53 protein-coding genes (2 of these 53 running past the window's edge) are annotated in these 57671 nt (G+C 51.5%); 32 read left to right on the top strand and 21 right to left on the bottom strand.

Going from position 1 to position 57671, the window contains the following annotated elements:
* Positions 1 to 959 carry the 3' portion of an acyltransferase gene (locus tag ABDW13_RS04170; protein ID WP_343551154.1) on the top strand. Its footprint begins 109 nt before the window's first position, so 959 of the gene's 1068 nt are visible here — the last part of the coding sequence; its start codon lies beyond the left edge, outside the window; it ends in the stop codon at positions 957 to 959.
* Positions 960 to 994: 35 nt separating this feature from the next.
* Here the strand turns inward: ABDW13_RS04170 and ABDW13_RS04175 are convergent, their stop codons facing one another.
* Complete coding sequence (locus ABDW13_RS04175; protein WP_343551155.1) at positions 995 to 1303, bottom strand: DUF1471 domain-containing protein; 309 nt, start codon at positions 1301 to 1303, stop codon at positions 995 to 997.
* A gap of 326 nt (positions 1304 to 1629) precedes the next feature.
* Between ABDW13_RS04175 and ABDW13_RS04180 the strand changes: the two genes are divergently transcribed.
* Both ABDW13_RS04180 and ABDW13_RS04185 read left to right on the top strand, forming a co-directional pair.
* On the top strand, positions 1630 to 2265 hold the full coding sequence (locus ABDW13_RS04180; protein ID WP_343551156.1) for a carbonic anhydrase: 636 nt from the start codon (positions 1630 to 1632) through the stop codon (positions 2263 to 2265).
* Positions 2262 to 3746: a SulP family inorganic anion transporter gene (locus ABDW13_RS04185; protein WP_343551157.1), complete on the top strand. Its 1485-nt coding sequence runs from the start codon at positions 2262 to 2264 to the stop codon at positions 3744 to 3746. The genes ABDW13_RS04180 and ABDW13_RS04185 overlap by 4 nt, the downstream gene beginning before the upstream one ends.
* Here the strand turns inward: ABDW13_RS04185 and ABDW13_RS04190 are convergent.
* The 3 genes from ABDW13_RS04190 to ABDW13_RS04200 all read right to left on the bottom strand — a co-directional run bounded on the left by ABDW13_RS04190 (position 3728) and on the right by ABDW13_RS04200 (position 5283).
* Positions 3728 to 4051 carry an AzlD domain-containing protein gene (locus ABDW13_RS04190; RefSeq protein WP_343551158.1) on the bottom strand — a complete coding sequence of 108 codons (324 nt, stop codon included), beginning with the start codon at positions 4049 to 4051 and terminating at the stop codon, positions 3728 to 3730. The genes ABDW13_RS04185 and ABDW13_RS04190 overlap by 19 nt on opposite strands.
* Positions 4041 to 4793 carry an AzlC family ABC transporter permease gene (locus ABDW13_RS04195; protein WP_343551159.1) on the bottom strand — a complete coding sequence of 251 codons (753 nt, stop codon included), beginning with the start codon at positions 4791 to 4793 and terminating at the stop codon, positions 4041 to 4043. Before ABDW13_RS04195 ends, ABDW13_RS04190 begins: the two co-directional genes overlap by 11 nt.
* Before the next feature lie 103 nt (positions 4794 to 4896).
* Complete coding sequence (locus ABDW13_RS04200; protein ID WP_343551160.1) at positions 4897 to 5283, bottom strand: thioesterase family protein; 387 nt, start codon at positions 5281 to 5283, stop codon at positions 4897 to 4899.
* Between the two features lie 220 nt (positions 5284 to 5503).
* Between ABDW13_RS04200 and ABDW13_RS04205 the strand changes: the two genes are divergently transcribed.
* The 8 genes from ABDW13_RS04205 (at position 5504) to ABDW13_RS04240 (ending at position 12088) form a co-directional block, all read left to right on the top strand.
* Complete coding sequence (locus ABDW13_RS04205) at positions 5504 to 5929, top strand: RidA family protein (protein WP_343551161.1); 426 nt, start codon at positions 5504 to 5506, stop codon at positions 5927 to 5929.
* Positions 5930 to 5940: 11 nt separating this feature from the next.
* The gene (locus tag ABDW13_RS04210; protein ID WP_343551162.1) at positions 5941 to 6615 is read left to right on the top strand and encodes a DUF1028 domain-containing protein; all 675 of its coding nucleotides are present in this window, start codon (positions 5941 to 5943) and stop codon (positions 6613 to 6615) included.
* An 8-nt stretch (positions 6616 to 6623) separates the two neighbouring features.
* On the top strand, positions 6624 to 7769 hold the full coding sequence (gene argE, locus ABDW13_RS04215) for an acetylornithine deacetylase (protein WP_343551163.1): 1146 nt from the start codon (positions 6624 to 6626) through the stop codon (positions 7767 to 7769).
* Between the two features lie 41 nt (positions 7770 to 7810).
* The gene (locus ABDW13_RS04220; protein ID WP_343551164.1) at positions 7811 to 8959 is read left to right on the top strand and encodes an ABC transporter ATP-binding protein; all 1149 of its coding nucleotides are present in this window, start codon (positions 7811 to 7813) and stop codon (positions 8957 to 8959) included.
* Between the two features lie 6 nt (positions 8960 to 8965).
* Positions 8966 to 9976 (top strand): NAD(P)H-quinone oxidoreductase, encoded by a 1011-nt coding sequence (locus tag ABDW13_RS04225; RefSeq protein ID WP_343551165.1) that lies wholly within the window; start codon positions 8966 to 8968, stop codon positions 9974 to 9976.
* Positions 9973 to 10587: a glutathione S-transferase N-terminal domain-containing protein gene (locus ABDW13_RS04230; protein ID WP_343551166.1), complete on the top strand. Its 615-nt coding sequence runs from the start codon at positions 9973 to 9975 to the stop codon at positions 10585 to 10587. Before ABDW13_RS04225 ends, ABDW13_RS04230 begins: the two co-directional genes overlap by 4 nt.
* A 125-nt stretch (positions 10588 to 10712) precedes the next feature.
* Positions 10713 to 11162: a type II 3-dehydroquinate dehydratase gene (locus tag ABDW13_RS04235; RefSeq protein WP_343551167.1), complete on the top strand. Its 450-nt coding sequence runs from the start codon at positions 10713 to 10715 to the stop codon at positions 11160 to 11162.
* Positions 11159 to 12088, top strand: coding sequence for a glyoxylate/hydroxypyruvate reductase A (locus ABDW13_RS04240; RefSeq protein ID WP_343551168.1), 930 nt, complete (start codon positions 11159 to 11161; stop codon positions 12086 to 12088). The genes ABDW13_RS04235 and ABDW13_RS04240 overlap by 4 nt, the downstream gene beginning before the upstream one ends.
* A gap of 41 nt (positions 12089 to 12129) precedes the next feature.
* Here the strand turns inward: ABDW13_RS04240 and ABDW13_RS04245 are convergent, their stop codons facing one another.
* On the bottom strand, positions 12130 to 13092 hold the full coding sequence (locus tag ABDW13_RS04245) for a LysR family transcriptional regulator (RefSeq protein ID WP_343551169.1): 963 nt from the start codon (positions 13090 to 13092) through the stop codon (positions 12130 to 12132).
* A gap of 368 nt (positions 13093 to 13460) precedes the next feature.
* Between ABDW13_RS04245 and ABDW13_RS04250 the strand changes: the two genes are divergently transcribed.
* From ABDW13_RS04250 to ABDW13_RS04270, 5 genes are all read left to right on the top strand, one after another.
* Positions 13461 to 14492 (top strand): polyamine ABC transporter substrate-binding protein, encoded by a 1032-nt coding sequence (locus tag ABDW13_RS04250; RefSeq protein WP_343551170.1) that lies wholly within the window; start codon positions 13461 to 13463, stop codon positions 14490 to 14492.
* Between the two features lie 63 nt (positions 14493 to 14555).
* Complete coding sequence (locus tag ABDW13_RS04255) at positions 14556 to 15410, top strand: ABC transporter permease (protein WP_343551171.1); 855 nt, start codon at positions 14556 to 14558, stop codon at positions 15408 to 15410.
* A gap of 1 nt (position 15411) precedes the next feature.
* Positions 15412 to 16230 (top strand): ABC transporter permease, encoded by an 819-nt coding sequence (locus ABDW13_RS04260; protein ID WP_277967237.1) that lies wholly within the window; start codon positions 15412 to 15414, stop codon positions 16228 to 16230.
* Positions 16231 to 16314: 84 nt separating this feature from the next.
* Positions 16315 to 17562 carry an NAD(P)/FAD-dependent oxidoreductase gene (locus ABDW13_RS04265; protein ID WP_343551172.1) on the top strand — a complete coding sequence of 416 codons (1248 nt, stop codon included), beginning with the start codon at positions 16315 to 16317 and terminating at the stop codon, positions 17560 to 17562.
* 52 nt (positions 17563 to 17614) lie between these two features.
* On the top strand, positions 17615 to 18751 hold the full coding sequence (locus tag ABDW13_RS04270) for an alpha-hydroxy acid oxidase (RefSeq protein WP_343551173.1): 1137 nt from the start codon (positions 17615 to 17617) through the stop codon (positions 18749 to 18751).
* A gap of 23 nt (positions 18752 to 18774) precedes the next feature.
* Here ABDW13_RS04270 and ABDW13_RS04275 read toward each other — a convergent pair whose 3' ends face one another.
* The 6 genes from ABDW13_RS04275 to ABDW13_RS04300 form a co-directional block, all read right to left on the bottom strand.
* Entirely contained in the window at positions 18775 to 19989 is a 1215-nt protein-coding gene (locus ABDW13_RS04275; protein WP_343551174.1) for a multidrug effflux MFS transporter, read from the bottom strand.
* Between the two features lie 121 nt (positions 19990 to 20110).
* Entirely contained in the window at positions 20111 to 20851 is a 741-nt protein-coding gene (locus ABDW13_RS04280; protein WP_343551175.1) for a Fic family protein, read from the bottom strand.
* A complete protein-coding gene (locus tag ABDW13_RS04285) occupies positions 20848 to 21111 on the bottom strand; it encodes a hypothetical protein (protein WP_343551176.1) in 264 nt (87 codons plus the stop codon). The genes ABDW13_RS04280 and ABDW13_RS04285 overlap by 4 nt, the downstream gene beginning before the upstream one ends.
* Before the next feature lie 124 nt (positions 21112 to 21235).
* Positions 21236 to 22882: a malate dehydrogenase (quinone) gene (gene mqo / locus ABDW13_RS04290; protein WP_343551177.1), complete on the bottom strand. Its 1647-nt coding sequence runs from the start codon at positions 22880 to 22882 to the stop codon at positions 21236 to 21238.
* A gap of 238 nt (positions 22883 to 23120) precedes the next feature.
* The gene (locus ABDW13_RS04295) at positions 23121 to 24509 is read right to left on the bottom strand and encodes an APC family permease (protein ID WP_343551178.1); all 1389 of its coding nucleotides are present in this window, start codon (positions 24507 to 24509) and stop codon (positions 23121 to 23123) included.
* A 149-nt stretch (positions 24510 to 24658) separates the two neighbouring features.
* Complete coding sequence (locus ABDW13_RS04300; protein ID WP_343551179.1) at positions 24659 to 25489, bottom strand: helix-turn-helix domain-containing protein; 831 nt, start codon at positions 25487 to 25489, stop codon at positions 24659 to 24661.
* A gap of 282 nt (positions 25490 to 25771) precedes the next feature.
* Here ABDW13_RS04300 and ABDW13_RS04305 point away from each other — a divergent pair, with 282 nt between their 5' ends.
* The 7 genes from ABDW13_RS04305 (at position 25772) to ABDW13_RS04335 (ending at position 32745) form a co-directional block, all read left to right on the top strand.
* Positions 25772 to 26911 (top strand): tyramine oxidase subunit B, encoded by a 1140-nt coding sequence (locus ABDW13_RS04305; protein ID WP_343551180.1) that lies wholly within the window; start codon positions 25772 to 25774, stop codon positions 26909 to 26911.
* 24 nt (positions 26912 to 26935) lie between these two features.
* The gene (locus ABDW13_RS04310; RefSeq protein WP_343551181.1) at positions 26936 to 27358 is read left to right on the top strand and encodes a RidA family protein; all 423 of its coding nucleotides are present in this window, start codon (positions 26936 to 26938) and stop codon (positions 27356 to 27358) included.
* A 16-nt stretch (positions 27359 to 27374) separates the two neighbouring features.
* Complete coding sequence (locus tag ABDW13_RS04315) at positions 27375 to 28670, top strand: FAD-binding oxidoreductase (RefSeq protein WP_343551182.1); 1296 nt, start codon at positions 27375 to 27377, stop codon at positions 28668 to 28670.
* A 113-nt stretch (positions 28671 to 28783) separates the two neighbouring features.
* Positions 28784 to 30205, top strand: coding sequence for a 3-isopropylmalate dehydratase large subunit (gene leuC, locus ABDW13_RS04320; protein WP_343551183.1), 1422 nt, complete (start codon positions 28784 to 28786; stop codon positions 30203 to 30205).
* Between the two features lies 1 nt (position 30206).
* A complete protein-coding gene (gene leuD, locus ABDW13_RS04325) occupies positions 30207 to 30845 on the top strand; it encodes a 3-isopropylmalate dehydratase small subunit (RefSeq protein WP_343551184.1) in 639 nt (212 codons plus the stop codon).
* Positions 30838 to 31752 carry an alpha/beta hydrolase gene (locus ABDW13_RS04330; protein WP_343551185.1) on the top strand — a complete coding sequence of 305 codons (915 nt, stop codon included), beginning with the start codon at positions 30838 to 30840 and terminating at the stop codon, positions 31750 to 31752. Before leuD ends, ABDW13_RS04330 begins: the two co-directional genes overlap by 8 nt.
* Positions 31753 to 31782: 30 nt before the next feature.
* On the top strand, positions 31783 to 32745 hold the full coding sequence (locus ABDW13_RS04335) for a LysR substrate-binding domain-containing protein (protein ID WP_343551186.1): 963 nt from the start codon (positions 31783 to 31785) through the stop codon (positions 32743 to 32745).
* Between the two features lie 24 nt (positions 32746 to 32769).
* Here ABDW13_RS04335 and ABDW13_RS04340 read toward each other — a convergent pair whose 3' ends face one another.
* The 3 genes from ABDW13_RS04340 to ABDW13_RS04350 all read right to left on the bottom strand — a co-directional run bounded on the left by ABDW13_RS04340 (position 32770) and on the right by ABDW13_RS04350 (position 36280).
* The gene (locus tag ABDW13_RS04340) at positions 32770 to 33075 is read right to left on the bottom strand and encodes a DUF1471 domain-containing protein (RefSeq protein WP_343551187.1); all 306 of its coding nucleotides are present in this window, start codon (positions 33073 to 33075) and stop codon (positions 32770 to 32772) included.
* 274 nt (positions 33076 to 33349) lie between these two features.
* Positions 33350 to 35218, bottom strand: coding sequence for a low affinity potassium transporter Kup (kup, locus tag ABDW13_RS04345; protein WP_343551188.1), 1869 nt, complete (start codon positions 35216 to 35218; stop codon positions 33350 to 33352).
* Positions 35219 to 35479: 261 nt separating this feature from the next.
* Positions 35480 to 36280: a MetQ/NlpA family lipoprotein gene (locus ABDW13_RS04350; RefSeq protein ID WP_343551189.1), complete on the bottom strand. Its 801-nt coding sequence runs from the start codon at positions 36278 to 36280 to the stop codon at positions 35480 to 35482.
* A gap of 392 nt (positions 36281 to 36672) precedes the next feature.
* Between ABDW13_RS04350 and ABDW13_RS04355 the strand changes: the two genes are divergently transcribed.
* A complete protein-coding gene (locus tag ABDW13_RS04355) occupies positions 36673 to 36885 on the top strand; it encodes a hypothetical protein (RefSeq protein WP_343551190.1) in 213 nt (70 codons plus the stop codon).
* Positions 36886 to 36907: 22 nt separating this feature from the next.
* Here ABDW13_RS04355 and ABDW13_RS04360 read toward each other — a convergent pair whose 3' ends face one another.
* Together ABDW13_RS04360 and ABDW13_RS04365 are read right to left on the bottom strand one after the other, a co-directional pair.
* Entirely contained in the window at positions 36908 to 37693 is a 786-nt protein-coding gene (locus tag ABDW13_RS04360; RefSeq protein WP_343551191.1) for an MBL fold metallo-hydrolase, read from the bottom strand.
* A gap of 107 nt (positions 37694 to 37800) precedes the next feature.
* Entirely contained in the window at positions 37801 to 38130 is a 330-nt protein-coding gene (locus ABDW13_RS04365) for a gamma-glutamylcyclotransferase family protein (protein ID WP_343551192.1), read from the bottom strand.
* 134 nt (positions 38131 to 38264) lie between these two features.
* Between ABDW13_RS04365 and ABDW13_RS04370 the strand changes: the two genes are divergently transcribed.
* On the top strand, positions 38265 to 39284 hold the full coding sequence (locus ABDW13_RS04370) for an MBL fold metallo-hydrolase (RefSeq protein ID WP_343551193.1): 1020 nt from the start codon (positions 38265 to 38267) through the stop codon (positions 39282 to 39284).
* A gap of 37 nt (positions 39285 to 39321) precedes the next feature.
* Here the strand turns inward: ABDW13_RS04370 and ABDW13_RS04375 are convergent, their stop codons facing one another.
* The 3 genes from ABDW13_RS04375 to ABDW13_RS04385 form a co-directional block, all read right to left on the bottom strand.
* Positions 39322 to 39870, bottom strand: a complete 549-nt coding sequence (locus tag ABDW13_RS04375; protein WP_343551194.1) for an RNA polymerase sigma factor — start codon at positions 39868 to 39870, stop codon at positions 39322 to 39324.
* Between the two features lie 5 nt (positions 39871 to 39875).
* On the bottom strand, positions 39876 to 40337 hold the full coding sequence (locus ABDW13_RS04380; protein ID WP_343551195.1) for a hypothetical protein: 462 nt from the start codon (positions 40335 to 40337) through the stop codon (positions 39876 to 39878).
* A gap of 146 nt (positions 40338 to 40483) precedes the next feature.
* Positions 40484 to 42028 carry a methyl-accepting chemotaxis protein gene (locus ABDW13_RS04385; protein WP_343551196.1) on the bottom strand — a complete coding sequence of 515 codons (1545 nt, stop codon included), beginning with the start codon at positions 42026 to 42028 and terminating at the stop codon, positions 40484 to 40486.
* A 272-nt stretch (positions 42029 to 42300) separates the two neighbouring features.
* On the opposite strand from ABDW13_RS04385, the gene ABDW13_RS04390 reads away from it, so the two are divergent.
* Positions 42301 to 42855 (top strand): hypothetical protein, encoded by a 555-nt coding sequence (locus ABDW13_RS04390; protein ID WP_343551197.1) that lies wholly within the window; start codon positions 42301 to 42303, stop codon positions 42853 to 42855.
* Between the two features lie 194 nt (positions 42856 to 43049).
* Here ABDW13_RS04390 and ABDW13_RS04395 read toward each other — a convergent pair whose 3' ends face one another.
* On the bottom strand, positions 43050 to 44420 hold the full coding sequence (locus tag ABDW13_RS04395) for an amidohydrolase (protein WP_343551198.1): 1371 nt from the start codon (positions 44418 to 44420) through the stop codon (positions 43050 to 43052).
* A 224-nt stretch (positions 44421 to 44644) separates the two neighbouring features.
* Between ABDW13_RS04395 and ABDW13_RS04400 the strand changes: the two genes are divergently transcribed.
* A complete protein-coding gene (locus ABDW13_RS04400) occupies positions 44645 to 45718 on the top strand; it encodes an acyltransferase (RefSeq protein ID WP_343551199.1) in 1074 nt (357 codons plus the stop codon).
* Between the two features lies 1 nt (position 45719).
* On the opposite strand, the gene ABDW13_RS04405 is transcribed toward ABDW13_RS04400, so the two are convergent.
* Positions 45720 to 54158: a glucoamylase family protein gene (locus ABDW13_RS04405; protein WP_343551200.1), complete on the bottom strand. Its 8439-nt coding sequence runs from the start codon at positions 54156 to 54158 to the stop codon at positions 45720 to 45722.
* Positions 54159 to 54567: 409 nt separating this feature from the next.
* Between ABDW13_RS04405 and ABDW13_RS04410 the strand changes: the two genes are divergently transcribed.
* The 5 genes from ABDW13_RS04410 to ABDW13_RS04430 form a co-directional block, all read left to right on the top strand.
* Complete coding sequence (locus ABDW13_RS04410) at positions 54568 to 54735, top strand: YnfU family zinc-binding protein (RefSeq protein ID WP_343551211.1); 168 nt, start codon at positions 54568 to 54570, stop codon at positions 54733 to 54735.
* Positions 54736 to 54884: 149 nt separating this feature from the next.
* A complete protein-coding gene (gene ampC / locus ABDW13_RS04415; protein WP_343551212.1) occupies positions 54885 to 56015 on the top strand; it encodes a class C beta-lactamase in 1131 nt (376 codons plus the stop codon).
* 169 nt (positions 56016 to 56184) lie between these two features.
* Positions 56185 to 56808: a response regulator transcription factor gene (locus tag ABDW13_RS04420; RefSeq protein WP_343551201.1), complete on the top strand. Its 624-nt coding sequence runs from the start codon at positions 56185 to 56187 to the stop codon at positions 56806 to 56808.
* Positions 56809 to 56883: 75 nt separating this feature from the next.
* On the top strand, positions 56884 to 57267 hold the full coding sequence (locus tag ABDW13_RS04425; protein ID WP_343551202.1) for an Hpt domain-containing protein: 384 nt from the start codon (positions 56884 to 56886) through the stop codon (positions 57265 to 57267).
* Positions 57268 to 57538: 271 nt separating this feature from the next.
* Positions 57539 to 57671 carry the 5' end (the start) of a fimbrial protein gene (locus tag ABDW13_RS04430; protein ID WP_343551213.1) on the top strand. Its footprint extends 365 nt past the window's final position, so the window shows 133 of its 498 coding nt (coding positions 1-133); its start codon is at positions 57539 to 57541; its stop codon lies beyond the right edge, outside the window.

Here is a 57671-nt window from a genome sequence, read left to right on the forward strand (position 1 = left end):
CAACCCAACATATTCCGATTTTTAATTATGGCTGGCTTGGCGTGGAATTGTTTTTCATGATTTCGGGCTTTGTCATTTTTATGACATTGGATAAATCAGAGAGCTACATCAGTTTTCTTAAGAAACGCTGGTTACGTTTGTTTCCGGCAATGCTAATTGCCAGTTTGCTGCTGTTTGCAGTCGGCGGATTTTTTCCCGAATGGAACGAAATGACACCTTACGTCAGAAATTTATTACCCGGCTTAATCTTTACTAATCCTGAAACGTTACATCAGATCACCGGCATTGATTTCAAATCTATGGCAGGTTCATTCTGGTCGTTGTATGTAGAAGCGGTATTTTATCTGATTATTGGTGCGGTCTATTTTACTCTTGGAAGAAAATATTGCTTGCCAGCATTATTAGTGCCTATGTTGTTATTGTCGGCATCTTCAGTATTGAAATCGATGGGGCATCCACTCTTAATCGATGTAATTTCTAAATTCGGTTTCATTCATTACGCGTGGTTTATGGTGGGATGTTTGGTGTATGAGCGCATGCACAACCGCGACAAACTGTTCCACTATGCATTGGTGGCTCTCGCCATGCTGATAAACTTTAGTTATTTCGTCAAAAACAATGGTGCGATGACTATTATTCCGTTGTTAATCGTCATGCTGTTCTTTATCGCCAGTTTCTATTCGAAACAGATTGAACGCATTCTCTCGGTACGTTTCCTGACCGCAATTGGCTTCGCCAGTTACGCGTTCTATCTGATTCATGAAAACCTGATGATCGCCACGCTGATCAAACTCAACGTGCATATCAAGAGTGAGTTCGTCATGCTACTGATGCCAATCGTGGTTGCTAGCGTGTTGTATTACATTGCCTATTTGATCACCAAATATGCGGAGCCGGCATTGCGTAATATGCTGAAGGGAAAACGCTTGCCGACGCCCGAAGCTGGTAGCGGCGCGTAAATAATGGCGGCCAACTGGCCGCCTGCTCATTAGTTTTACATCGCTTCCATCGCCGGGATGAAAATCGCGGCGTTAACACTCCACGAACTGTTATTCATTAGTTGTAAACGCGACACATAATAGCCCGTCGCGCCTCTTCTTTTCGCCTCGATTCTCACATCCTCTAATAACTCGGCTGATGTGCGTTGCTTTTGGGTAAACGAAATCGCGCCGATGCGTTTCCAGTTACCACTTTTGGCTTCTTTATACGAAATTTCAACCGGTAAATTATTTTCTGCTTGCGAAGCAATAGGGAAAAAAAGGCTGCCAGCCACCAATGTGGCAGCAAGGTTTAACTTTTTCATTTTAATTCTCCAGTGATGCCTGATATTCAGGCTGCCCATTAGTTTTACCACTGTAACCACCTGTCTTATCAATATACTCGACGATTATTTACATTTATTGATGGGCTTCGTTTAATTAGCATGATAATGAGTTTCCTTGTTCCTCTATTAAAACAAGAGATTAAGTATAGGTTTTGGCTTTGTTTATTGTAATCATATGTAATGGCTGTTGAGTATTGTGTTCTGTTAGTTGTTTATGTGATGTGTATATTCATGAAGACTGTTTCCACCTTACGATGTAGAACATTTCTGAATTAATCGAATAGTGATGTTAAGGGAGGGTTTTAATGCCAAATACCACATTGGAATTATTATTGGCGCGCAATAGAAATTACGCCGTGCGTTTAAGCAAAAATGATAGTGAATATTTTTCTCGTCATACAGCAGGTCAATCCCCACGTTGTTTATGGATTGGATGTGCAGATAGTCGTGTACCGGTGGATATCATGCTTCAGTCTTCGCCTGGTGAATTATTTGTACTGAGAAACGTCGCCAACCAGGTACTCGCACACGATGATGGCATGATGAGCGGTATTGAATACGCACTAAACTCGCTACAAGTGGAAACCGTGATTATTTGTGGCCACACCCAATGTGGTGGCGTTGATTTTGCTGGTGTGATGGCGATAACACCAGGCCATAATTTCCAGGAAACCCCGTTGCACAGACAAATAAAACCACTTAGCCAAATGTTGCTAAAGCACATTCAGCGCTATCCTGCTTTGCGCCAACTTCCACAGGATCATTTAAGCCGGTTATTTGTTGAAGCCAATGTGCGTCAGCAAATTAAGCAGTTACAGCAAACCGCGCTTTTTCAAGCCGTATCTCAGAAACGTCAAGTGGAAATATATGGCTGTGTTTATGACCTGAAAACAGGGATTGTCGATGTATTAACGGATGATGAAAATGAGGTTCCAGGATGAACAAATCTTTTCCCGTTTTATTCACTTCGCTTAAGCAGGATCTGTTTGCTGGCACGGTGGTTTTTCTGGTGGCATTGCCGCTGTGCTTAGGAATTGCGCAAGCGAGTGGTATGCCGCCACTTGCCGGGTTGTTAAGTGGAATTATTGGCGGTGTGCTGATTACGCTATTAAGTCCTTCACCCCTTTCAGTTAGTGGACCTGCGGCAGGTATGATTGCGCTGGTTGTGAGCAGTATTGCTTCACTGGGCAGTATCTCGGCGATGTTAGTTGCCTTGGTTCTGGCTGGAGCGCTACAGGTTGCTGCGGGATTACTGCGCTTAGGCCGGCTGGCGGGGTTGATTCCCGGAACAGTGATTCGTGGCTTACTTGCTGGCATTGGTATTTTGCTCATTATGCAACAACTCCCCGTCGCTTTTGGTTATATGCCTGATAGCGAGCCAACCAATGATGCTTCGATGCACTTTTTCAAAGACATCACGATGGGTTCGGTACTGATTATGCTGGTCAGTTTATTGCTGCTGATAGTGATGGAAACGCCGTGGGTGAAGAAAAGCAAGCTGTCGGCTCTCCCTGCACCACTGTTGGTGGTGTTATGGGGCATGCTGGCGCAAGGTTTACTCTCCAGCGCAGAAGGCTGGGCATTGCCAGATTCCCAACGTGTGCAATTGCCTGCCTGGTCGTGGGACAATGCTTGGCCGCTAGCGCTGCCCGATTGGTCGGTCTTGATGCAACCTTCTTTGTATCAAGTCGCTTTCAGTATTGCCTTGCTCGCCAGCCTGGAAACCTTATTAAGCCTGGAAGCCACTTCGCGTATTGATCCGCTGAAACGTGCACCGCGCTCAGATCGCGAATTAGTCGCACAAGGTGCGGGAAATATGGTGAGCGGATTATTGGGGGGATTGCCTTTAACCGCGGTGATTGTGCGCAGTTCGGCCAATGTGTATGCCGGCGCACGCACACGGTTTTCATCGCTGTTTCATGGAGTGCTAATGTTAATCAGCGCATTATTTCTTGCGCCGCTATTGAATCACATCCCGCTTGCCAGCCTATCGGCGATTCTGATCTTTACCGGATTTAAACTGGCTTCGCCGGCCTTATTTATCCGCGAATGGCGGCAAGGATTTACGCAGTTTATTCCTTTTGTCATCACGGTCACGGGTATCATCAGCGTTGGCATGCTGGAAGGTATTGGACTTGGTTTGTTGTGTCAGTTGTTATTAAGTGTGGTCAAGGCGGAAAGAAATACTCTCACGCTGACGCAGCATGGCGCGATCCACCTGTTGCGCATTCATCAAAATATCACTTTTATTAGCAAGCCAGAGTTGTGCCGTTTATTAGACAGTTTGCCGGACTCCAGCACGGTGCATATTGAAGTAGTCGATGGCATTACGCTTGCCCCCGATCTGCAAGAGGCGATAGATGCGTTTATGGCACAAGCTGAACAGCGCAATCTGACAGTCTTTTACATGCCAAAGAAATAGCGCAGCGCCATGTATGCCGCCATGCCGGCTAACACCGTGGCAAATAAACCACGCGTGATGATACCGGTGATGGCGGCAATCAACGCTGCCAACAGCGATAAACTCAGTCCAGAATGTGTTAGCGCCGGTTTTTCAATCAGCTCAGCGGAGACAATCGCCGCCATGATCGCCGCCGGAATAAAACTCAGCCACTGTTGTGCGATGGGCGCCAGGCGAAAGCGCGACAGCAGCAGAATAGGGCCGACGCGCATCACGGCGGTGACCAACGCCGCAATCACAATCGTCAGCAGGACATTACGCTCCATGATTAACTCCTTGCTGACTTTTCAAACGCAACAGCAGCGTTGCCAGGCTAGCGGCAACCGAAGCGGCAATAATCACCACCACGCTGATATCCAGATGGCCCGCAGAGAAGAACGTCACCAACACCGCCACTATAATGGCCAGCGTTTCGAGCGCTTTGCGGCGGCTGGCAAACCACGTCATCAAGATCAAACCAATAAACATGGAGATCAAACTGAAACTCAATCCCGCCATCAATGACGCGGGCAGTGCAGCAGCTAACCACGCGCCGACGACGCAAGCGATAATCCAGTTCAGCCAGGCGGTGACATTCAGGCCAAACATCCAGCCGAAGGGAATTTTACCGTGCTGATTGCCATGCTGAATCGCCACGCCAAAGGTCTCATCGGTAAGCAGCAAGCCGCTAACCACTTTCTGCCAGCCACGCTGTCCACGGAAAAAAACGCTGATTGCCGAGCTCATCAATAGATAGCGCAAATTAACCAGCATCACGCTGAGCACCACCGATGTCATTTCTGCATCCGCGGCCCACAACGAATAAAACAAAAATTGCGCTGAGCCGGTATATAACGCGGCGGCCAATAACGCTGTTTGCCCTACGGAAAAGCCCGCCAGTGTTCCAATCGCGCCAGCGGCAAAGCCGATGCTCCAGTAACCCGGTACGGTAGGAAGGCAAGCGATAAAGCCTGCACGCGCACTGCTCAATTCAGTGGCTGCTGGCAGGTTTTGTGTTTTTAACACCATAACAATTGTCCATAACCTTGAATAAAACGCGTTAATGCTTGCTTTACTTGACTGGCGCCTAATCTGCAAAAGAATAGGGTGCGCATCAGCGCACCCACATTCATTACAAGCCTAATGCTTGCACCACCGCATCCGGCATCGAAGGGCGGCCATTGGCCAGACAGGTGGCGATAAAAGTCGCATCGGCGTAGACCACGCCATTAACCAAAATCTGCTGCACGAAATTGACGCGATTACGCTTGTCATTCTTCGCCAGCTCGCAGGTCACTTCCACTTTGTCACCTTTTACCAGGCTCTTACGAAAGCGCAGGGAATATTCCAGCACCATGTAGATTTTGCCCTGTTTAAACTCTTCTTCGATATCAATTCCCAACGCTTCGCGCATGTAGGCGTGACGCGTCCACTCCATGTAGAACGGGTAGTAAAGGCCATCGACGACGCCCTGGAAATCGATATGCTTTTCATCAACCTCATACTGTTTGGTAAACATTTTTATATCCTTATCTGAGAGTTACGTAAAGAAGGCACTGTTTATACGTGAGTTAGCGCAGCGGGTAAATGCAGTAATTACGTTAGGTGACTAATGTCACATTTATTGCTGCAACAATGTCGTTCGGTTTTTCTAAAGCAACACCTCGGTTAATGCTGTTTTCCCCGCCGCGCGCATGCAGGTATACCTTGCGGAAACTCCTCATGCATAGCAGGCAGACATGACCACACATACACGCATCCGTAAATTTAATACCAAAGAAACATATCCCAATCAGTCGCTGGACAATGATCTCTGCCAGGCGGTTCGCGCAGGAAATACCGTGTATGTGCGCGGGCAGATTGGTACCGATTTCGCCGGTAATTTGGTGGGATTAGGCGATCCCGCCGCACAAGCTGAACAGGCGATGAAAAACGTGAAGCAGTTGCTGGAAGAAGCGGGCAGCGACTTATCGCACATCGTCAAAACCACCACCTACATTATTGACCCGCGTTACCGCGAGCCGGTTTATCAGGTAGTTGGCAAATGGCTGAAAGGTGTATTCCCGATTTCCACCGGTTTAGTGATTTCCGGCCTGGGTCAACCGCAATGGCTGATGGAAATCGATGTCATCGCCGTCATTCCCGATGACTGGCAGCCAGAATAAGGAACGCAGCAATGACGTTATCTATTGTGGGACGCTGCGCCGAAACCGGTCAAATCGGCATTGCTATCAGCTCTTCCAGTATCGCGGTTGGCGCGCGTTGCCCGTGGCTGCGTACGGCGATTGGCGCGGTGTCTACGCAGAACATCACGTTGCCCGCGCTGGGTCCGCGCATTCTCGATCGTCTGGAGCAAGGCGATTCAGTGGAAGCGGCGCTGAAAGCCGGTTTAGCCAGCGACGATTATGCCAATTATCGCCAGGTGACGGTGCTGTCTGCTGTTGGAGATGCCGCTTGCTTCAGCGGTGAAGAAACGCTCGGTATCAATAATGCGCAAACCGGGCTGCAATGCGTGGCGGCGGGTAATCTGCTGGCCAATCCCGAGGTCATCCCGGCGATGGTCAGCGCCTTCGAGCAACATGCCGGTCATTTAGCTGAACGCTTAATCGCGGCGATGCAAGCAGGCATGCAGGCGGGTGGCGAAGCGGGGCCGGTGCACTCCTCGGCGATGTCGATCGTGGATCAGCAAGTGTGGCCGATTGTCGATTTGCGCGTGGACTGGACGGAGAACGATCCGATCAGCGAGCTCAATCAACTGTGGCTGGCGTATCAGCCGCAGATGAACGATTACGTCACGCGCGCCATCGATCCCACCCAAGCGCCGAGTTACGGCGTGCCGGGCGACGAGTAGGAGCTGCCATGTTTACCAGCCGACAACTGCTTGAAAAACTGGTGGCGTTTGACACCACCAGCCGCGAATCCAATCTGGCGTTAATCGATTTCGTCTGGCGTTACCTGACTGATTTAGGCGTCAGTTGCGAACTGATTCATAACACCGAACGCAGCAAGGCTAATCTGTATGCGCGCCTCGGTCCGGCGGGCGATGGCGGAGTGATGCTTTCCGGTCACAGCGATGTGGTGCCGGTGGATGGGCAGAACTGGAGCGTGCCGCCGTTTGCGCTCACCGAACGCGACGGCAAATTGTACGGGCGCGGCACCGCCGATATGAAAGGTTACATCGCCTGCATGCTGGCAGCTGTTCCGCATTTTCTGGCGCAGCCGCTCAATCAGCCGCTGCATCTGGCAATCTCGTATGACGAAGAAGTCGGCTGTCTTGGCGTGCGCACCTTGCTCGAGGCGCTGGCGCAGCGCCTGGAAAAACCAGCCATCTGCGTGATTGGCGAGCCGACCGAATTGCAGCCGGTGTTAGGCCACAAAGGTAAATTAGGCGTGCGTTGCGAAGTGCAGGGCGCGGCATGCCATTCCGCCTATGCGCCCCAAGGCGTCAACGCCATCGAATACGCGGCGAAAGTGATTCAGCGCTTAACCGTGATTGGCGAGCGTTTGGCGCAAAACCAGGATGCCCGCTTTGATCCGCCGTTCACCACGGTGCAAACCGGCGTGATCCACGGCGGCCGCGCGTTAAATATCGTGCCTGCCGAATGCAGCTTTGATTACGAAATCCGCACCTTGCCGCAGGATGATGCGCAGGCCATCGCCGATGAGTTGGATGCCTTCGCGCAAAGCGAGCTGTTACCGCGTATGCAAGCCGTTGCCGCCGACAGCGCGATTCGTTTTTATCCGATCAGCGGCTATCCGGGATTGCTCACCGCAGCGGAAAGTGCAGCGGCAAAACTGATCGCCCATCTGACCCAATCCAGCGATTTCAGCACCGTTGCCTTTGGTACCGAAGGCGGATTGTTCCATCAAGCCGGTATTCCCAGCGTGATTTGCGGGCCGGGCAGCATGGCGCAAGGGCATAAACCGGACGAATTCATCAGCATCGCGCAGTTGGATGCCTGTGACGCCATGTTGCAGCGCTTAGCCGCATGGATGAGTCAATAATTCTTGTGACAATGTCACACAAAACAGTTTTTGGAGAATCCATGGTCAGTGCAGAAGTCACCTCATTCCCGTCGCCGAATCGCCTGCATCCGGCGGCTAAAGCCAGCAACATCGCCGTGCAGTTAGATGGCGTACTCAAGAAGTTTGGCGATGCCATCGCGCTGCACAAAATTTCGCTGACCATTGAGGAAGGCGAATTTATCACGCTGCTCGGCCCCTCCGGCTGTGGCAAAACTACGCTGCTGAATTTGATGGCCGGTTTCGCTGAAGCCGACGGCGGCGAAATCTTTATTGACGGCGATTTGGTCACTGAAATCCCACCGTATCAACGTGAAATCGGCATCGTGTTCCAAAACTATGCGCTGTTCCCGCACATGACGGTGGAGAAAAACGTCGGTTACGGCCTGCGCATGCGCGGCGTACCGAAAGCGGAAATCGCCGAGCGCGTTGAGCAAGCCCTGGCGTTGGTGAAACTGGCCGGTTATGGCCATCGCAAACCGCGTGAATTATCGGGCGGTCAACAACAGCGTGTGGCGTTGGCGCGTGCGCTGGTGATCCGCCCGAAAGTGTTGCTGCTGGATGAGCCGTTTTCCGCACTGGATAAGAACCTGCGTCTTTCGATGCAGGTCGAGTTGAAAGCCATTCAGCGCAAATTGGGCGTCACCACGGTATTTGTTACCCACGATCAGGGCGAAGCGTTGAGCATGAGCGATCGCGTGGTGGTGATGTCAGCCGGGCACGTGCGCCAAATCGGCACGCCGGATGAGATCTATCGCCAGCCGCGCGATCCGTTTGTCGCGGGCTTTGTCGGAGACGTTAACATCCTGCCGGGCCGTTATGCCGGACGCGACCATGCGGCGGTGATCGAGTTAGGCGGTAACGCGCTGCGTCTGCCTGCGGAACGTGTGCAGGCGACGGTAGGTGAGCGCCTCGATGTGTATGTGCGTCCGGAGAATATCCAGTTGGGGCAGTTGGGGCCGCACTCCTTCCTCAGCGCCACGGTGATTACCCATGTGTTCCAGGGCGATCACGTTGACGTGCATCTCGATGTACCGGCACTCGGCAGCGCATCGCTGTTTGCGCGCCAGTCGGGCCTCGAATCGTTGACCCGTTGGCCGGTTGGCAGCGTGGTGGGAATCACCTTTGATGATGAAGGCGTGTGCGCGTTTACCACCGCCCAGCAAGGATAAACGCAGATGTTGCCTGAAATGATGAAAGCGGTGATTGCTCGCCAGCCGGGCGGTGCCGAGGTGTTAACGGTGGTGGAGCGTGCTGTGCCGCAGCCGGGCGCAGGCGACGTGCTGATTCGCGTCGTGAGCGCGGGCGTCAATCGCCCAGACATTATGCAGCGCAACGGCATGCCAATCCCGCCGGGTACTAGCGATGTGTTAGGGCTGGAAGTGGCGGGTGAGATCGTGGCGCTAGGCGCAGACGTTACCGGCTTGGCAATCGGCGATGCGGTGATGGCACTGCTGAATGGCGGCGGTTATGCCGAATATTGCGTGGCACGCGCTGAACTCTGCTTGCCGGTGCCGGAAAATCTGCCGTTGTCACATGCCGCTGGCGTGCCGGAAGCGGCGTTTACCGTCTGGCATAACCTGTTCGAACTTGGCCGCTTAACGCCGGGCGAAACCGTACTGATTCACGGTGCGGCCAGCGGTGTTGGCACCTTTGCCATTCAATGCGCGCAAGCCTGTGGCGCACGCGTTATCGCCACCGCAGGCGGAGCCGACAAAATTGCGGCGCTACAACAACTTGGCGTGTGGCGATCCATTGACCGCCACAGCGAAGATTTTGTTGCGGTGATTGAAACCGAAACACAGGGGCGCGGCGTGGACGTGGTGCTGGATAACGTCGGCGGCGATTACGTGGCGCGCAATCTCAGCGTACTGGCATCGGGTGGACGTCACGTGAGTTTGTCGTTTATGCAGGGCGCGAAGATCGAACTTGATCTGCAACTGGTGATGCGCAAAGGCTTGAGCTTGACCTCTTCGACATTGCGCCCGAAAAGCGCCGCAGAGAAAGCGCGTCTCGCTGCCTGTATCCGTAAGCATCTGCTGCCGCTGTTAGCAGAGGGAAAAATCGCTCCGACGCTGCATCAAACCTTGCCGCTGGCGCAAGCGGCTGAAGCCCATCGCATCCTCGAAGCCAACGCCAACATTGGCAAAGTGCTGCTGAATGTCGATCAGCCAGGAGCGTTAGCATGATGCAACTGTTCTACGCCACCACCTCCGCCTATGTGCGCAAAGTGATGGTGACCGCGCATTGCCTTGGCGTGGTTGATGAGATCGAATTACTGGATTCCGCCGCGCATCCGATTGAGCGTGATGAGCGCATCGCCCGTTTTAATCCGCTGGCAAAAGTTCCGGCGCTGCGTACTGAAGACGGGTTGTGTCTGTATGACAGCCGCGTGATTTGCGAATACCTGATTGCTCGCGCAAACGGCGATTTGTTGCCATCGTGCGGCGACGCGCGTTGGATCACCTTATCGCGCCAGGCCTTGGGCGATGGTTTGATCGATGCCGCTTTGCTGGCGCGTTATGAATTCAGCGCGCGGCCAGCAGAAAAGCAGTGGCAAGGTTGGGCCGATGGTCAATTGAAGAAAGTCAGTGCCGCGTTGGCGGAAATTGAACGCAAGGTCAGTGCTTTTAGCACCCAACCTGATGATCTTGGCCTGATCGCTATCGGCTGCGCGCTCGGTTATCTCGATTTCCGTTTTGATGCGCTTAATTGGCGCGCCGGTCATCCGCAAACCGCCGTCTGGTTCGCGGTGTTCGATGCCCATCCAGCGATGGCCAGCACGCGCCCACATATGTAGGGTCAATTAAATAAATCAATTACCGCACATTCCGTAGCGGCGCAATTTATTGCGCGATGAATCGCGCCGCTACGGAATGTGCGCTCTGTTTGAACGAATTGCCTAATTTCAATTCAGGAACTCATATGAATCAGCAAATCTATTTCCTCAACGGCCCCAACGCCAACTTGTATGGCATGGACAAAAGCGGCACCTACGGCAACGAAAGTTTTGCCAGCATCGGTGAACGCTGCCAGCGCCGTGCGGCAGCGCACAACATCACGCTGCAATTTCGCCAGAGCAATCACGAAGGTGTGCTAGTGGATTGGATTCAGGAAGCCCGCCAGCAAGCTGCCGGATTGATCATCAACGCCGCGGGTTTAACCTACAGTTCAGTGCCAATCCTCGATGCATTACTCATGTTTGATGGCCCGATCATCGAAGCGCACATGAGCAACATCTGGAAGCGTGAACCGTTCCGCCATCATTCGATGGTATCGAAAGCCGCCACCGGCGTGATTGCTGGCCTGGGCGTGATCGGCTACGAGCTGGCGATTGATGCGGTCGTTGAGTTGATCAAGGCGAATGCGGCATGAGTACCTTGGTTTTTTACAGCGAATTCGACAGCTTTGAACAGTGGTCAAGCTTGCTGGCGCCGCATCTGCCAGGCGTAACGATTTGTCGGGCAGAAGAAGTGCAGAACGTCGATGAAGTGCATTACGCATTGGTGTGGAAACCGCCGCACGGCTTTTTCGCGTCTTATCGCAATCTCAAACTGCTGGTGAATCTCGGCGCGGGCGTTGATTCGCTGGTGGGGCGCGATGATTTGCCGGATATCCCGATTACCCGTTTGTCCGATCCACATATGGCACGCATGATGGCCGGTTTTGTGCTGTTCGCGGTGCTGCGTTATGCGCGCGATATTCCCGCCTTCGAACGCGCGCAGCGTGAACGGCGCTGGCACTATCTGCATCCGCGCTCACCTGAAACAGTGCGCGTTGGCGTGTTGGGATTGGGTGAACTGGGTTCCTATGCCGCGCTGGAACTGGCGCGCCACGGATTAGATGTGCGTGGTTGGTCGCGTTCGCAAAAAAACATCGACGGCATCAAATGCAGCAGCGGCTTGGACGCGCTGGATGATTTCCTCGCCAGCAGCGACATTCTGGTGGTGATGCTGCCGCTGACACCGCAAACCAACGGCTTACTTAGCGCCGAGCGCTTAGCGCGCTTGCCGCGTGGCAGCGCGTTTATCAACGTGTCGCGCGGGGCGGTTGTCGATCAGGCAGCGTTAACGCAAGCGTTACAGCGTGGCGATATTGGGCATGCGACATTGGATGTCTTCGATCGCGAACCCTTGCCGCCACAAGATGCTTTGTGGGCGATGGAAAATGTGCTGATTACGCCGCATCTGGCCTCGGTAGCGATTCCCGCCAGCGCCGCGCCGCAAGTCGCCGATAATATCCAGCGTGCCGCGCGCGGTGAGTCGGTATTAAATCGCGTGTATCCGCATCAGGGTTATTAACTAGCGGACGCCAAAAATGGCGACCCTACGACGAACAACGGTTACGCCACTTTCACCACTTGTGGATCGAAATAGCTCGGTGCCGCCATGCCCGGAATATATTGGTCGGAAATAAACATGCGGCAACGTTCGGCGAAGGCGCTGACCACCATTGATTGCTGTACGTGTGCCATGGTGGCGTAACCGAGTTGCATTGGCTTATTAACGCCCGCTAAGCGCACGCGGATCAGCCGTTTGCCATCCTGCGATAGATGCGCTTTTGGTCGCACGTTGGCGATACCAAAACCAACGCCGTTTGCCACCATTGCGCGCACCGTTTCCATATTGCTGGAACGCATCACCACATTCGGCGTCACGCCAGCTTCACTGAATAAGCCGAGAAAATATTCGCGGCTCCACGGCATATCCAGTAGCACCATCGGTACGTCAGCCAGATCCTGAATCGACACCGCAGATTGCGTAGCGAAAGGATGATGCTCGCCGACCATCACGTACGGTGGTAGCTGCGCCAGTGACTTAAACGTCACATCGCTGGCAGGCACTAAATCGTAGGTCAGCGCAATGTCGATATCGGCAGCGCGCAACTGTTTCAGCAGCTGCTCATGGTTGCCTTCCACCAAGGTGACACGCACGCCGGGAAAAGCGCGGCCAAAGCCAAACACCAGTTCTGGCGTCAACATCGGCGCCAGCGTATCCAAGCAACCGACACGCAGCGGGCCGCGCACGTTGTTCATTGATTCCGAGGCGATGGTGTAGAGATTCGACATCTGTTCAAGAATCAGTTTGGCCTCTTTTAATACCTGATGGCCGATTGCGGTGAGGGAAACGCCTTGGGCGTGATGGCGCACAAACAGCTGCACGCCAAGCTCAGACTCAATGTGGGTGATGGCGGCGGATATCGAAGGCGATGAAACGTGAATACGTTCCGACGCGCCGATAATGCTGCCCGCTTCACCGGAAGCGACAAAATATTCCAGCTGACGCTGGGTGATGCGACTGAGCATGCAGGTTCTCCTGAGATCGCTGGCACGCTCATGTCGCGCCAGTCATTCTAATAATGTCGATAAAGCTCAAGCATTTCTCATGCCAAATTCCGACTCACAGCATAATCTCCTGCTTAATGGCTAGCGCCTATTCGCTTCTCCCTCACCACTGCTTAAGAAAATCCTTGCCAAGCCAGCCGCTTTTTTAGCGTCAGAAATTCTGATGCAACAGCGAGGGAAATGCTGTTTTACCGAATCTCAACGCAACGGCATTATCGCTGCAACACCCGAGAGCCGCCTTCGCACTGTTTAAGTGCATTGCGACGCGATGGAGCAGACGGTGGTGCAAAGCAGCTACAACAGCCATTTCATTCATTGGGGACGAGAATATGTTGCGTAAGATTGGTGCCTTAACGTTGTTGACCACGTGTGTATTGAGCGCAGGGAATGCGATGGCCGCAGATAAGCTGATTGTCAGCACCTGGGGCGGCAGCTTTAAAGATCTGATTGATCAAACCATCGCTAAAGAATTCACCAAAGAAACCGGCGTGGAAGTGCAGTTCGTGACCGGCGGCACCATTGATCGCCTAAACAAAGCCAAGCTGGCCGGCGGTTCGCCAGAAACCGACGTCACCTTTACCACCGCACATGTCGGCTATCTGTATGCCAACAGCGGCCTGTTCGAAAAGCTCGACATGAGCAAAATTCCTAACGCGGTGAATCTGGTGCAGCAGGCGAAAGTCAGCCCGTATCACCTCGGCGTGTGGGGCTACGTTTACACCATCGGCTATCGTCCAGATTTAGTGCCAAAAGGTGAAGAGTTCACCAGCTGGAACGATCTGTGGCGTCCAGAGCTGAAAAGCTCGATCGCGCTGCCAGATTGGGATCCGAGCCATATCATCGCGGTTTCCGCCAAGCTTTCTGGCACCGATGCGGCGCATTGGCAGCAAGGTCAGGCCAAGCTGAAAGCGCTGATCCCCAACATCAAATCCTTCTATACCGATGATGCTAACAGCCAGCAGTTGATCTCCACCGGCGAAACGCCAGTGCAGGTGATGCTGTCAATGAACGCCTACAGCATGATTGCCGAAGGCGTCAACATTAAGCTGGCGATTCCAAAAGAGGGCGCGATTCTGGGCGTGGATACCGTGGGTATCAACAAAGGCACCAAGCACGCCGATCTGGCTTACAAGTTCATGAATATTGCGCTGAAGCCGGAAATCCAACAGGAAGTGGCGAAGATCTATCGCGGCAGCCCAACGGTGACCAACGCGCATATCGATCCTGAGTTGGCGAAACTGCCTGGCATGTTGACCACGCCAGAGCAGTGGAACGCCACCATCAACACCGATCCACAACTGCGTGCGGAAAAAACCGCCGAGTGGCGTCAGTGGTTCTCTGAAAACATCATGTCGCATTGATAAGTATGGGCGGCCACCAAGCCGCCCGGTTCGTCGCACCACTTTATTCAGGCAGCAACGTCTATGACGAGAAAACCGACATTCTTACCCTGGTTCATCATTCCCGCCACCTTAACGGCGTTGGGACTGGTGGTGGCCATGTTCGTCGTTATGCAGTTCAGCGTGCGGGCCTATATTCCCGGTTCGCTCGACGTGGGCGGATTTACCCTGGCAAACTTTGACGGCTTATTTAAAAAAATCTATGCCGATGCCTTTATTAACACCGTGATGCTCAGCGCCAAAACCGCGATTTTCGGTTTGTTGATGAGCTATCCGCTGGCGTATGCGCTGGTCAGAACCAAAACCACATGGATCAAATCCACTATTTTGATCATCGCCATCACGCCGCTGTTTCTCGGCGAAGTGGTGCGCACCTATTCGTGGATTATCGTGCTGGGTAACAGCGGTTTCCTCAATAGCTTGCTGCTGGCGATGGGCCTGATTAGCAAGCCCATCCAGTTTATGTTCACGCAAACCGGCGTGGTGGTGGCGTTGGTGCATGTGACCATGCCGATTATGGTAATGATGCTGGCGACTGCGCTGTCGCACATCAATCCTGACTATGAAAAGGCCGCTACCAGTCTGGGCGCTGGTCCAATTCGTACGTTGTTGACGGTGACGGTTCCGCTGTCGATTCCTGGCATTGTGTCGAGCCTGACCACGGCGTTTGCCTGGACGTTCAGCGCCTTCGCCACGCCACAATTGATTGGCGGCGGACGCGTCAGCACCGTGGCGACCATGGTGTATCAGTTGGGCTTCTCCTCGATGAATTTCCCGTTTGCCGCCGCGCTAAGCATTGCCGGTTTGATTCTGACCATTCTGTTGCTGATGGCATTAAAACGTATGAGCCGATTCCTGCACGCGATGGGAGAGCACTAAGATGACCCGATCCCTCAACGATAAACTGATTACGCTGGCCGGACGCACGCTGGTTATCGCGATTCTGCTGTTCGTATTGCTGCCAACCATTGTGGTGTTCATCTCCTCATTCAGCAGCACGTCGGTATTGTTCTTCCCGCCGAAAGGCTGGTCGCTGCGCTGGTTCGAGCGTGCGGTGAACTACGACGATTTCCGTCACGGCTTCTACTCTGGCCTGATCGTCACCGCGTGGGCTTCAACGCTGGCGGTAATCATCGGTGCCACGCTGGCGATTGCCATTGAACGCTACAGTTTCCCGTGCAAGCAGGTGCTGGAAGGCGTGTTGCTGTCGCCGCTGTTTATCCCGCATTTCACCATTGGCCTCGGTTTGCTGATGCTGGTTTCACAATTGGGGATAGGGCGCGGTTATCCGCTGGTGATTTTCTGTCACATTGTGCTGGTGCTGCCGTTTGTGTTGCGCAGCGTATATGTATCGCTGAAAAACCTCGAACAACGCATTGAACTGGCGGCGGCAAGTCTTGGCGCATCACCGCTGCGCGTGGTGTGGACCATTACCGTGCCGCTGATTCTGCCAGGCCTGTTTGGCGGTTGGTTATTTGCCGCCATCCTGTCGTTCAACGAATTTACCGCTTCGCTGTTTATTACCACGCAAGCCACCCAGACGTTACCGGTGGCGATGTACAACTATGTGCGTGAGTTTGCAGATCCAACCTTGGCGGCATTGTCGGTAATTTATATTGCGGTAACCGCGACGATGTTAATTATCGCAAATAAGTTTTTAGGCTTAGGGAAAATATTGAACGTCGAAGCCGGGCATTAATTCCATCTCCATATAAACAATTAGGTCGCGGGTTTATTCATTCTTTTATGAATGGGTCGGCGTCGAACATTTTAGGGATTTCACATGTCAGTAGAAAAAATTAATACTGTGATTGTTGGCGCAGGTCAGGCAGGTATTGCGATGAGTGAGCATCTGTCGTTAATGGGCGTGCCACATGTGGTGTTAGAACGCAGCCGTATTGCCGAACGCTGGCGTTCAGAGCGCTGGGATTCATTGGTGGCTAATGGCCCAGCCTGGCACGATCGTTTTCCTTCGATGAAATTCGATAATATTTCTCAGGAAGCGTTTCCGCCGAAAGAGCGCATGGCGCAATATTTCGAAGATTACGTAAAAATGCTTAATGCGCCAGTGCGTACCGGCGTGGACGTGCATTTGGTGGAACGTCTACCGGGGCGCAGCGGCTTTAAAGTGGTGACCTCGGCTGGGGAATTTGAAGCCGACAATGTGGTGGCGGCAACCGGTCCATTCCAGAAGCCGTCTTTCCCGCAGATCGTGCCGGAGAGCGCCGCGCTGCATCAAATCCATTCCTCAGCGTATAAGAATCCCCAGCAATTACCGCAAGGCGGCGTGCTGGTGGTTGGCGCGGGCGCTTCCGGCACACAAATCGCTGAAGAACTGCGTAAATCGGGTCGCGAAGTGACGTTATCGGTTGGCGAACATTATCGTCCGCCGCGTTCGTATCGCGATCGTGATTACTGCTGGTGGTTAGGCGCGCTCGGCTTGTGGGATGAAGTGAAAATTAAGCCGAAGAAAGAGCATGTGGCGTTTGCCGTAAGCGGTTATGAAGGCGGCAAAACGGTTGATTTCCGACGTCTGGCGCACATGGGCATTACGCTGGTTGGCATTACCCAAACTTATAACAATGGCGTGCTGAGTTTTGCCGACGGTTTGGTGGAGAATATTGCTGAAGGTGACAAAGCCTATTTCGACGTACTGCGTGATGCTGATGCTTATATTGAACGCAATGGCTTAGATCTGCCGCCAGAGCCACAAGCGTGGGATTTGTTACCTGATCCAGAATGCTTAATTAATCCCCTGTCTGAATTGGATCTGCGTGCTGCGGGTATTACTTCAATTATTTGGGCCACCGGCTTTAAATTCGATTTTAGCTGGCTGCAAGTGGATGCCTTTGATGAAAAAGGTTTCCCATTCCATAAGCGCGGTATTTCAGCCGAGCGTGGCATCTATTTCCTTGGCTTGCCGAATCTGGTGAATCGCGCGTCGTCGTTTATTTATGGCGTATGGCATGATGCGAAATATATTGCCGACCATGTGGTATTGCAAAACGCGTATACCGATTACAAAAAATAATCGTTGGGTCACCATTTATGGTGACCGTTTTAATATTGTTGGAAAACGGTCTATGGCAATTACCTGCATCGAAGAATTACGCCAATTAGCGCGTAAACGCGTACCAAAAATGTTTTATGACTACGTGGATGCCGGTTCATGGACGGAATCCAGCTATCGCGCCAATGAAGCCGATTTACGGCGTATCGAATTCCGCCAGCGCGTGGCGGTGGATATTTCACAGCGCAGCACCGCCAGTAGCATGGTCGGGCAATCAGTGGCGATGCCGATGGCAATTGCGCCCACCGGATTAACCGGCATGGTGCATGCTGACGGTGAGATCCATGCCGCGCGCGCGGCGAAAAAGTTTGGCATTCCGTTTACGCTCTCCACTATGAGTATTTGCTCGCTGGAAACGGTGGCGCAGGCCACGCAACAGCATCCGTTTTGGTTTCAGCTGTACGTGATGCGCGATCGGCAATTCGTCGCCAATTTAATTGAACGCGCCAAAGCTGCCAACTGTAGCGCGTTAGTGGTAACCATGGATTTGCAGGTATTTGGTCAGCGGCATAAAGACATCAAAAATGGCTTATCCACGCCGCCGAAAATGACGCTGCGCAACATGCTAAATATCGCCAGCAAACCGCGCTGGTGTCGTTCGATGTTGGCGACCAAAAATCGCAATTTTGGCAATATCATTGGCCATGCCAGCGGCGTCGATAGCATTGATGCCATGATGGAGTGGACACAGCAGCAGTTCGATCCCTGTCTTTCGTGGCAGGACGTTGAGTGGATTAAACAGCGTTGGGGCGGAAAGCTGATCGTCAAAGGCATTATGGATGCCGAAGATGCGCGCCTGGCGGTGGAAGCGGGCGCCGATGCGCTGATCGTCTCCAATCACGGCGGTCGTCAGTTGGATGGCGTTTCATCCTCGATTTCGATGTTGCCGGAAATTGTCGCAGCGGTGAACAAGCAAGCAGAAGTGCATTTCGACGGCGGGATTCGTTCCGGTCAGGATGTGCTGAAAGCGGTGGCGCTCGGTGCGCAAGGCACCTATATAGGCCGTAGCATGTTGTACGGCCTGGGCGCGATGGGTGAAGAGGGCGTAACCACCGCGCTGAATATCATTCGCAATGAGTTTGACCTATCAATGGCGTTCTGCGGCAAAACCGCTGTGACGTCGATTGGGCCGGATATTCTGCGGATGTAAGGCGGTCACCATCAATGGCGACCCTAGGATGTGCATATCTGGGGTTGCGGCTTTTTGCTGCCCAAGGTAATCACGAAACTCAGCACCGTAAACACCGTCATAATCCCCACCATAATCCACGGCGTGCCGTTATTCAGCCACGCCAGCAGTAGCGATGAAATAATCCCGCTACCGTATTGCAGCGATCCAATCAGCGCCGAGGCCGATCCGGTCGCATTGGGCACCGCATCCAATGCGGCAGCGGTGGCGGAAGCGGCGATAATGCCATTCATCGAGAAGAAGATGAAAATACAGGCCACCAATAATGCGATGCTGCGGGGATTGAGGTCTAACGTCAGACACATCAACAAGGTCATCAACGCCGCGATGAACGACGCCGCTTTCAACAAGGTTTCCAGTTTGATGTTCTGCACCAAACGTTTATTGATGGTGCTGATGGTCACCAATCCGACGATATTCACCGCAAACAGCCAACCGTAATGCTGCGGATCGATGCCGAAGTAGCTGATATATACCGCCGGTGAACCAACAATAAAAGCGTAAGCCGCCACGTAATAGAAGGTGACGCATAAGGTAAAGCGCATAAAGCTTTGATTCTTAAGCAGCGTACGGTAATTGCCAAACGCATGACCTAACGAGGTTTTCACCCGCTTCTCTGGCGGCAAGGTTTCAGGCAGCAGCGTTAACGCCACAAACATCAGCGCGCCAACGACGGCCAAAAACCAGAAAATCATCGGCCAATGAGAAAAGCGGATGATCTGCCCGCCGAGCAATGGCCCGGCAATCGGCGCAATCGCCATCACAATAATCAGTGTTGAAAGCATCTGCGCGGCGCGGGTGCGCGCAAACAGGTCGCGAATCATCGCGCGGGCCAACATCGGTCCAGTGCAGGCACCCGCCGCTTGCACTACGCGCCAGATCACGATCTGCACCATATCTGTCGAAAGCGCGCAACCGGCCGATCCAATAGCAAAGACAATCATGCCGATATACAGCGGTTTCTTGCGCCCCAGTTGATCGCTGATCGGTCCCCAAACCAGCTGCGCAATGGCAAAACCAATCAGAAAACCAGTAACGGTGAGTTCAGAATTGCCGTGCAACGCCGCCGACATCGCAGGCATCGCCGGTAAATAGATATCGGTGGAAAGCGAGGTAAACGCCATTAAGGCGCTCAAAATGACGATGAAAATAATGCCGGTTTTAACGTCGGGCGGATGCTTGGCTGCTTGGGTGTCCATGGGATCTCGGGGGGCTGGTGTTATTGATGGTTCATTTTACCAAACACCATTTAAAGCATTAATGGCCTTAATCCGCTAGAACCTATGAATCGAAATCATAATTAAAGCGGCTGCGGTGATCCTACTCATCTAAAGGTTGGCTTTGGTAGCCTTTATAGTTCTGATGAATAAGAGGATCGTCCAAACTGCCATAGCAAATGGCCTCTTTATCCAGACCATCAAGCCCTTTTATTCCACCAATAATTGTCGGCCACTGATCTCGATGATCAATATTGATGATGTAGGGTTGCAAATAGCTATCCAAATGCCCCTTTGACGGCTCGCGGATTTCGTCACTGAGTGCCGCAAGATAACCATCTTTAGTGGTGCGAGACCAATCAATTGAGAAACCTGCGCGGTAACTTAACTCCATGAAAACCAGCAATAATGTGCGTCCATTGCCATCAAGGAAGGGATGTGCAAATGCAAGTTGACCCAACACAGCACCGGGCTGTTTGCAAAAGCGTTCAACGTTCAATGCCATCTTAAGCGCATAGTCCACAGCTAGCTGAATTGAGTGCGGATATTCGAACACGGTGAAATAGGGATCGTCGCGAGAGCCTTTGAATACCGCTAAATGCGGCGTTAACTGATTTCTATCTTTTCCTGCCCACGGATAGAAATCAGAAAACAAGATTTCATGAACTTTAAGAACAGTGGCGTAGCTGATTTGATCCTGAGAAGCTAAAAAAGCCAGCGCATCTTCAACACTTAATTCAAATGAGAGATGTTCTGACTCTTTAACTTCTGTGGGATCTTTTAATTTAAGCGTATTTTGCAAATAGCCAGCAGTGGCGAAGTCGTTGAAAGGATCAAAACTCATGCGCTGAAATTCTGCTTCTGCTGTCTTTTTTCCTGCAAGTAGCTGCCCTGTAGTTGCAAGGTCTCAGCTTTGGTCAGGACGCCTTTTTTCTTCAGGTTCACCAGTAATTGCTCGATAGTATCGAGTTCTACGATGTCACCCGCCAAACGAGTAATCGCCACAGCCATGCGGCTCATGCCGTCACGCTCAGCGGTCACTTGATGCGCTTTTGCAAGGCTACGCACGTGATTGGCAACACTTAACGATGCGGTTTTAGCCATATCATTACCCCCTAAAAGAGCTGTAATTTTAGCATGGCGCTGGGTGGATGTCGTCTGACGATGATGGTCTATTTAGGCACAAAAAAAGCCGGACAGTGTCCGGCTTCTCATTGCGAGGCGTGAATTACAGCGCCATATCCTGCTTGCCTGATTCTGCGCGCGGTTTCGCTTGCGTCGGGGCCGCAGTTTGGTCTGGCATGGTGATCACTGGCGGTTTGGTCAGTTGCAGCGCGGCTGCGGTGTTATCCCAAACCTGCTGCGTCAGCGCGGTGTTGCCATTCAGCTTCTGGCCGAAGCTTGGCACTATAGCGCGGATCTTCTGCTGCCACTCGGGCGAAGCGAACTGCTCTGGGAACAGCTTCTTCATCACGTCGAGGGTGATTGGCGCAGCAGTGGAAGCGCCAGGTGAAGCACCCAGCAGCGCAGCCAGGGTTTTCTGCTGATCGGTCACAATTTCGGTGCCCAGTTTCAGCAAGCCGCCTTTTTCCGCATCTTTCTTGATGATCTGTACGCGTTGACCAGCCTGAATCAGTTTCCAGTCTTCTTTACGCGCGTTTGGATAGTACTCTTTCAGCGCGGCAAAGCGGTCATCGTCATTCAGCATTACCTGACCAATCAGGTATTTCACCAGATCAAAGTTATCGATACCAACATGCGTCATCGGCATGATGTTGCTGGTGGTGGTTGCGCTCAGCAGATCAAACAGTGAACCGTTTTTCAGGTACTTGGTCGAGAAGGTCGCGAACGGCCCAAACAGCACCACTTTCTTACCATCAAGGTAACGTGAATCGATATGCGGAACCGACATCGGCGGTGCACCTACCGAAGCCTGACCGTAAACTTTTTCCAGGTGACGGTTAGCGATTTCTGGGTTTTCGGTCATCAGGAATGAACCACCAACCGGGAAGCCGCCGTAGTTGTCAGCTTCTGGAATACCGGTTTTCTGCAACAGCTTGATCGCACCGCCGCCCGCACCGATAAACACGTATTTAGCATCGACTGCACGCATGTCGCCGCTTTTCACATCTTTAATTGTAACGTGCCACGAATTGTCGCCGTTGCGTTTGAAATCAGTGACTTCAGCAGAGGTTTCTAATTTGAAGTTCTGATCTTTTTTCAGGCTGCCGATCAACTGACGGGTGATTTCACCGTAGTTAACGTCGGTGCCAACGGGCGTCCAGGTAGCGGCCACTTTCTGATTCGGATCACGACCTTCCATCACCAGCGGTGCCCATTGCTGGATCTGCTGATGATCGGTAGAGAATTTCATGCCCTGGAACAGGGTGGTTTTCTGCAATGCATCATAACGCTTGGTCAGGTACTCGACGTTTTTGTCGCCCCAAACAAAGCTCATATGTGGAGTGGAGTTGATGAACGAGTGCGGATCGTGCAATACGCCGCGCTGCACTTGTGCCGTCCAGAACTGACGTGAAATCATAAAGGATTCGTTGATTTCCAGCGCTTTGCTAACGTCGATTGAACCGTCTGCACGCTCTGGCGTGTAGTTCAGCTCCATGTTAGCAGAGTGACCGGTACCGGCGTTGTTCCAGCCGTTAGACGATTCCAGCGCTACGCCGTCCAGCTTCTCAACCATCAGCTGTTTCCAGCCTGGTTGCAGCTCTTGCAGCCATGTGCCCAGCGAGGCGCTCATGATGCCGCCGCCAATTAGCAGAACGTCAGTTTTTTCCGGTGCGTTTTCAGCATGAACCGCTGAAGAAACAAGTAGCGCTGCCAGCGAAAGGGCAGACACGATCTTTTTGGTGTGAGTCATTCCAGTCCTACTTATTGTGCTTTTGCAGGTGAACGTTAAAAATTCGGTTTGCACATTAAGAGATTGTTACGAAGTTATTAACTTGTTTTTAGTTAATTAAGTATTGGTGTTAGTTAATTAACTTACATAAAAGTAAATCGGTGAAAATATAGACGAAAGGGGAAATAATTCGGGGATAAACCGCTTGTGGAATGCGGTTATTATTTATAACCGCAGCCCTTATTTAGGTCAAATTAATTCACGCACGTGCACGAATATTGCGCTTTATCGACATGGCATATCCGGCTAATGCACAAGCCGCAATCACCCAGGGAATCCATTTCACCACGCTGGAATCGCTGCCGCTCAAGGATTGCAGATTGTTGACCACCAAAATAATCGTCACGCTCATGCACACCATCGATAATAACGGCGACCAAAACACCACAAAGCGCCTGTCGTCGGTGCGTACGCGGCGGAAAAATAACACCACCGCCGCTGATACGCCCAGTTGCAGAATCAGGATGCACAATGTCGCCACCGCCGATCCAATGGCGAAAATATGCACCATCGGATCCAATCCTGCGCCGCCCATACCCGCCAGCAACATCAGCATAATCACGCTGTGAACGTGGCTGGCATTATGCGGCGTGCCGTTGGTGGGATGGGTTTTGCATAACTCTTTCCAAATCAAACCATCACGGCTAATGCTAAAGATGTAGCGCGAAATGTTGTTATGAAACGCCAGCGTGGCGGCAAACAAGCTGGTGATCAGCAATACCGACATGGTGTTCACCGCCCACTCACCAACATATTCGCGCGTAATATTGAAGACGAAATTACCGGGATCTTTGCTGGCAATCGCCACAATCTGATCAAAACCATAAGCCTGCACCAATGACCAACTGGTAAAGCAGAAGAAACCGGTGATCAGCAGCAGGGCAACGATGGTGGCGCGCGGCACGGTTTTATGTGGATCGCGGCACTCCTCGGCATAAATGGCGGTGGATTCGAAACCAATAAAGGCGGCGATCGTGAAGATAAACGCGATGCCAAGATTGCCCTGCATAAATACCGTAGGTTCAAATGACTGGAAGCTGTACGGGCCGACTTTTTTCACCAACAACATTACGTCGGTGAGCAACACAATCGCCACTTCCGCCAGCATTAATATGCCCAATAATTTCCCGCCGACTTCGACGCGTTTAATGCTTAATATCCACACAATCAACACGAATAACATGCTCAATGCCCACCATGGAATATGCGTGGCGAGATGTTGTTCGAGAAATAATTGGGTAAAAAAGCCTAACATCGCGACGATGGCAATTTGAATCGACACATACGCCATTAAGGCTAATACCGAGGCGGAAGCGCCCCAGTTTTCCCCCAATCCTTTGGAGATATAAGTATAAAACGCGCCCGCATTATTGACGTGTCGGCTCATGGCAATAAAGCCGACGGCAAATAACATCAAAATAACGCAGGAGAGAATATAGAACACCGGAATACCGCCGCCGTTGCCAGAGATAATCGCCACTGGCAATCCACCCACCACGCCGGTCAGCGGCGAGGCCGCTGCGACAACGAAAAAGACCAGAGAAAACACACCCAACGTATTTTTGCGCAAGCCGGATTCATTATTCATCGCCAATGCCTCTATCAGCAGAGAGAAAATCTCAGGCAGTCTGCGCCGCCTGATGCAGGTCAACTGGCTGCATCATTTCTCAGCGCCAACCTCGACGGATAGAAAAAATCGGACAACCGCACAGTGCAGCGCTGCACCGTTTTAGGGCTTTATTGGAAACGCAGACGCTGAAAATAATCATCATGCGCGATGCGGCGTTGGTAATCGCACGGCGTGGTGCTAACAAACTTTTTAAACTCGCGCAGGAAATGCGATTGATCGCTAAAACCAAGATCAAACGCCAGATCGCTAAATGACAAATCCTGCTGGGCGTGAATGCTATTCAATGCCGATTGGCAGCGCAAAATGCGGCTAAAGGCTTTCGGCGACATGCCGGTATCCTGGCGAAACTGGCGCTGGATAGTGCGGCAGGTATAGCCACTCAAGGTTTCCAGCTGATCAACGCGAATGTTGCCGTTTTGCTGGCGCATCGCGCGGATAATCAGCGAGGTCAGTGCCGAGGCTTTGCGCACCAGGCGCGGGGTGAAATAGGTGTTGAACAGGGCGATTTGGCGAGTGAAATCGCGCGCTTGCACAATGTGTTCGAACGCCAGGCGCGCATCAGGCACCACATCTAAGAAGCTAAATTCATGGTCGGGAATCTCTTCCGCCATCACATCGAGAAAGTCGGGGATGATGCCTGGCGCAAAACGCACGCCGAAGTAGTGATGGCTGTGCTGCATATCCGCGCCGCGCGCTTCCAGCGTGGTGCCGCAGACGCGCGCGCTGGGATGCTGTGGATCGCAATCAAACACGATATCCACGCAGCCATCGGGGATTGCCAGCGTCATGCCCGCCGTTTGCGCCACGTCAAAGCTGTAGAAATGCGAAATCGCCGGATTTTCCGAGGCGATCATCGAGTAATGTTGCGCGGCATTTAGCACGAACCACGGCTGTTCGGGCTGGAATCCGTGGTGACGATAAACAGGCAACTGAGTCATGGCGCGCTCCGTTCGGGCAAGGATGTTGCCAGAGATGATGCAAAGCGCGTGCCTGATTCGGTTTAGCTCAATTCAGCATGTTGCCCATCCATACATTGCGCGATAAATCGCGCCGCTACGGTCTGTGCCTGTATTTCATTCAAGTTTCAATCAACGCACGAAATTGTAGCGGCGCGATTTATCGCGTTCTGTTGACCTCCATCCATGTCGCAAATATTCAATACAGCCTGCTTGCCTGCACGTTATTTCTAACGCTCACCACTGATTGCAGAGGCATTGAAAATGACGGATTCAACGCGGATAGATTTTATTTACCTGTCTGAGCAAGACATGATTCGGGCAGGCGTAACCGATATGGCGGCCTGCGTCGATACCATGGAGGAGATGTTTGGCTTGCTGTATCACGGCGACTATCGCATGGCGGGCGCGAATAACGATTCTCACGGCGCGATGGTCAGTTTTCCGGAAAATTCACCGTTTGCCAGCATGCCTAAACCCACCGCCGATCGCCGCATGATGGCGATGCCGGCCTATCTTGGCGGCAACTTCTGCACCGCAGGCGTGAAGTGGTACGGCTCGAATATCGCCAATCGCGAAAAAGGCCTGCCGCGCTCGATTCTGATGTTCACGCTCAGCGATGCCGACACCGGCGCGCCGCTGGCGCATATGTCGGCTAACTTGCTCTCTGCTTATCGTACGGGCGCGGTGCCGGGCGTGGGTGCACGTCATTTAGCGCGTAAAGATTCCCGTGTGATTGGCTTACTGGGACCGGGTGTGATGGGCAAAACTGCGGTGGCGGCCTTTATTGCGGTGTGCCCGCTGATTGACACCATCAAAGTGAAAGGTCGCGGCCAGCGCAGCCTGGATAATTTCCTCACCTGGGTACAAGAGACCTATCCGCAAATTAAGCGTGTCGAAATCGTTGATACGCTGGAAGCGGTGGTGCGCGACAGTGACATTGTCACTTATTGCAGCTCTGGCGAAGTGGGCGATCCGGCCACTTATCCGCTGGTCAAACGGGAATGGGTCAAGCCGGGCGCGTTTCTCGCCATGCCAGCGCTGTGCAACATCGACGCGGGAATGGAGCAATCTGACGTGCGCAAAGTGCTGGATAACACCGGTTTGTATCACGCGTGGTTTGAGGAAGTGCCTAAGCCCGCACATCGCTGTATCCCAATTATTGGCGTGCGATTTATGGATATGGTGGCTGCTGGGCAACTCGACGCCACGCAGTTGGAGGACATCGGCAAGATTGTTGTCGGTGAAGCGCCCGGACGCCAAAACGATGAGGAGATCATCATCATGTCGGTGGGCGGCATGCCGGTAGAGGATGTGGCGTGGGGAACGGTGCTGTATCGCAATGCGCTGGCGCGCGATATCGGAGTGAAACTTAACCTGTGGGAAACCCCGGCTTTAAGCTGATTAATTGAGAGAAGGAACAGCAACATGACGCAGATCATCAAACTGAAAACCGGTTCGATTTTCGAAGAAAAAGCCAGTTATTCGCGCATTGTGGCGGTGGATAACTGGATTTACGTTTCCAATACCGCCGGGCGTAACCCGCACACCAAACAGATTCCTGAGGATGTCAGCGAACAAACTTTGCAGGTATTCGCCAACATCGAAGCAGCGCTGGCAGCGATTGATGCCAGCTTGCAAGACGTGGTGTGTTCACGGGTGTTTATCCAGAACCCCGATGATGTGCCAACGGTGATGGCGATCATCGGCGAGAAGTTTCGTGGCGTGAATCCCGCCTCAACGGTGACCTGTCCGCCGCTCGGTTCCACTGTTTACAAAGTCGAGTTGGAAGTCACCGCCTATCGCGGTGCCAGCAAAGCCAATGTTCAAGAGATCACGGTTGCCCTGTAAGGGCGGGAGACGCGCTATGGCACCGGTTATCACGCCCGTTGTAACTTCACAGCAGCTGCCAACGTCCTGTACGGTGGTGATTATTGGCGGCGGTATTGTCGGCTTAACCGCCGCGTTAACGCTGGCGGAGCGCAATATTCCGGTGGTGGTGCTGGAAAAAGGGCGCATCGCGGGCGAACAATCATCACGTAATTTGGGTTGGATTCGTAAAACCAGCCGCGCGGCGGAGGATATTCCTTTGGCGCAAGCCGCCGACCGTTTGTGGGCCGGGATGGCGGCGCGCGTCGGCAGCGATGTGGGTTATCGCCAGGCGGGCATTATGTTCATTGCCCGCAACGAGGCGCAGATGGCGCTGCATGAAAAATGGCTGGAGGCGGTGAAACACGTTGGCCTGGATACTTGCTTGCTGCATCACGCGGATATTGTTGATCAGGTACCAGGCGGCGTGGGCAAATGGGCGGGCGGTATTTTTACCGCTTCGGATGGTCGCGCCGAACCGACGCTGGCGGCCAGCGCCATTGCCAAAGCGGCGATGGCGAAAGGCGCGATAATCATTGAGCACTGTGCGGTGCGCAGTTTATCCACCAGCAATGGCAAAGTCAGTGGCGTAGTGACGGAGAACGGCGAGATTAGTTGCGATCAGGTGCTATTGGCGGCGGGGGCCTGGTCGCGGCGCTTCCTCGGCAATCTGGGCATCAATTTGCCGACGCTGCCGCTGATCTGCTCGGTAATGCGCACCCAACCGCTGGATGGGCCAAGTAACATTGCGGTGGGCGCACCGGATTTCTCGTTCCGTAAACATCAGGATGGCGGTTTTATCATTACTCAGCGCGGCGCGTTGGATGCACCGTTAACCTGGGATCATCTGTTATTGGGGCCGCGTTATCTGCCGCAACTGCGTCATGCGCGCGATAATTTGCGCATCTCGCTGGGCAAATATTTCCTCAAGGATTTGGCGTTGGCGCGTCGTTGGCGCAGCGATAGCCGCACGCCGTTTGAGCGGGTGCGTACGCTTGATCCGCAGGTCAATCCGGCGTTGAATCAGGAAGCGATGCGCAATCTGTGTGCTGCGTGGCCAGCATTTCAGCAAGCAAAAATGGCGCAAGCCTGGGCTGGCGTGATCGATGTGACGCCGGATTCCAATCCGGTGATTGGACCGGTGGCGGCATTGCCGGGATTGACGCTAGCAACCGGTTTTTCCGGCCACGGCTTCGGAACCTCGCCCGCAGCAGGACAATTAGCGGCTGATTTAGTCACTGGCAATACGCCGCTGATCGATCCTGCGCCGTATCGGTTCGAGCGGCTGAATTGATTACGCTGCACACTTCATAAACCATCACTGCACGAACCGTGTTGATTGCCCGCGCGAAAGTTGTATTACCCTAAGCTCTCTAATGACTTTCTCTTTATCGCGTGGGCAACGGCATGGCTAATAAAACACTGTATGAAAAGCTGATCGATCAGCATATGGTCCGTAAGTTAGATGACGAAGGGCACGTACTGCTCTACATCGATCGCTCGATCCTCAATGAATACACCAGCCCGCAAGCGTTTAGCGGCCTACGCGATCACCAGCGTGCGGTGCGTCATCCCGCCAACATTTTGCTCAATGTCGATCACGTTAACCCAACGCGACCCGAACGCGATAACGACATGACCGATGCGGGCGGCCAGTTGCAGGTCGATTACTTCCGCGAAAACGCCGCGCATTTCGGTATCGAATTGTTCGACGTGCTCGATCCGCGCCAAGGCATCGAACATGTGGTGGCACACGAACAAGGCTTAGTGATGCCCGGCATGGTGATTGCCGCAGGCGACAGCCATACCACCACTTACGGCGCATTTGGTGCGCTAGGATTTGGTATCGGCACCTCGGAAATCGAACATCTGTTAGCGACGCAAACGCTGATTTATCGCCGCCTGAAAAGCATGCTGGTGACGGTGAACGGCGAGCTGCCGTTTGGTTGCTCGGCTAAAGACATCATCATGGCGCTGATCGAAAAAATTGGCGCATCGGGCGCGACCGGTTTTGCGATTGAATTTGCTGGCGAGGCTATTTCTGCGCTGAGCATGGAAGGGCGTATGACGCTGTGCAACATGGCGGTGGAAGCGGGTGCGCGCGGGGCGATCATCGCGCCGGATGAGAAAGTGTTTGCCTATATTGCTGATAAACCACAAATGCCAACTGGCGAGTTGTGGCAACAGGCGCTTGCCGAATGGCGCACTTTGCGTAGCGATGATGATGCCGTTTTTGACGCGCGCATCACGATTGATTGCAGCGACCTCGAACCCAAAGTCACGTGGGGTATCAGCCCGGATCAGGCCAGCGCGATAACCGCCTGCGTGCCCGATCCGGCGCAGGAGAAGGATGCGGTTAAGCAGCAAGCGCTGAAAACCGCGTTGAAATATATGGGACTGGAACCCGGCACGCCGCTGGCTAAAATCGCCATCACACATGCTTTTATTGGCTCCTGCACCAACGGGCGCATTGAGGATTTACGTGCTGCCGCTGCGATTCTCGACGGACACAAAATCGCGCCTCAGGTGCGCGGCATTATCGTGCCGGGATCAACGCAGGTGCGCATGCAGGCGGAAGCCGAAGGATTAGCGGCCATCTTCGTCAATGCCGGTTTTGAGTGGCGTCAATCGGGCTGCTCGATGTGCCTGGCGATGAATGAAGATGTGTTAGCCCCTGGCGATCGTTGTGCTTCCGGCACCAACCGCAATTTCCCTGGCCGACAAGGTGCCGGTGCGCGTACTCATTTGATGAGTCCGGCGATGGTTGCCGCCGCCGCGATTGCCGGCCATCTGGTTGATGTCCGCCGCTTTATGACAGCAGAGGTTTGATATGCAAGCATTTAACAACATCACTGGCACGCTCGCGCCGTTGCCGGCTGCCAATATTGATACCGATGTGATCATGCCGAAGCAGTTCCTGAAAGGCATTGATCGTCAGGGTTTGGATCGCGGTGTGTTTTTCGATCTGCGCTTCTTAGCTGACGGTAGCCCAAATCCTGATTTCATCCTCAACCAGGCTGGCTGGGAAAATGCCGCATTCTTGCTGGTGGGCGCCAATTTTGGCTGCGGCTCCAGCCGTGAACATGCGGTTTGGGGACTGAACCAACTGGGAATTCGTGCCATTATCGGCACCAGCTTCGCCGGTATTTTTGACGACAACTGTCAACGCAACGGCGTGCTGACGTTGACCTTAAGCGAAGAGGATTATCAGCGTTTGGTGGCGGTAGCCAATGATCCCGCGAGCAACCGCATCACCGTGTCGCTGGAACAACAAACCATTCTCTTCAATGATCAGCGCATGCCATTTTCAGTCAGCGCGTTGAAACGCGAGATGTTATTGGGCGGCGGCAGCGCGGTGGATTGGACGCTGCAATATGAAAGCGATATCAGCCAATTTGAAGCGCAACATTTCGCGCAACGTCCGTGGCTCAAACGCGCCAACATCATCAGGGAAGCCGAGCATGAGTGAGATTACGCCTCGCGGGGAATCACCGTTTATTGCAGGCTTTAGCCTCAGCGATGTGCGTTTGTCGAACGGCACAACGCTGCGCGTAGCGATGGGCGGCGAGGGCGCGCCGCTGTTATTGCTGCACGGGCATCCACAAAACCATTTAGCCTGGCGAAAAATCGCACCCACGTTGGCGCAGAAATATCGCGTGATCTTGCCGGATCTGCGCGGTTACGGTGACAGCGATAAACCCGCCAGTGATGCATCGCATCGCCCTTATTCCAAACGCGTGATGGCGGAAGATATCAGTTTGCTGATTGAGGCGCTGGGATTGGAGCGCGTGGCGTTTGTTGGACACGATCGCGGCGCGCGCGTTGGGCATCGGCTGGCGCTCGATCACCCCGAAAAAGTCTCCTGCTGCGTGTTTGTCGACATTGCTCCCACCGCCACCATGTATGCGCGCACCAATAAAGAATTCGCCACCCGTTATTTCTGGTGGTTTTTCCTGATTCAGCCTTATCCGCTACCGGAAACCATGATCGGCCACGATCCGGCTTTATTCCTGCGTAAGCATATTGATGGCCAATTAAAAACGCCCGGCGCGACTGAGAATGAAATCTTTAATGACTATCTGCGCTGTTATCAAAATCCACAGATGATTCATGCGGTGTGCGAGGATTATCGCGCGGCGGCCACCATTGATTTAGATGACGATGCGCAAGACAGTGAAAAACGTATTGAAGCGCCGCTGCTGCTGTTATGGGGCGCAAAAGGCACCGTCGGCCAGTTATATAACGTGGTGGAAACCTGGCAGGATAAAGCGCGCGATGTGCAAGGATACGCATTACCTTGCGGTCATTCCCCACATGAAGAAGTGCCAGAACTGTTTTTAAGCCAGCTACAACCGTTCCTGGATTCTGTGTTATAACCGGCTAAATTTGCTTAACACAGTGATGTTATGAAGATATTGCTTGCCGGGAAGAGTTATCAAAAACCGTTACAGGGCTGGCCATCAGTGGAAGATCTGTATGTGTTTATTAGCGTGGCGCGTTATGAAGGATTTGGTCGCGCCGCCGCTGAACTCGGTCAGTCGCCTTCATATATCAGCAAACGTATCGCCATTCTGGAAAAACTGCTGGAAACCCGGCTGTTTTTTCGTACCAATCGCGTGATGCGCCTGACGCCCGAAGGTGAAAAGGCGTTAGAAGGCGCACTGCACGTGGTGCACGAAATGGATGCTTTCCTGCATAACTTTCAGCAGTGGCGCGGCGAATTAACCGGCGATCTCACCGTGGCTTGTTCATTTGGTTTCGGTCAGGATTACTTATCCGATGCGATTGCCGAATTTATGACGCTACATCCGTCGTTGAATATCAAACTGATGCTGAGCGATCGCGATATTGACCTGCTGCAATCGGGCATTGATGTGGATATTCGCGTCGGCGATGATGTTAATCACTCCTACATCGCCAGAAAACTGGCAGCGAATCGGCGCATTTTATGTGCTTCGGCACATTATTTAGCGCAATCTCCCGCGCTGAAAAAGTTGGATGACCTGATTGATCACAGCTGTTTAATCATTAATGAAAATAACAATCCGTTTGGTCATTGGGCGTTGAGCAATGGCGAACAAGAAATCGTTTGTCGCTTAAATAGCCATTATTCATCCAATAGCGGCAAAGTTATTTTAAATTGGGCCTTAAAATCACACGGCATTGCATTACGTTCTGCCTGGGACGTTGCACCGTATTTGAGTGAAAATAAATTGGTGCATGTTTTACCCGAATGGTATCAGGAAGCCAATGTGTGGGCGGTTTATACTCAACGCGCTTCGGAATCGCCACGAATTAAAGTGTTTATTGATTTTCTTGCCGACTATTTTGCAGAAAAAAGCCTGCCTATGATGAAGGGCAGGCTATAAATTTAAGTAGAACGAAAGTCGACATTAGCCATAAGCCACTTTGCTATTGATATGATACAACGTGGCGGTGGCTGCCATTACGTGCTGGCCATCGTGTGCCGGTTCGTGCGATTCCACTTCAGTAATGTGATAGCCGACAGCGCCTGCGGCTTGCGCTTTTTGCACAAAAGCATCATTCAACTCTTCCATTGAGGTGGCCCAGCTTACCGACGTAAATCCGACCGGATGAATAGAGGATATTTCGCGATGGGTTAAATCAGCACGAATTAAAACCGGTTTAACAGATTGCGGTGTAAAGATTGAGATAACGTCATTAATTAATTGTTTCATGTTCTTACTCCTCGAAAATAATCTCAGCCAACGGCTAAAGCTGCGTGTCTTTCAAATGTTGGTGAACTTTTTAGCAAACCCTAAATTGCGCACGGCAACTAATGATTGCCGGTGAAACTAATAAACACCTTTTGAGGTTAAGCGTTTTAGCTAAAATTGCTAATTAGTTGTTAAGAAAGATTCAGCCACAACTCATTCAAACTTCCGCGAATATTTTTTCATCTGCTTACATTTGGCAGAGTTAAACGGTCACCATTTATGGTGACCGAATAAATTAAAACTCGCGCTGTCCGCCCAACTCGATTACCCGATTCGGTGGGATATTGAATTGTTCATGGGCGCGCAGGGCATTGCGCTGACAGAAATGGAAAATCCCGCCAATCACGCGTTTCAAACCTTTGCGCTTCTTCATCACCAGCGTGTCATGCGAAGTAAAGAAAGAGGCTTCATTAATGGTGCAGCCAAACCCTTCTAAGCCGCAAAGGTAGAGAATTTCCGCCATTGATGGCGTTTCGCGCCAGCCATATTCGGCGGTGACTTGCCAGAATGACGGCGATATCTGCGTAATGCTGAGGCGTTTCTGGTTGTAGACGCGCGGAATATCGCTGGTGCGGATATGCAGCAGTACTACGCGTTTGTGCAACACGCGATTGTGTTTGAGGTTATGCAGCAGCGCCTGCGGAATCTCGTGCTGTTTACGCGCCAGGAAAATCGCTGTACCCGGCACGCGGCTCGGTGGATTGGTTTCCAATGATTTCACCAGCGCTTGCAGGCTTTCCGGATCGTTATTCAGGCGACGAATCAGGCGATTACGCTCGCTGCTCCAGATCAGCATTAAGCCCATCATGCTCAGCGCTAGCAACACTGGCACCCAACCACCGGACAGCAACTTCATCAGGTTGGCGCTGAACAGCGGGATATCAATGCTCAACATGCACAGCAGGAAAATAACCGCCAGTGGCAATGGCCATTTCCAGTTGCGCAGCGCGACAACGCCCGCCAGACAAGCGGTGATCACCATGGTGCCGGTTACCACAATGCCGTAAGCGGAAGAGAGCGCCGAGGACTGGCGGAAGGCCAACACGATCACGGTCACCGCGACAAATAGCAGCCAGTTCACCACTGGAATATAGATCTGGCCGGATTCGGTATGTGAGGTAAAGATGATGCGCATCGGCGGCAAGAATCCCTGACGAATCGCCTGATGCGTAAGCGTGTAGACGCCGCTAATCACCGATTGCGCGGCGATCACCGTTGCCAACGTGGACAGTACAATCAGCGGAATCTGTCCCCATGCTGGCGCGAGATTGAAGAATGGATTATTCAGCGCCTGCGGATCGGCAATCACCAAGGCGCCCTGGCCGAAGTAGTTCAGCACCAATGCGGGCATGGCGATCACCAGCCACGCCATGCGAATCGGCGTTTTGCCTAAATGTCCCATATCGGCGTACAGCGCTTCCGCGCCGGTTACGGCCAGCACCACCATGCCGAGCGCGGCAAATGCCAGCGCTTCGTGGCTAAGCAAAAACGTCAGCGCATAGCGGGGATTGAGGGCATACAGCACTTCAGGATTTTGCATGATGCCACGTATGCCGAGTAACGCAATCGACACGAACCAGATGAACATCACCGGCCCAAACACTTTGCTGACCTTTTCCGTACCGTGTTTTTGGATGACAAACAGCAGCGTCAGAATCACCACCGCCAGTGGCACCACGTATTTACCCAACTCCGGCGATACCACTTCGATGCCTTCAATCGCCGACAACACCGAAATCGCCGGCGTAATTACGCCATCGCCGTAGAAAAACGCACCGCCAATCAGCCCGGCCAGCACAATGATATGTGCGGCTTTCGGACCAACGTGTTGGCGTGCCAGTGACATCAAGGTTAAGACGCCGCCTTCGCCGTCATGGTCGGCGCGCATCACGAAACAGACGTATTTCAGCGTCACGATCAGCGTTAACGCCCAGAAAATCAGCGACAGAAATCCCATCACCGCGGTGGTCGAAAGGGTGCCATCCGGCAAAATGGAGAGACATTCTTTGAGGGTGTAAAGCGGGCTGGTGCCGATATCGCCAAACACAATGCCCGCCGCCGCCAACATACCGGCGGGTAACGACTGTTTTTCGTTGTGACTCATAGATTTCCTGTGATCATCAGGGTTGCTGCTTATAGGCGCGAACATACCTGTAAACGCACAAAACGCATAGAGGACGGCGAATTAATAGACAGCATTTTTACGCCAATCACTGAAATTTTTACGCCATTTTTATATCGCTGCTCATTTTATCTTCTGAGCATAGTCGATGAATCAAACAGCCAATGATGAGGAGATTATGCGAGGAGTCACAGAACGGCATGAAAGCCGCGCAACGGAATGTGCGCGGCGTTTTGCGGTAAATTACCAGCCTTTAATAATATCGCCTTTGTAGATCTCATTGGCTTTATTCAGCACTTCTGGCGACTGGAAGGCTTGTTTCAGCTTCTGTACATTGGCGCTGTCTTTATTATCTTCACGCGCCACGATGGCATTAACGTATGGCGAGGCTTTGCCTTCCATAAACATGCCGTCGCGCGAGGCGGAAAGATTGACCAACGCGGCAAAGTTATTATTGATGATCGAAATATAGACCTGCGGATCGTCGAGCGTGCGTGCCAATTGTGGCGTGTCCACTTCAACAATTTTTAATTTCTTCGGATTGTCGGTGATATCCAATGTGGTCGGTAGTAGACCCGCTTCTGGTTTCACTTTGATCAAACCTTGCGCTTGTAATAACAGCAAGCTGCGACCCAGCGTGGTGGCTTCATTCGAAATGGTCACGGTAGCGCCATCGGGCAGATCTTTCAGCGATTTAATTTTGCGTGAATAACCGGCGATGGGGAAAACAAAGGTGTTGGTTACCACGGCGAAATGGTAGCCGCGCTCTTTGGTTTGCATTTCCAGATACGGCAGGCTTTGGAAAGCATTGGCATCGACGTCTTTATTAAACAGCGCTTCGTTCGGCTGCACGTAATCATTGAAGGCAATAACATCGACATCCAACTTATATTTGTCGTGCGCAACCTGCTTAACCGTTTCCCACAGCGCCTGATCAGGACCAGTGTTAATCGCGACTTTAATCTGGTTTTCATTGTCTTTATTGCAACCGCTGAGTAAGGCAACAGAAGCGGCAAGCAGCGAGGTCAGTAAAATTTTCTTCATGGCGCAGATTCCTATTTTGCGTAGGATTCGGACTATAGTGGATATCTAGACGTCTGTACATCCATCTTCGGCGCGTTTGCTGCTTATTCACTCAGCGCGAAAATTGCGCGCATCATAGCAATAAGTAATTAATTGCCGTAATTGACATGTTGATGCCCTGATATATCCATAACGAAACAGTGTAGCGATGGGAAACTAATTAACTCCCAGAATAGGCTTGGGTGAACTGAGAACGATCTCAAACAGCAGGTTCTATGAGGATTTCAGGAGGTGTCGATGAAGAAAAACAGAATTTTTCTATTACAATAAGATTACAAAAACTGCATTGTGTAATCGTTTACTTATAAGCTAGTCTGTTGGCGCAAAATATTTTTGTGATGGATAGAGAGAACATGATGTCGTCAGTTACAGCGGAAAACATGGAGCAGCTGGAAGCGTATCTCAGCAGCGGTAAACACCCTTCAGTTATTATTGGCTTTAATCTCACCAGCGATGCGTTCTTTACTATGGCAGCGCATTGGCACGATCGTGGTGTGAAGATTGAGAAGGGTGATCACTATTTCATCGCCACGCAGGAGTCTGATTTCATCCCGCAATGTGGCTAACGTTTGCGCTAAGAAATAGAATTCAGGTCAAGCAGGAGAGATATTTCTCGCCTGACCGCAACAAGATTCGCTGAGCATTGAACGTAATTTCACGGTGTTCAAACGCACCGTAAATCCGCTCAAATTTTATCTTTGCCAATCGTTGAATGATTTTTTCTACCGTTGTCGCTGACAACGGTAACATGTTGGGATAGCTCCACATAAACGAGACGCCATCCGCGCCAGGCGTAACCTGTACGATATCCCCGCTCAGTAATATCCCGTTTTCATGCTGCCAATGTAATACGCAGCCGCCGGCAAAATGTCCGCCAAGGCGAATCAGTTTAACCGTAGGTAAAATCTCGAACTCATCCTCCGCGAAAAGCTGTATATGCGGACTGTCACGCATGATCCATTCGCTATCATCCGCGTGCAAATAAATAGGTGCATTAAACGCTGCCGCCCAATCTTGCATGGTGCTGTAATAATGTGGATGAGAAATAGCGATGGCATGCAGGCCGCCCAGCGCGGAAATAAGGGTTTTGCTGGCATCATCCAAATTGGCGATGCAATCCCAAAGAACATTCCCATGCGGCGTTTGCAGCAAAAATGCGCGTTGGTTAATGGCAAATCTGGGTACGGTTTGCAGACTCAATAATTGAGGTAAATGTTGCTGCCATTTATTGCTGTGCGAGGCGCGCAATGTTTCCAGCGATAACCACTGTTGCCCACTTTTAGGCACAAATTGCCGTTCATCCTCGCAAATTTTGCAATGTTCAATCTCGTCCTGAAGATAGGACGTGCCGCAGGCCACGCAGACGTTAATCATGGTGCTCTCCTCGATGTTTAAACATCCTCAGCACCAGCGTAGTCGCTAACCCGGCGGTTGGTAAATTACCAGGTGCGCATGAATGCGCACCCTACAAAATTCGTAGATCATTGTTGCGGCTGCAACTGGTAAACCCACGCAGTGATTTGCTCGTCATTGTCGGTGGTGACATTCACTTCGACACGGTCGTAACCGTCTTCAAATTCATCCAGCATCGGCCAATGGTCTGCAAGATTTTCTGAGGTGAACACATAACCTGGCACGCGCGGGCCATTTTGCTGTAACACGATGCCCGGAAAATCAGCGGCTGCGCCCCAACCATATTGATAGAAGGTGCCGGTTACCCATCCGGCCTGCCAGGCACCGCCGATGTTCTCCAGAATATGGGCATTAGCGTGTCCCGGTTGCAGCGTGCCATAAACAAATAAGCGTTTCATTTTCCCTCGTGAAATCAAGCAAAAGCGTTACGTTAACTATCGGCGATAACGATGTCATCAATCGCCCGATATGCGATGTGTCTGGTAATGAAAGTGGCTATTCTGAAGGACCCGCGATGAGAGGTAAAAGATCAATGTTGAATAGTTCGAGCATTTCTCGCTGCAATATCAAAAGCTACCCACAATCAGCGCAATATGATGGCGCAAGATTTACCAACAACATTCCACGTCAGCAGCTGGGATTTGCCGAATATGCCAAATTGCTGTGGGATTTCACCTTCAACAAACCGAAAAATACTGTGCCAGAATCGGCACTGCCGCTGATTAAACTCGATGCGCAGCAGCTTGCCGCTGCTGCCGATAACAGCGTTTTTCGACTTGGACATTCGTCGTTATTGTTCAAAATGCACGGCAAATTTTGGCTCACCGATCCGGTGTTTAATCAGCGCGCGTCACCATTCAGTTGGCTGGGTCCGAAACGCTTTCAGCCTGCGCCCATCGCGCTAGACGAATTGCCGCCGATTGAAGGCGTGATTCTTTCGCATGATCATTATGACCATTTGGATTATCACAGCATCATGCAGCTGAAGGATCGCGTGCGCTATTTTCTTACGCCGCTTGGCGTGGGTGATTTGCTGACTTCATGGGGTGTCGCGCGAGAAAAGATTACGCAACTGGATTGGTGGGAATCGAAACATATTGGCGGCATTCAGTTTGTGGCTACGCCGTCACAACACTTTTCCGGTCGTGGCTTATTCGATGGTAATAAACGTTTATGGTGTTCCTGGAGCATCATCAGCGATGAATTTCGTCTGTTCTTTGGCGGTGATTCGGGTTATTTCCCCGGTTTTAAACAGATCGGCAATAAATTAGGCCCGTTTGATATGGCGTTTCTGGAAAATGGCGCCTATGACGCGCGCTGGGCCGATATCCATATGCAGCCGAAAGACACGATTAAAGCCTTCATCGATCTCAACGCCAAATGGTTATTCCCGATTCACAACGCAGCGTTCGATTTGGCGTTTCATGCCTGGCATGATCCGTTGAATCAAATTGTCGAGTTGGCAGAACAAAATCACATCAAGATATCAATGCCGCAGATTGGGCAGGGCGTGCAATTTTTACAGCCGAAAAATGAAAAAGCGTGGTGGTGAGAAACAGTGAACCCGATTTTAAATCGGGTTCATTGTTTTACTCTTCGGTCAGTTCGTCATACAAATTGCGTAGCCGCGTGCGTAAAAACAGCACCGCTTTGTGTTTGCGCGATAATAGCGCCTGCACGCTACTGCCATTTTCCGCAGCCAACTCTTGATAGCTGTAACCCAGCAGTTCAGTCTTCTCAAACACCTCGCGTTGTGTGTCTGGCAATTCAGTTAATGCTTCTTCCAGTTCTTCCCACAATAGCGCTTTAAGATATTCATCTTCGGGCGTTTGCGGCACGCCGAATAAGGTTTCCGCCAGCTCATCTTCCGGGAAATCGCTCTCGTCCGAGGCGTTAAAATAATCGGCTAACGGCAACTCACGTTTTTTGCGCGCCCGATCGGTCATCTCATTGCGTGCTGCGCGGAACAGCCAGGCAGCAACATTTTCCACCGGCTGTTCAACTTGCATCAATTTATAAGTTACTTCCTGCAAGATATCGTCGGCATCTTCGCGCACCGCGGTACGACCACGAATGAACGCTTTTAGCTTAGTACGACAGGCGTTAATCGCCGACATCAGCAGAGAATCATGTGCCATCAGGCTTACTCGGCATCAGTCGGTTTCGGCGCATTGTCGTCGGATTGCGGACGATTATCATAACGTTCGTCGCGACGTTCACGGCGATCGCAACGCTCATGGCGATCGCAACGCTCATGGTGACCACGATGACCAAAACGGTTGCGGCGATGTTGCATAAACTCTTCGCGCTGCTCTGGTGTCATCTGCATCCAACGTTCATGCATGCGACGACGCGCCATACCAAACATGCCAGGACGGAAACCTAAACCACCAAATAGAATGCGGCACAGCGCCAGTAATCCCAAAGCCTGCCAGAAGCCGATGGTTTTCACGCCGACAATCTCCGGCAGCAAAGCGTTCCACAGCGACATCACCAGCAAACCGAGCGCGGCGACGATCACCGCACCAATGACTAGCGGCTTCGCCATGCGGTGGCGGCCAAAATGGTGTTCACGATGGTGACTGCGCATATCAAAATCTCTCATTGTTTGTACCTCATTAGATTAACGGATAACTGCTTGTGAGGAGGTAGACGAATGAGCGATGGGAATATTGCTAAAAAAAGGAAAAAAATGAATGAGACTTGGCAAGGGGAAAGAAGGTGCGAATTTCTCCGCACCCGATATAGCGATTATTTCAATTTAAAGAAGCCGACCAAACTGCGCAATTTATCGGCCTGTTCCTGTAAGGATGCGGTTGCTGCCACTGCTTGCTCAACCATTGAGGCGTTATGCTGACTGGTGCTGTCAATTAATCCCATCGCTTCATTCAGCTGCAAAATTCCGTCGCTTTGTTCTAACGATGCCGATGAAATGTCGCGAATCAGCATTTGCATATTTTCGACTTTGCCAACAATGGTATCCATGCCGGTGTGTGCTTTGGTCACCAAATCCTGACCACCAATAATACGTTCGGATGAATCATCAATCAGGGTACGGATTTCTTTGGATGCACCTGCTGAACGTTGCGCTAAGGCACGAACTTCAGAGGCCACTACCGCAAAGCCACGGCCTTGCTCACCCGCACGCGCCGCTTCTACAGCCGCATTCAGCGCCAATATATTTGTCTGAAAAGCGATGCCATCAATCACTTCGGTAATCGCCACCATCTTCTCGGATGAGGTTTTAATCGCATCCATTCGCGAAGTGGCTTGAGCCATCAATGAACCATTTTCGTTAACGATCTCGCCAGAATCTTGCATGTAGATATGCATTCTGTTGGCGTGATCGGCAGTGTTTTTGCTAGTGGCCGAAATTTGTTGCAAGGTCGCCGCAGTTTGTTCAACGCTCGCCGCCTGTTCTTCAGTTCGTGCGGCGAGATCGTGACTTGCTGAAAGAATCTCGGTTGAAGCGTGTGAAATGGCGACGCTGCCATTAATGATACCTTCTGAGACTTCGTGCAGGCTGATGCTCATATCGTGCAAGGCGGCTTTTAGCTGACCGAGTTGATCTTTGGAATCAACCACAATGGTGGTGGTTAAATCTCCGGCCGCCACGCTTTGTGCAATATTAACTGCCTCACGTAATGGTCTGGTGATGCTGCGAGTAATAAAATAAGCCAGCAACACGCTCGATAAAATAGCCAACAACGCGCCGATGATCAGGCCACGTTCACCGGAAATCTCCGCATTGCGAATTCTGACATACTCTTCATCAATCAAATGTTGTTGATACTTCATCAACTCACCAACTGAATCATTGTATTCAGCAACGACAGCCATCCATCGCGCATCAATAAATTGATCAACTTCAGCCATCGTCGCATTAGCTGCTATTTTGAGTCCGTTGTTACGCAACTCAATGTAATTACTTCTTGCAGTTTTAATCTTCCCGATAAGATCGATACCATGTTCACTTTTTATACTTGACTCAAGTTGAGTCATAATTTCGTTGTAGCTTGCGGCATCAGATGTGAATTTTGAGTTGATACTGGCGCGAATTTCCTGATTGTGGGTGCGCATCCAGGTCATTGAGTTAGCGCTATTTGAGCGGATAATCGTAGAGAGTTGATTGGCTAAGCGTTCTTTAACCAGCAGTTGCTGAACAATCATTTCGGTTTTTTCGCCGGCTTCTTTCAGACGCAGGAAACCTATGGATGCCATAACGACTACCAGGCATAAAAGAAAACCGAACCCTAAACCTAGTCGACAGCCAACACTTAAATCTTTGAACCGCATAATCACCTCATTATTAATCAAAATACTCAGTCGGTCTTACTATCGGTGGAAGTAGAATTTGCATAAATTTAATGTTGAAGTTAGGTCGTTTTTTGTCCATTAAGGGTGCGCAATAGGTAAAAGCGGAAAGTATGTAAGGATGTTGTTAGTTAAGTGAAATAACAAAGTAATAATCCTTCTTATCACAAACTATTGAGAGTATGTTTCTGAAAATCAAATTTGTAGAACTTCGCGCTAGTTATTAGAAGTTATTATTAAGTGCGGGTAACATCATGCCATTAAAAAATACCAGGGTGACCTATTTAGGGCAATCCAAACTGGTGGTGTATTCCGATTGTCCTTTTACCTCATTGGGCATCAGTGAATTGATTGTCAGTCGATTTCCCACGCTGCCACATAATGACGTGATTATCGTATTAGATTCCGCTGCGGGATATCTGGATATCAAGATGGCGGATATTTTTAGAATCAGGAAAATCTATGGCGATCATGCCTATGTGTTCGTGTTATCGCACGATGACGTGTGCTTTGAAGTCTATGATCGTATTCATTTTATTTCGTTGAAAGCCAAGGTTAATGATCTGGCGTGTTACATCATGTGCTCGCTGGTACTCGAACATCGGCACTCAACGTTGTTATCGCTGCAAAGTATGCAGATCATCTATATGAAGTCGCGCGGGATGGATATTACCGATATTGCGCTGATAATGAACAAGAGCCGGTCAACAATAAAGAACAACTTCTCCTATTGTAAGCGGCGATTGAATATCAAGAATCTTCTTTCAGAAAGGGCGCTGATTTATATCGCTAAAGGCATCGTTAGTTAATAATAAACCTCAAGGTGTTACGTGTCTGAATTCCTATCAGTAATTATTTCGTTGGCTTGCATGGTTATTTTTATTTTCGCCATCACCAGGGCAATCAACAGCAGCAGGAAAAAGAAGTTTTATAACCGACGCCGTGGAGCGTAATGTTCATCTGAAGCATTTACCCGGTCACCATAAAGGGTGACCGGGAAAAATTACAGCTTCGACAAACTACCAAATACCTGTTTACCGTTATGGAAGGTGGCGACCACCGGCGCAACATGTGCCACCGCTTCAGCGGAACAGCTAGCGTTAACCAACATCATGGTGGCTTTATCCTGCGCTTTTGGCCATTGCTGCTCGCCTTGTGGGTTAAGTGGCAACACCTCATTAGTGGCAATACCTAATGCGCGGCTCAACGAGAATTCATCGGGACCGCGATACAGCTGCGCATAGACGTTGGCCTTTTCCAGCATGCTGCCGCTGCCAAACGGTTGCCAGTGATCGGCGATAGTATCGGTGCCCGACCAAACCGGCACGCCAGCGGCACGCAGTTGCGGCAACGGCATAATGACCCGTCCAATCGGTACTGTGGTGGCGATGCTAAATTGTTGCTCTTTAAGCTGCTCGATCATCGCATCCAGCTCTTTGCCTTGCAGCGTGCCGAGCGCGAAAGCGTGGCTAATCGTCACTTTGCCTTTCAGTTGCGGATTGTCGCGTACGGTTTTCAGCATATAACGAATCGCGGCAACGCCATGCGGCTCAGTTTCATGCAAATGAATATCGATGGGTTTAGCAAAGTCGAGCGCGATACTGAACATTGCATCCAGCGATTTCTCCATCGCACCGTCGACGTTGGTCGGGTCCAATCCGCCGACATAATTCGCCCCCATTTTCATCGCTTCGCGCATCATGCCTTCAACATGTGAACGCAATAACCCGTGCTGCGGGAAGGCGACGATTTCTGCCGAAAAGTCGGCGCGATGATGTTCAATTGCCTGCTGTAAATGTTCCAGACCTTGTAACTTGCTGATCGGATCAATATTGCAGTGACTGCGTGCGGTGGTGCTGCCTTTCGATTGCAGCAAGCCGATCAATTTCTCCGCGCGAATCTCCGACATTGGCACCAGTTCGGGCAAGATTTGCTCTTCCTGATGGATCATATCGATCACGCTGTGGCGAGGAAGCGGGGCGCGCCAACCTTCGCCGTAGAAAGTTTTATCCAAATGGATATGCATATCGCGAGTGGCGGGCAGCAGAATATGGCCCGCTGCATCCCATGCAGGAAGGTTGCTGCTGATTCCGGCTGAATGAATGGCGGCAATGTCACCTGCATTCACTTCGATATCGTACAAACCAGTGCGCGTACCGGTAATCACATCCGCTTTGCGAATGAAGGCTTCTTCCAGCCGCACATTGCGCAGCAGGTAGTGCGTGGCGTCAACTTGAGCGGCGTGAGAAGGCGCGCAAGCTTCAGCCGCATTAGCGCTACGACTGAAACCAGCGCTTAGCAGCGTACCGGCCGCCGCCAATTTCATACCAGCGGACAGAAATTCACGACGATTGCCAGATGATGAGATGCTCATAATTATTCTCCTTGTAGGGGAGAATCACCCTAAAATAGAGAACCTTATGGCGCTGAGATATTTTCCACTGCTAGCTATGGGGAATTGTAATTGCAAGCGTGATGATTTAAGTACGGTTGTTTTTTAGGTCACTATTGATCACAACCTGGAACAATCAGCCATTGTCATCTATTTTATAAACTCAGCCGTAGAGTATAAAGTCACAAGCAATAGGATTTACCACCATGAAACTTCTCTCTATCCATTACCTACGCGGTATAGCCGCGCTATTGGTGGTCGTTGCACATAACTCTTTTTTATTATCTGGTGAATGGGTTAAGAATATTCCGGGTGCGTTGGGTGTCGATATCTTTTTCATTATTAGCGGTTTTATTATTACGTTAGCGACACAAAAAAGTTCCATTACGCCGGTGAGTTTTATTATTAAACGATTTTTCCGCATTTGGCCGGTTTTCTTTATCACCTGGCTGTTAGCGTGTTTGTTTGTCTATCGCGATCAGCCGTTAGGCACGATGATCAATGCGTTGCTTTTTGGCCTGCAAGATTACACGCGGCCAGGCCCCGGCTTCGGCAACAGCATGCTGGGACCGCCGTGGACGTTAACCTATGAGTTATTGTTTTACCTGCTATTTGGTCTCTCAATGATGATCTCTTATCGCTACCGCAGCTATGTGTGCGCGGGGATCATTTTGGCTTCTACCGTAGGATTACAACTGGCGGTCAACGGTGACTTTGCGCTGGCGTCACAGATTTCCCCGCAAATTACCGTCACACATTGGTGGCAAGCGATATTGAAGGTGGCTGGTAACACCATCCTGTATGAATTCATTTTCGGTATGTTATTAGCAGAGGCTTATTTACATCGAATCGTATCGAAAGAGGTACAGTGGCCGCGAGTGATTTCAGTTATTGCCCTTATTGCTGCGCCCTTTGCAGCATTTATTATCGGTCCGCAAAAGTTTGGTATGTATGGTGGATTTTGGTTGGCTGCGTTGATTCTCTTGGCGGCGATTATCAGTGACTATTACCGACCGACAAAAGAAATACCGCTGATGATGTTTTTTGGCGATATATCCTATTCGTTGTATCTGGTGCATTTTTCACTCAGGATATTTATTCTCCGTTTTCTGCCGGAAAATACCACCGCGGGTCAAAATATCCTGATTTTCATATTCCTTATGCTGTGCAGCATATTGCTGGCAACGCTATTCTTCCACTTTATTGAGAAGCCCGGCATTAAGCTCGGGCATCGTATTGCAGAAAAAATGCGCTTTGAAGAGCAACGTGTTAATTCATAAATCAGGAGATTAAAAGCAAGACCTGATGCTGTTGCGGCTTTTGACTCAACACGATCTCATCGCCGCCAGATTGTTCACCATCCAGCCACAACTGACAGGCGCCATCCGTGCGCCTGATATCAATCTCATAATGACCTTTACCTTCACGATAAATCACCGTTACGCCAGGCCACGCCGCAGGCAAGCGCGTGCGCAATCGCAGCCGATTACCCTGGCGCGTGATGCCTAACAGACTTTCGAGGATTAATTGATAGGTCCAGCCCGCTGAGCCGGTATACCACGTCCAGCCGCCACGACCTTCGTGGTTTTCAGCGCTGTAAACATCGGCGGCCATCACATAGGGTTCAACCTTATAGGTTTCGACGGCGGAAGCGCTAAGGCTGTGGTTGATAGGGTTAATCAGCGCCAGCAGCGACCATGCTCGCTCGATGTCACCCATTTCGGCAAATGCCATGATCGCCCACAACGCGGCGTGGGTATATTGTCCGCCATTTTCACGCGTGCCGGGCAAGTAGCCGCGAATGTATCCGGGGTTGGGGCCGTTGCCATTGAATGGAGGAGTTAACAACTTAATTAACCCATGCTCCTCATCCACCAATTTCTGGTTCAGCGCCAGCATTGCCGATGCCGTTTTCTCTTTCTCACCCGCGCCAGAAAGCACCGACCAACTCTGGGCAACCGCGTCAATGCGACACTCATCATTAAGGTGAGAACCCAGCGTCGCGCCGTTATCAAAGAAGCCGCGCAGGAACCATTCGCCATCCCAGGCGCTATGATTTAATGCCGTTTTTAGCTTTTCCGCCTGCATCTGGCACAAGTTTGCGTCATCCGTTTTGCCAATGCGTTGGGCGAGGGCGGCAAAGCGGGTCAAGACGCTGTAGAGGAAAAAGCCCAACCACACGCTCTCGCCTTTGCCCGCCGCGCCAACCGCGCTCATGCCGTCATTCCAGTCACCTGATCCCATTAACGGCAAACCATGTGCGCCGAAAGTCAGTCCGTGTTGGATGGCACGTAAACTGTGTTGATAAAGGGATTCCTGCTCCGGGCTGACGCCAGGCAGGCTATATATCGACTCTTCGTCGGCAGCAAGCACCGGCGCATCCAGATAGGCAACTTGCTGATCTAAAACGGTGAGATCGTCTGTGGCGGTCACGTAATGGCAAAGTGCATACGGCAGCCACAAATAGTCATCGGAGCAGCGTGTTCTCACGCCGCGCCCTGAAGGTGGATGCCACCAATGCTGGACATCGCCGGCAAGGAATTGTCGTGAGGCGCATAACACCAGCTGATCGCGTAACAGATGTGGCGCGGCATGGGTGAGCGCCAGGGTATCTTGCAACTGATCGCGAAAGCCAACAGCGCCACCCGATTGATAATAACCGCTGCGCGCCAGCAAACGGCTGGCGATGGTTTGATACAGCAACCAGCGGTTGGCCAGCAAATTCACTGCATTATCCGGTGTATGCATTTCGACTTTATTCAGCAAGGTTTGCCAATGTTGTTTGACCTGCTCAAGTTCGGCTTCGGCTCGGTCTACAGGCAGCAATTGCTGCATCAGCGTTAAAGCCGCTGCGCTGTCGTCTGCCGCGCCCAATACGAAAACGAAGGTGCGAGTATCACCATCAATCAGCGTGGTCAGCGTTTGCAGTGCGGCACAGGGATCGAGACCGGCGCCGGTCGAGCCAGATAAGCCACGGCTTTGCATCATCGCTGGTTGGCGCGTTGAACCGTGGCGTCCAAGGCATTCCAGCCGATTGCCACTGAAGGCGATTTGATGGCCGGATGCGGCAAAAAAGGCGGTGCGCGACGAACCGGCGCTGGTATAAGGATTGTTCGCCAAAACGGCGCTACCGGCAGCAACCAGCGCCGATGAAGTCTGGACATGGCGAGCCGATTGGCTGGCTAATTCACCCAGCACCCATTCCACATAGCCGGTGATGGATAGCGCACGGGTTCGGCCTGACAGATTGTTGAGCTGGATAAGGGTAATTTTCGCTGCGGCTTCATGAGCCACAAAGGTGGTGACAGTACTTGAAATACCCTGTTCATGATGCCTGAAGCGACTGTAGCCCAAACCATGTTGCGTCAGGTATTCCCCAGTGCCGCGCAGTGGCAGCGGCTGAGGCGACCATACATCGCCACTCTCTTCATCACGCAGATAAAAAGCTTCACCGGAAGAATCGCTAACCGGATCGTTGTGCCACGGCGTAAGTCGATACTCATGCGCGTTCTCATACCAGCTATAACCCTGACCACTTTCGGAGATCACGCTGCCAAATTGTTTATTCGCTAGCACGTTGCACCATGGCGCGGGCGTTTGCTGGTTCTCCGCCAATATGATGTGGTACTCGCTGCCATCGGCGTTATAACCGCCGGTGCCGTTGAAAAATTGTAAGTCAGCTGCTGAGGTCGGACTCGGTGTGCTGGGTGCCGGATATTTCTGCGGCAGGAAGCGTGTGCTGGCAGGCGTAGGTGGTTTTTTCAATACCAACGCCAGCTGATCGTTTAGCGTGCCGTTGCTGCCTTCCAACACAATCACTGCCACGCTGAATAACAGCGTGATCTCGTCGGCGGCAAGATGATCGCGTTGTCGCAGGAAAATACCGCCGGATTTGTCGACCAGTTGCTGCATCTCGCCAGATGCCAGCAATCTGAGTAACTGATTTTGCAGTAATTGCTGATAACTGGTTTGTTCTCCGTTAACGATCACCAAATCCGCTATCAGCCCTTTTTGCCGCCAGTATTGCTGCGCTTTGATAACCGAACTCACCAGGCTGAGCTGCGTGTCATTGTCGATGCAAACCAGCACGATGGGCAGATCGCCTGATATGCCGTATCGCCACAAAGCGCTTTGCCCCAACCGATTGTGCTGCCAGCGTTTGCTGTCACCGCGCAGTTCCGGGCTGGCAAAAATGACGGCGCTGGCGAGTTGGTTGTACAGGCTCGCCTCATCCGCGCTGATATTAAGCTGGCGCAAGGTTATCTGGCTGTGCGACGTCGCCATTTCGACAATTCGGTTGGCGTAAAGGTTGTTGCGATACTTTTCAATCAACAGCAGGCAGGTGGCGCGTTGCGTGGTGACGCCAATGATCAGATCGATCGTGATTGATTTACCTGGTTTGAGGGCGACCTTCTGACGAATCGAAAGTATCGGATCTAACACCGCGCCCGCGCTGCCGGAGAGTTGGCCGTGCGGCATGATGGCTTGCGGGTTTGCCGGTGTATTGCTGCGCCCAATGAACTGCGCACGGTCGGTTTCATATGCGGTGTCGCGCTCGCTGGCACCATGAATCAGCAGGGCATGGAACACCCAAGCTGGTTCGGGGTTCTCTTCACGCGGGCGACGATGCGCCAAAATCGCTTCCAAATCCGCCACAATTTCTGTTTGCACGAACAGATTGCTAAACGCCGGATGCGCCATTTCGCTGGCGGCAGGTGCTAAAACCACTTCGGCATAGCTTGTGACATCAATCTCTCGCAGCTGACGCGAGGAATTGGTAATCACGATACGGCGGATTTCTACATCATCTTCCGGAGAAACCACCAAGTGCATGCGTGCAGTGAGCGACTCTGTGCGCGCCTCAAACTCTGCGCCAGCATCCGTAAAGTGAGCCATTGCATGGGTTTGTGCCAGCGGCTGAAACGCCGGGCTAAGTATCTCGCCGGAGAGATGATCGCGGATATAGCAAAAAATCCCATGCAGATTGCGGGTGCTATCCGCGCGCCAGCGGGTGATCGCCAAACCTTTCCAAGCACTGTAGCCGCTGCCGCTTTGTGTCACCATCACATGATAATTGGCGTTAGAGAGCAATTGTACCTGCGGCAGATGCGTGGCCGCACCACGCAACACGCGCAGTTCAGAGGTTGCGGCACGCGGTTTATTGTCCGTGAGATCGACAAATTGACGACGCGGCGTATACAGCTCGATATCGTCTGGCACTCTTTCCTGTAATAGCAAATACGAAGAGTGAAAGCGGGCGCTGGACATAAAGCGTGCCACCATCGGCGCGTTCAGCAGCAGGTGCGCAATGGCTAAAAATCCCATTCCCTGATGATGCGACATGTAGGTTTTGACTGCTGTAAAGGGCTGGCTTGGCGCCACGCGCTGCGCAGTGAAATCCAGCGCTTCATAAAATCCATATTTGCCGCAGGCGCCCATTGCCTGCAACTTCATCAGGTTATCGGTGGCTTGTTGCGGTAATACCATTAGCGCCAGCATGGAAGCGTAAGGCGCCACCACTTTGTCATCATTAAGACCGCGCTGCAGACCTAATTCGGGGGTACCAAAGGCTTTGTATTGATAATTTTGGCTGTCATCGAACGCTGCGTAGGCCGACTCGGAAACGCCCCACGGAATATTTGCGGCTACGCCAGAAGCGATCTGTTGTTTTACCGCGGCTAACGCCATTTTTTCCAGCAGCGTATCGGGATAGACCGGCATCACCAGGTGCGGCATCAAATATTCAAACATCGAGCCACTCCACGACATCACCGCGGGCTGATTATCGAGTTGTGTGAACAGACGCCCTAACACAAACCAGCTTTTTACCGGCAGTTGATTAGCCGAAATCGCAAAGTAATGCGTGAGTCGCACTTCCGAAGGAAACAGATCGTAATGGCCTTTATCCAGCACGCCGCTGTCGAGGTTGTAGCCGACGCTGAGCAAGGCGGTACTGTCGACATAAAGAAAGCGGAAATCCATTTTGCCATGATTTTCCAGACGGCCTTCCAGTTCCAGCAAGGTTGCCAGGCGTTCACGCGCCGCCCAGACCACTGATGTGGCCTCCAACTCTGGATGATGGCGGTCTAATTCGCTCAGCCATAACAACGAAGGCAAAGTGTCGGGCAACGTCTGCTGCGGTGTAATCCAGGCGAAAAAAAGCAACCACTCGCGCTGCAAATCCGCCAGCTGACGCGTGAAGTGCGCCAGCCAGTTGACCTGTTGCGCAGGCGGCAATGTCTGCGCCAGCAGTTGTTCGCTGATTGCCAATAAGCTGGCGAGTTCGTGTTGCAAGGTGGACGGCAACGCCTGCTGCAAGGTTTCAAACTGGGCGGCTAATTTTTGCCATAGCCGCTCAGAGCCGATTTGCTTTTCAGCCAATAGGAAAGTGTCATTTAACCCCGCCATGATTACCGGCAGAGAAATCACCGGTTGCTGCTTCCATTGTGCCAGGCCCGCTTGCAGAGTGGCTAAATGTGCCGCGAGATTGCCGCTGTCCACGCTGGAGATATAGCGTGGCTGCAACGGTTGCAAGGTGTGCGTGTCGTACCAGTTGTAGAGATGGCCGCGGAAATGTTCCATGCGGTCAAGGCTATCCAGGGTTGCCAGCGTGCGGGAGATCACCTGATGTTGCGTTAGGTAGCCAAAGTCCCATGCGGTTAAGTTGGCAAGTAGCGACAAACCGATATTGGTGGGCGAAGTACGGTTTGCCACTTTGGTCTGTAACACTTCCTGAAAGTTATCCGGCGGCAGAAAATGATGTTCGGCAGTCACGAAGTCATCGAACCATGCCCAGGTATGACGCGCAGTTTGACGCAGGAACAGCTGCTGCGCGGTGGTTAGCGTTTTTTGGCGTGCAGGCGCAGGTTTACTGATGTGCCACAGCATCCACGGCGCAATCAGCCATAGCGCAGCCAATGGAAGCGCGAAAACCACCAGATACGGAGCGAGTAAAGAGGTTAAAAGAAACAGTGCAACGGCGGCTACAGGGTTGATCCACATCGCACGATAGAAATGATGCAATTGAGGAACGGGAGCCGCACTGTGGGCCGACGCGCTTTGCCATTCATGCAGAAATTGCCCGCTTACGTTCAATCGCCACAACGTGACAATGATCGCTTTCACAGACCAATAACTTTCGTGCGGCAAAACGGCGAGCGTCAATCCTGCTCGGCTAAGCCGCGTTTGCGCATCCGCGAACAGAATCTTCAGATAATGTCGCCACGCGCGTTGGCGGCTTTTTCGACATGCCTCAATGCTCAGCGCGAGCATGCCAGGTAGCAGCAAGAAAAGCGCGATACATCCCAGCCAAAACAGCGGCTGAGCAACAAAAGTAAACGTCAGGAAAATCAGCACCAATAACGCAGGTGCGATGAGACTTCTGCGTAAATTATCAAATAATTTCCAGCGTGATAGCGCACTCAATGGATTCGCTTGCTGACCGCCATCGGCCAGACGCACGCGCCAACGTAACCAGTTCAGAAGTTGCCAGTCACCGCGCACCCAACGAAAACGACGTGCCACATCGCTGAGATAGTTATCCGGATAGTGTTCATACAGCACCACATTACTCACTACGCCGGAACGCGCATAACATCCTTCAAGCAGGTCGTGACTCAGCACCAGATTCTCAGGACAGGTGTTACGCGTAGCGCGAGCGAATGCGGCGACATCGTAAATGCCTTTGCCAACAAACGAACCTTCGCCGAACAGATCCTGATAAAGATCGGATGACATCGAAGAGTAAGCGTCATTACCCGGAATACTGCTGGAGAGGCGGGCGTAAATGCCTTGCCCGAAAGCCGGGATCTCTTCAGCGAGGCGAGGTTGCAGAATGGCGTAGCCTTCAACCACGCGGTTAAGGCGATCGTCGAATACCGGTTCATTCAGCGGGTGCGCCATGATACCGATGAGTTTATGCGCGGTTTCACGCGGCAAAATGGTGTCGCTGTCGAGGGTGATCACGTATTTAACCATGCGCATTTGCGCCTGATTAGCACCGACGATGACATTGAACATATCCGCTTCACCTTGCAGCCAGCGGTTTAACGCATGCAGTTTGCCGCGTTTGCGTTCATATCCCATCCACACGCCCTGCACAGGATTGTGCATGCGGTTACGGTGTAACAAGGTGAACAGCACGTCCGCACTGGGTTGGCTGTTATAACGGCGATTCAGCGCCTCAATTCTCAGTACGGCATAACCGATTATTTCATCATCATCGGCACGATGTTGATCGACGTTGTCAGTGAAATCAGCCAGTAGCGCAAAGCTAATGTTGGCTAACGCATTGCCGAGATAGCTGGTTTCCAGCGAACGCAGCAAGGTATCGGTGCCCTGTTTGCTGCTGATCAAACAGGGAATCACCACTAATGTTCGCTGGCTATCGGGCACGGTAGTTTCATAATCAAGGCGAGGCAGCGCGACGGGATGGCGAGTACGCGTGGTGACTTCACTAAGTAACTGCATGGCGAGCTGGCTGCTGATCAGGATCACCGCAGGAAGCAATAATAGCCACAGCACCCAAGACATGCCGGAGTGCTGAGTAAACGATAGGGTTTCAACGCTAAAGGCGGTGGTTAACAGTGCAATGCTTCCCAACCACGTCAGCAAAGGCGTTTGGCTAAGATGATGGCGCGCACGATTCAGCCACGAGTTGCGCACCTGAAGTTGCTGCTCAAGCTGCTGACGCCCCTTATCCAGCAAAAAGAAGCCAATATGCTGCTGGCGTTGCGGTAAACCGGGCTGGCCGCTCAACGCCAGCACCTGATGGGCCACGCTTAACTCATCGTGTTGGCAATGCCGGGCGAGTTTCTCAATCACATGGCGATATTGATCGCGACTATCGAAGTGCATTTGCGGGTAAATCCCCGCAGGATCCTGCATCAAGACTTGTTCAACCAAACTGAGAGACTCGACTAAATCCTGCCAGTTAATCTCACCCAGCTGGCGCAGCCCACCAATGCTGTTGCTCACCGAGAGCTGGCTCAATGCCAGCTGGCGGTTGAATTGCTCGATGACGTTGGCGCTGTTGCGCCCGGAGTTGAGTAGATGCTGGTCGACCCAAGTCAATGCCAGTGAATGATGCTGGCTATTGAGCCTGCGCGCCAACTCAGCGACAAAAGCCCCGGAAAGTTCGGCGTTTTTTTGCGCCATCGGGGCCACAACCTGAATCACCTGTGTCGCATCGTTAGCCGAGTGATGAATAATTTCATCAATCCATTGCTCAGCCTGATTTCGTTGCTGGTGGATCGTTGCTACACCTTGGGCAATGCGCGCCAGATTATCGATTAATGCAAAACGTAACATGGCAGGAAGCGCCCATAATTCACCCATGAGCAATGGCGTAACGTTTTGATAAGCCGTAATAAAGGCAGTTAATACGCTGGATTCAAGCCGACCATCGCTGTGGCTGATCATTTCATCGGCAATCGCCTGAATGCGTAGATGATGGTCAGTGGTGGCCAGCACGGGTAAACCCTGACCAAATTTGGTTGGCAACAACTGACGCACTAAGCGAATTTGTTCTTCAATAATATAAAAATTATCCAGTAACCATTCACCTGCTGGCGTCAGGTTGCGCTTATCACCGCTGCTTAATATTTCTGCGCTGAGGATCAACGTTCGTTCGTTTTCTGCCAAGCGCTGCAATAATTTATAGGTCTTTTTTTCCGTGGAAAGATGATGCGTTTTGGCTAATTGTTCCGCATAATTTGTCATTTGTTGTTCGGAAAAAACGTCAGGTCTATTTTCCTGATAAATTCCCGTTTCAGTTGGAGAATTAACGTTGCTGCAAGCAGCTAATGGCAGGTTTTCATTATATAAAAAAGAATCCGTGGGAGTTTTATTTTTCATAATAGCATCACAGCGATATCCACAAACGTAAAGAAATGGGCACTATCAACAAAAGGATTGACGGTATGAGAGGGGGCGGAAGGAATGAAAATATTTTTTAAGTGTAGTCCAAGATTCGTTTTATTGTCTGATTTTCAAGAAAAAATAAATTAATCTTACTATGTTGATATTAATTATGGGCTTGAGTGTATTTCTTTTTTTTGACCGAGTTGGTTGGCAGTGAAATAAACGCGGCGTGCTAAACTAGAATTAGCGAAAAAAGGAAAAGATCATGATGTGGTTAAATCGACTACTGGAAAATGTTGGGCGAAGCGGAGTCAATGCTCAATGTCCAGTTTGCAAGAAATTCTGCACGCAGTCGGCGCAAAAAAAATTACGCGGGCAGGCAATGCTTTGCCCACATTGTAAGTCTCTATTTATTATGAACTCTGAGGGTAATTAACTTCCGCAGGAGTTGATTTCACTCAGTTTATTAACTGACAGTAAAATTTCTACCGCCGTCAACTCTCATTGATTAACCGTTTGTTGTCGCCAATAAATTTGGGCAAACTATCCGCGGAAAAACAACCCGGAAGGTTAATTATCGTGAAATTGATTTCTCAAACATTGCTTGCTACTGCGCTAACCGCGCTGCTCTCAACCACCGCCTGCGCCTCTGATATGGAAGCCGAAGTGAGTCAGGTCATCGAACCGTTGATGCAGCAGCAAGGCATTCCCGGTATGGCGGTGGCGGTGATCAGCAAAGGTCAAACGCACACCTTCACCTGGGGCATGGCGGATGTAGCCCAGCATCGCCCGGTCAATCAAGACACGCTGTTTGAACTCGGCTCGGTGAGCAAAACCTTCACCGGCGTGCTGAGTGCGGTGGCCATCAGCAAAAATGAGATCGCGCTGGATGACAAAGCCAGCAAATACTGGCCTGCGCTGAGTACGCCGCAGTGGCGCGATATTACGCTGCTGCAATTGGCGACTTACACGGCGGGGGGGTTGCCGTTGCAGGTGCCAGACGAAGTCACTAATGAAAAGCAATTGGCCAATTTCTACCAACAGTGGCAGCCGCAATGGGCGCCTGGCAAAACGCGTCAATATGCCAATAGCAGCATTGGTCTGTTCGGCTGGTTAGCCAGCAAACCCAGCGGATTGAGTTTTGAGCAGGCGATGCAGCAGCGCGTATTGACCCCGTTGAAGCTTGAACACACCTATATCAACGTGCCTGATTCCACAAAAAGTGATTACGCATGGGGCTATCGCGATGGCAAACCGGTGCACGTCTCACCCGGCATGCTGGACGCCGAAGCTTACGGTGTAAAAACCACCATCAAAGATATGGCGCGTTGGATGCAGGCCAATATAGATCCGCAGCAGATTGCAGATAAGACTTTGCAGCAGGCGCTGGAGCTGGCGCAAACACGCTTCTATCGCACCGATGCGCTGTATCAAGGCTTGGGCTGGGAGATGCTGGATTGGCCACAACAGTCACAGATGGCGGTGCAGGGCGCGGATAACAAAATTGCGCTTGGTCCACAGTTGGTCCTTGATCATCAATCCCATCCACGGGTAAAAGCTTCGTGGGTACACAAAACCGGTGCGACTGGCGGCTTTGGCGCCTACATTGCGTTTATTCCTGAGAAGCAGATCGGCATCGTGATCTTGGCGAATAAAAACTATCCCAACACCGAACGCGTCAAAGCGGCGATGAAAATCGTCGATTCAATGCAGTAAGCCAAAGGGGCGAATTTTCGCTCCTTGATTTTCCCCGCTTAAGTAATTGCCTTGCGTCTGTAAGACATTTCCTACGTCGACGCAATATCACGCCGGTTATCTGATTGTTTTATCAGCGCGATCTTTTAGAATATAAGGACGATTACTGTCTTCGTAATAGAGGGTGAAGATGGCAAGTATTATGATTATCGATGACCATCCAGTTGCACGTCTTGCCGTGCGTTTTTTGCTGGAAAAAGATGGGCATACCATAGTTGCGGAAGCCGATGAAGGTCATCAGGCATTAAAAATGATTAACGAGCATCATCCGGATTTGATCGTGCTCGATCTCGATATTCCTGGCTTAAGCGGTATCGAACTGATTGTGAAATTGCGCGCGGCGGAATATCGCGGCGGTATTTTGGTGTTAACTGCACGAGATGATGACCATTATCTCAGTCGCTGCATGAGCACTGGCGCAGATGGTTTTGTCGGCAAGAAAAATAATCTGGAAGAGCTGGGCGATGCGGTGCGCGCGGTAATGCGTGGCTACGGTTATTTCCCGCTGAAACGTCGTGAGAAGGGCGCAAGTAAAATGCCGGAAGTGGAAGTGGATGCGATTAAAAACCTCTCCAGCCGCGAATTCCAGGTGTTACAGCATTTAGCGCGCGGCATGAAAGTGATCGATATTTCCGAAGTGATGCATATCAGTAATAAAACCGTCAGCACCTATAAAACCCGCATACTGACGAAATTGTCATTGGGTTCGACGCTTGAGCTGATTGACTTTGCGCGACGCCATCACCTTGATTAAGTTATGGATCAGCCATGCTGGGTTAATGTATACCCTCTGCAACATGCAGCATGGTTATTACTGAAAGAGGCCACTGTGAACACATCCAGCCGATCGTCCTCTCCCGTTTTATCCTCGCTACTCAGCGTTGAGCGCCTGCATATCCTGACGGATAACAATAATAAGATGCTACATGCGCTACTAACCATGACGTTACAAAGCAATATCACCGACCTGCAACAAGCCAAATCATTATTCGAACAACAAGCCTGGGATGAGTTAGCGAAAACCATTCATCGCTTATCTGGTGCAGCGCAAATAACCGGCGCACAACGTACCGAAATCGCCTGCCGAAATTTAGAAAAAGCTTGCTTAGTCACCTCGCCTGAAATATCCCATCTCACCACTTTGTGGTCTGAAGCCAAGCTTGCCATTGATGAACTCAATGCCGCCATTAATGGCTTTCTTCAGCCGCAATAACTGCCTGCTTACAATGGACTACAGCGCCTGACAAAATGCCCTACAAAGATTCGTCACCCGCCTACAATAACTCCGCTTTCACTCCGATATTTCGTCCTGCATCCAACCTTTAATATGCGCTTCATCAGACGGCGTCTCATCTGGATTTTATTCGGGAGCCCAGTCTGAAGATCGGAGTCTCAGCCTCCTCGTATTATGGAAAACACACGGAATACTTAAAGTGAACAAAACTACTTCTATCTTCGCTGCTTCTGCTTTGGCTCTGCTGGTAATGAGCGCGGCTTCTCAGGCTGCTTCTACTGGCACCATCACCTTCAATGGTGAACTGACTGCCAACACTTGTGACGTCATCGTTGATGGCCAGAACAAAGATGCCACCATCGTTCTGCCAACCGTTTCTACTT

It is taken from the genome of Pantoea sp., assembly GCF_039594315.1.
GTDB lineage: Bacteria > Pseudomonadota > Gammaproteobacteria > Enterobacterales > Enterobacteriaceae > Pantoea.

Excerpts from the sequence above, each read along its gene's own strand:
- ABDW13_RS04360 (WP_343551191.1), bottom strand. The coding sequence starts at position 37,693 with ATGATTAACGTCTGCGTGGCCTGCGGCACGTCCTATCTTCAGGACGAG.
- ABDW13_RS04210 (WP_343551162.1), top strand. The coding sequence starts at position 5,941 with ATGACGTTATCTATTGTGGGACGCTGCGCCGAAACCGGTCAAATCGGC.
- ABDW13_RS04255 (WP_343551171.1), top strand. The coding sequence starts at position 14,556 with ATGACGAGAAAACCGACATTCTTACCCTGGTTCATCATTCCCGCCACC.
- ABDW13_RS04370 (WP_343551193.1), top strand. The coding sequence starts at position 38,265 with ATGTTGAATAGTTCGAGCATTTCTCGCTGCAATATCAAAAGCTACCCA.
- ABDW13_RS04375 (WP_343551194.1), bottom strand. The coding sequence starts at position 39,870 with ATGGCACATGATTCTCTGCTGATGTCGGCGATTAACGCCTGTCGTACT.
- ABDW13_RS04390 (WP_343551197.1), top strand. The coding sequence starts at position 42,301 with ATGCCATTAAAAAATACCAGGGTGACCTATTTAGGGCAATCCAAACTG.
- ABDW13_RS04310 (WP_343551181.1), top strand. The coding sequence starts at position 26,936 with ATGACGCAGATCATCAAACTGAAAACCGGTTCGATTTTCGAAGAAAAA.
- ABDW13_RS04340 (WP_343551187.1), bottom strand. The coding sequence starts at position 33,075 with ATGAAACAATTAATTAATGACGTTATCTCAATCTTTACACCGCAATCT.
- ABDW13_RS04245 (WP_343551169.1), bottom strand. The coding sequence starts at position 13,092 with ATGCTCAGTCGCATCACCCAGCGTCAGCTGGAATATTTTGTCGCTTCC.
- ABDW13_RS04395 (WP_343551198.1), bottom strand. The coding sequence starts at position 44,420 with ATGAGCATCTCATCATCTGGCAATCGTCGTGAATTTCTGTCCGCTGGT.
- ABDW13_RS04240 (WP_343551168.1), top strand. The coding sequence starts at position 11,159 with ATGAGTACCTTGGTTTTTTACAGCGAATTCGACAGCTTTGAACAGTGG.
- ABDW13_RS04405 (WP_343551200.1), bottom strand. The coding sequence starts at position 54,158 with ATGACAAATTATGCGGAACAATTAGCCAAAACGCATCATCTTTCCACG.
- ABDW13_RS04190 (WP_343551158.1), bottom strand. The coding sequence starts at position 4,051 with ATGGAGCGTAATGTCCTGCTGACGATTGTGATTGCGGCGTTGGTCACC.
- leuC (WP_343551183.1), top strand. The coding sequence starts at position 28,784 with ATGGCTAATAAAACACTGTATGAAAAGCTGATCGATCAGCATATGGTC.
- ABDW13_RS04260 (WP_277967237.1), top strand. The coding sequence starts at position 15,412 with ATGACCCGATCCCTCAACGATAAACTGATTACGCTGGCCGGACGCACG.
- ABDW13_RS04270 (WP_343551173.1), top strand. The coding sequence starts at position 17,615 with ATGGCAATTACCTGCATCGAAGAATTACGCCAATTAGCGCGTAAACGC.
- ABDW13_RS04230 (WP_343551166.1), top strand. The coding sequence starts at position 9,973 with ATGATGCAACTGTTCTACGCCACCACCTCCGCCTATGTGCGCAAAGTG.
- ABDW13_RS04365 (WP_343551192.1), bottom strand. The coding sequence starts at position 38,130 with ATGAAACGCTTATTTGTTTATGGCACGCTGCAACCGGGACACGCTAAT.
- ABDW13_RS04195 (WP_343551159.1), bottom strand. The coding sequence starts at position 4,793 with ATGGTGTTAAAAACACAAAACCTGCCAGCAGCCACTGAATTGAGCAGT.
- kup (WP_343551188.1), bottom strand. The coding sequence starts at position 35,218 with ATGAGTCACAACGAAAAACAGTCGTTACCCGCCGGTATGTTGGCGGCG.
- ABDW13_RS04225 (WP_343551165.1), top strand. The coding sequence starts at position 8,966 with ATGTTGCCTGAAATGATGAAAGCGGTGATTGCTCGCCAGCCGGGCGGT.
- ABDW13_RS04265 (WP_343551172.1), top strand. The coding sequence starts at position 16,315 with ATGTCAGTAGAAAAAATTAATACTGTGATTGTTGGCGCAGGTCAGGCA.
- ABDW13_RS04250 (WP_343551170.1), top strand. The coding sequence starts at position 13,461 with ATGTTGCGTAAGATTGGTGCCTTAACGTTGTTGACCACGTGTGTATTG.
- ABDW13_RS04380 (WP_343551195.1), bottom strand. The coding sequence starts at position 40,337 with ATGAGAGATTTTGATATGCGCAGTCACCATCGTGAACACCATTTTGGC.
- ABDW13_RS04235 (WP_343551167.1), top strand. The coding sequence starts at position 10,713 with ATGAATCAGCAAATCTATTTCCTCAACGGCCCCAACGCCAACTTGTAT.
- leuD (WP_343551184.1), top strand. The coding sequence starts at position 30,207 with ATGCAAGCATTTAACAACATCACTGGCACGCTCGCGCCGTTGCCGGCT.
- ABDW13_RS04355 (WP_343551190.1), top strand. The coding sequence starts at position 36,673 with ATGATGTCGTCAGTTACAGCGGAAAACATGGAGCAGCTGGAAGCGTAT.
- ABDW13_RS04205 (WP_343551161.1), top strand. The coding sequence starts at position 5,504 with ATGACCACACATACACGCATCCGTAAATTTAATACCAAAGAAACATAT.
- ABDW13_RS04385 (WP_343551196.1), bottom strand. The coding sequence starts at position 42,028 with ATGCGGTTCAAAGATTTAAGTGTTGGCTGTCGACTAGGTTTAGGGTTC.
- ABDW13_RS04220 (WP_343551164.1), top strand. The coding sequence starts at position 7,811 with ATGGTCAGTGCAGAAGTCACCTCATTCCCGTCGCCGAATCGCCTGCAT.
- ABDW13_RS04200 (WP_343551160.1), bottom strand. The coding sequence starts at position 5,283 with ATGTTTACCAAACAGTATGAGGTTGATGAAAAGCATATCGATTTCCAG.
- ABDW13_RS04180 (WP_343551156.1), top strand. The coding sequence starts at position 1,630 with ATGCCAAATACCACATTGGAATTATTATTGGCGCGCAATAGAAATTAC.
- ABDW13_RS04175 (WP_343551155.1), bottom strand. The coding sequence starts at position 1,303 with ATGAAAAAGTTAAACCTTGCTGCCACATTGGTGGCTGGCAGCCTTTTT.
- ABDW13_RS04335 (WP_343551186.1), top strand. The coding sequence starts at position 31,783 with ATGAAGATATTGCTTGCCGGGAAGAGTTATCAAAAACCGTTACAGGGC.
- ABDW13_RS04400 (WP_343551199.1), top strand. The coding sequence starts at position 44,645 with ATGAAACTTCTCTCTATCCATTACCTACGCGGTATAGCCGCGCTATTG.
- ABDW13_RS04295 (WP_343551178.1), bottom strand. The coding sequence starts at position 24,509 with ATGAATAATGAATCCGGCTTGCGCAAAAATACGTTGGGTGTGTTTTCT.
- ABDW13_RS04185 (WP_343551157.1), top strand. The coding sequence starts at position 2,262 with ATGAACAAATCTTTTCCCGTTTTATTCACTTCGCTTAAGCAGGATCTG.
- ABDW13_RS04280 (WP_343551175.1), bottom strand. The coding sequence starts at position 20,851 with ATGAGTTTTGATCCTTTCAACGACTTCGCCACTGCTGGCTATTTGCAA.
- ABDW13_RS04420 (WP_343551201.1), top strand. The coding sequence starts at position 56,185 with ATGGCAAGTATTATGATTATCGATGACCATCCAGTTGCACGTCTTGCC.
- ABDW13_RS04285 (WP_343551176.1), bottom strand. The coding sequence starts at position 21,111 with ATGGCTAAAACCGCATCGTTAAGTGTTGCCAATCACGTGCGTAGCCTT.
- ABDW13_RS04300 (WP_343551179.1), bottom strand. The coding sequence starts at position 25,489 with ATGACTCAGTTGCCTGTTTATCGTCACCACGGATTCCAGCCCGAACAG.
- ABDW13_RS04350 (WP_343551189.1), bottom strand. The coding sequence starts at position 36,280 with ATGAAGAAAATTTTACTGACCTCGCTGCTTGCCGCTTCTGTTGCCTTA.
- ABDW13_RS04410 (WP_343551211.1), top strand. The coding sequence starts at position 54,568 with ATGTGGTTAAATCGACTACTGGAAAATGTTGGGCGAAGCGGAGTCAAT.
- mqo (WP_343551177.1), bottom strand. The coding sequence starts at position 22,882 with ATGACTCACACCAAAAAGATCGTGTCTGCCCTTTCGCTGGCAGCGCTA.
- ABDW13_RS04315 (WP_343551182.1), top strand. The coding sequence starts at position 27,375 with ATGGCACCGGTTATCACGCCCGTTGTAACTTCACAGCAGCTGCCAACG.
- ABDW13_RS04330 (WP_343551185.1), top strand. The coding sequence starts at position 30,838 with ATGAGTGAGATTACGCCTCGCGGGGAATCACCGTTTATTGCAGGCTTT.
- ABDW13_RS04275 (WP_343551174.1), bottom strand. The coding sequence starts at position 19,989 with ATGGACACCCAAGCAGCCAAGCATCCGCCCGACGTTAAAACCGGCATT.
- ABDW13_RS04305 (WP_343551180.1), top strand. The coding sequence starts at position 25,772 with ATGACGGATTCAACGCGGATAGATTTTATTTACCTGTCTGAGCAAGAC.
- argE (WP_343551163.1), top strand. The coding sequence starts at position 6,624 with ATGTTTACCAGCCGACAACTGCTTGAAAAACTGGTGGCGTTTGACACC.